Below are 55,777 nucleotides of genomic sequence, written 5' to 3' on the forward strand. Positions count from 1 at the left end.
TCCCTTCGGTGTTTCCGACTCTATCAGATCGTTTTCCGATCCGATTTCCTCGGTGCTTTCCAGGTTCTCACTTCGGCGTTTCCGCTTCCGTGTTTTCCTTTCCGGCGGTTCCGACTCTATCAGATCCTTTCGGCGTCTGATTCCCAGTCAGAGGGGGTTGTCTTCCCGGCCCGCTGGGCCGTTCCGACGAGTGAGACTTTAGCGGATTCCCGGCTCCCGAGCTAATCGGGGGCCGCGTCCTTTCGAACACGGATTCCTCATTTCGCAAATGCACACCAAAGCAAGCGACAGCTGAGTGTCGATGAGTAGATGGCCCTGCGAGATGACTTTCCGGGGACCGACCGGAGTCGGCACTCACGTCGGACAGCTCGGAGTACATTACGCATCTGGCGAGGGGGTGTCAACCCCCTCCCGCAAAGATCTTGGGCGGGGTCAGTCCTTCTTGCCGGAGGCCAGCTCACGGCTGCGGTCGCGGGCCGCTTCCAGTGCCGCGATGAGGGCGGCCCGTACCCCGTGGTTCTCCAGCTCGCGGATGGCGTTGATGGTCGTACCGGCCGGCGAGGTGACGTTCTCGCGGAGCTTGACCGGGTGCTCGCCGCTGTCGCGGAGCATTGTGGCGGCGCCGATCGCGGACTGCACGATCAGCTCGTGGGCCTTGTCGCGAGGCAGGCCGAGCAGGATGCCGGCGTCCGTCATGGCTTCGACCAGGTAGAAGAAGTACGCCGGGCCCGAACCGGAGAGCGCGGTGCAGGCGTCCTGCTGGCCTTCGGGGACGCGGAGTGTCTGGCCCACGGCGCCGAAGATCTCCTCGGCGGTGGCGACGTGCTCCTCCGTTGCGTGGCTGCCCGGCGAGATGACGGACATGGCCTCGTCGACCAGGGCCGGCGTGTTCGTCATGACGCGGACGACCGGGGTGCCCTCGGCGAGGCGCTCCTCGAAGAACGAGGTGGGGATGCCCGCGGCGCCGCTGATGATCAGGCGGTCGGCGGGGACGTGCGGGGCGAGTTCGTCGAGCAGGGCGCCCATGTCCTGCGGCTTGACCGTGAGGATCAGGGTGTCCGCGGCCTTGGCGGCCTCGGTGTTGCTGACCGGGGTGACTCCGTGCCGGGCGCGGAGTTCCTCGGCGCGCTCCGGGCGGCGGGCGGTGACCAGGAGGTCGGCGGGCGCCCAGCCGCCCCGGATCATCCCGCTGAGCAGGGCTTCGCCGATCTTGCCGGTGCCGAGGACTGCGACTTTCTGGCTCATGCGGCTCATCCTCGCACCGGCGATGCGGCGTGTGGGGCGATTGTCCGGTGGGCGGACGCGGCTTCAGTCGGTGCGGCGGCGCAGGGTGGCCGCGCCGAGGGCGAGCACCAATAGCGCGCATCCGGCGACGATCAGTACGTCCCGGACGAAGGCCGAGGTCAGGTCGGTGTGGTGCAGGACCTCGTTCATGCCGTCGACGGCATAGGACATGGGCAGTACGTCGGAAACGGCCTCCAATAGAGGGTGCATGTCCGCGCGGGGCGTGAAGAGACCGCACAGGAGGAGCTGGGGGAAGATCACCGCCGGCATGAACTGGACCGCCTGGAACTCCGAGGCGGCGAAGGCCGAGACGAAGAGGCCGAGGGCGGTGCCGAGCAGGGCGTCCAGGAGCGCGACCAGCAGGAGCAGCCAGGGTGAGCCGGTGACGTCCAGGCCGAGGAGCCAGACGGCGAGTCCGGTGGCGAGCGCGGACTGCACGACGGCCACGGTGCCGAAGGCGAGCGCGTAACCGGCGATGAGGTCGGCCTTGCCCAGGGGCATGGCGAGGAGGCGTTCGAGGGTGCCCGAGGTGCGTTCGCGCAGGGTGGCGATGGAGGTCACCAGGAACATCGTGATCAGCGGGAAGATGCCGAGGAGTGAGGCGCCGATGTTGTCGAAGGTGCGCGGGCTGGCGTCGAAGACGTAGCGCAGCAGGACCAGCATCAGGCAGGGGACGAGGAGCATCAGGGCGATGGTCCTCGGGTCGTGGCGCAGCTGGCGCAGGACGCGGGCCGCGGTGGCGGTGGTGCGGGCGGTGCTGAACGCGGCGGTGGGGGCGGCCGGGGTCGTCGTGCTCATCGGGTCGGCTCCTTTGTGCGGTCGTCCGCCTCGTCCACAAGGCGCAGGAAGGCTGCCTCGACGGTGTCGGTGGCGGTTCGGGTGCGCAGGTTCTCCGGGGTGTCGTCGGCGAGGACGCGTCCCTCGCGCATGAGGAGGAGGCGGTGGCAGCGCTCGGCCTCGTCCATGACGTGGGAGGAGACGAGGAGGGTGGTGCCGCGTTCGGCGAGATCGTGGAACAGGTTCCAGAGGTCGCGGCGGAGGACGGGGTCGAGGCCGACGGTCGGTTCGTCCAGGACGAGCAGGTCGGGGGTGCCGAGGAGGGCGACGGCGAGGGAGACGCGGCTGCGCTGGCCGCCGGAGAGGTTGCCGGCGAGGGCGTCGGCGTGGGTGGTGAGGTCGACGTCGGCGATGGCGCGGGTGACGTGTTCGCGGCGGCGGTCGGCGGCGGCGCGGCCCGGGTCGAGGATCGCGGCGAAGTAGTCGAGGTTCTGCTCGACGGTGAGGTCGTCGTAGACCGAGGGGGCCTGGGTGACGTAGCCGATGCGGCTGCGCAGGGTGGGGTGGCCGGCGGGGCTGCCGAGGACTTCCAGGGTGCCGGTGACCTTGGCCTGGGTGCCGGTGATGGAGCGGATCAGGGTGGACTTGCCGCAGCCGGAGGGGCCGAGCAGGCCAGTGATCCGGCCTCGGGGGACGGTGAAGCGGAGGTCGTGGAGGACGGTGCGGGTGCCGCGTACGACGGTGAGGCCGGCGGCGCGGACGGCGTCGGGGGCCGTCGGCTGGGGTGGCTCGGGCACATTATTCATCACGTGATGAATAATGTGCCCGAGCCAAGGTGCCGTCAAGGGACCGTGTCAGGGTCGGGCCGCTTCGGCTCAGGGGGTGATCAGGGTCGGCTCCGGGGCTGATCAGGGGCGGGTCAGGGGTTCCGGGGTGGTGGCGACGAGCAGAACCACCTCGTACGTCTCCTCGACCAGGCCGTCGGGGAAGACCTTGATCAGGTGGGCGCGCTCGGCGTCGAAGAAGTCGGTCCGGGCGGCCTCGGGGGCGAGGAGGAAAGCCGAATGACTGCCGATGTTGGCCAGGTGTGTATCGAGCGGCACGCGACGGCTCCAGCGGACCGAGCGGCGGGTGAAGCGGAGCCGGCCGCTGGGATCGGCGGCGGAGACGCGGTCGGCGGCCTTGCGCTGCTCGGTGTGCACGGGCAGACCGAGGAAGCGGGCGGCGCGCGCGGCGGCCGCGGCGATCCAGTCGACGTCCGTGGCGTCGGTGTTCCACCACAGCGCGAGCGCGCCGCCCGGCCGCAGCACGCGCAGCGCCTCCGGCACCGAGCGGGCCGGGTCGGTCCAGTGCCATGCCTGGGCGTAGGTGACGAGGTCGGCGTGGGCGTCGGCCACGGGAAGGGCGTCGCCGCTGCCCCGGACCAGGGGGAGGTGCGGGTTCCTGCGGCGGAACTCGGCGGCCATGCCCGGGCCCGGCTCGACGGCGAGCACCTCGGCACCCCGCTCGTGCAGCAGCGCGCTGGCGATACCGGTTCCCGCACCCACGTCCACGGCTCGGGTGCCGGACAGCGGGCGCCCGGCGAGTTCCTCGATGGTGTCGAAAAGTGCGGGCGGATAGGAGGGGCGGTTCTCGGCGTACTGGGCGGCGGCCGCGTTGAAGGAGTGGGCGCGGGCGCTGCTGGTCCGCTCGGTGGGGGCCTCGGATGCGGTCATGACGACCATGGTGCGCGGCATGGGGCACGTGGGGACAGTGGTGTCGTGCCGGGTGCCTCGGTACTGCCGTCGCGGTCGGCCTCAGCGCTTCTTGCGGGCCTTCGCGGGGTTGCCCGTGCGCCGGGAGTGGGTGCGCTCGTACTCCGCGCGGGCGGTGTCGTACTCGGTGCGGTGCAGCTTCTCGCCCGGTGCCTCCGTCAGGGAGCGGGCGGACCAGGCGAGGAGGGTGCCGACGAAGCCGATGGCGAGCAGGCCGCGCAGGCGGGCCTGGCGCTCGGGGTCGGGGCGGCGGCCGAAGTTGTCCCAGGTGTTGCGGAAGGCGAGCGCGCTGCACACCGCGAACATGGCGATGACCAGGACGGTCACGAAGGAACCGGTACCGGCGATCTGGAGGCCCTGGTAGGCGAGGCGCAGGATCAGGCAGGAGACGGCGGCCGCGACGAGGGCGCCGATGGCGACGGCCGTGCGGCGGGCCGGGTAGCCGCCGGTGTGGTCCACCCAGGACGTGCCGAAGAAGCGGAGGGGTTCGGGGCGGGGGCCGCCGCCCGTGGAGCCCGCCGGGATCGCGTTGGTGCCGGTCTCGTCGCTCACATGTCGATTATGGCTCCGGCGGCCGGCGGGCTCCGGGCCGGGGCGTCAGCCGCAGCGGCCGGTCACATAGCCGTCGCTGCCGGTGTGCACGTAGGCGTCCGAGACGAACTCGTTGCCGCCTATGTTGTCCCAGATGTTCGAGGTGCCGTAATAGCCGCTCACCGTCGTGCCCGGCGTCTGGCAGTAGATCGACACCAATGTGCCTGCGGGCAGCACACGGATGATGCTGTAGCCGGTGCCGGGGCCGCTGCGGACGTCCAGGCGGACACCCGGGGCCACGGGATATGTGGCGGCCGAGGCGGTAGCGGGGGCGGACGGGGCTGCGTCCGCCTGGGCCGGGACGCCCATCACCAGGAGGAGAGCTCCCGCGGCACCTGCGAGCAGGGCAGGTCTGCGGCGTGGGGAAGTCATGTCGTTGCCTTTCCGGTGGGTTCAGGCGCAGCGGCCGGCGACGTAGCCGTCGCTGCCGGTGTGCACATAGGCGTCCGAGACGAACTCGCCGGGTGCGATGTTGTCCCAGATGTTCGAGGTGCCGTAGTAGCCGGTGACAGTGGTGCCCGGGGCCTGGCAGTTGATGCTGACCTGGGCACCCTCGGGGAGGACGCGGACGAGCGCGTAGCCGGTGCCGGGGCCGCTGCGGACGTTCAGCCGGACGCCCGGGGCAACGGAGTAGGACATGGTTTACCTCCCCCATGGCGCCCTCGGCAGGTGCGGGGCGCTGGCGATTTTTTCAGTAACAACGCTCCTCCGTAAGGGTGTTCGGAGCGCATGGGCGGAGAGTAGCAAGCGCCCGCGGTGTCGTACGGGCGATCGACTAGGCTCCGAACGACGCGCGCGGACGAACAGCACGGGGGTGGTCCATGGCGCCACAGCGCAGCTCCGGGCCGGGCGCGGAACCGGAACTTCCGGAATACGCCGGTCACTACCGCCTGGAGTCGCAGCTCGGCTCGGGCGGCATGGGTGTGGTGCATCTGGCCCGCAGTGGTTCCGGGATGCGGCTGGCGGTGAAGGTGGTGCACGCCGAGTTCGCGCGGGACGACGAGTTCAGGGGGCGGTTCCGGCAGGAGGTGGCGGCGGCCCGGCGGGTGAGCGGTGCCTTCACCGCGCCGGTGGTGGACGCCGACCCGGAGGCCGGGCGGCCCTGGATGGCGACGCTGTTCATCCCGGGCCCGACGCTCGCCGAAGAGGTCAAGCGGAACGGCCCGATGGAGCCCGGCGAGGTGCGGCGGCTGATGGCCGGGCTCGCGGAGGCGCTGCGGGACATCCACCGGGTCGGGGTGGTGCACCGGGATCTCAAGCCGGGCAACGTGCTGCTCGCCGAGGACGGTCCGAAGGTCATCGACTTCGGCATCTCGCGCCCCAAGGACAGCGAACTTCGGACCGAGACGGGCAAGCTGATAGGGACGCCGCCATTCATGGCGCCCGAGCAGTTCCGCCGGCCGCGGGAAGTGGGCCCGGCAGCCGACGTGTTCGCCCTCGGCTCGGTGATCGTGCACGCGGCGGCCGGACGCGGTCCGTTCGACTCCGACAGTCCCTACGTCGTCGCCTACCGAGTGGTGCACGACGAGCCGGACCTGACCGGGGTTCCGGCCGGCCTCGTTCCGCTGGTGCTGCGTTGCCTGGCGAAGGAGCCCGACGACCGGCCCACGCCCGACGACCTCATGCGCGCGCTGCGGTCGGTGGCGGCGTCGTACGACACTCAGGCCTTCATACCGGCTCAGCGGGACGTGTCCCCGGCCGAGGAGCCCGGCGAAGAGGCGGCGGGGCGTCCACGGCGGTGGACGCGCGGCCGGGTCGTGCTCGCGACGGGCGCGCTCGTACTGGCCGGGAGTGCGGGGATCGCCGCGGCGCACTGGCCCGGGGGCGAGCAGGTGGCGCCCCGGGTGCGCCCGATGGCCACCGAGGACCGCGTCACCGAGTGGCGGTCCACGGCGCTCACCAGGGGCACCGGCACGCCTCGATGCGTCTACGGCGAGGGAGAGCTGCTGTGCGGCGCGCCGGGGGCGGTGGTCGGGCTCGATGCGCGTGACGGCACGGCGAAGTGGCGGCGCTCCTTCGCGGGGGCCGTGTGGAGCGATCCGCCGGTCCTGTCGGACGGTCTGCTCCAGCTGCGCGACCAGGAAGGGCGGGTGACGGCACTCGACCCGTCCTCGGGCGAGACCCGGCTGCGCCGGCGACTGCCCCGGGACACCGGGGCTCTGTACACGGGCGGCACCCAGCTGGTGAGCGACACGGACGGGCGGATCACCGGAGTGGACAGCGCCTCGGGGCGGACCGTATGGCAACACACGCTGCGGGAGAAGGCGTTCCCACGCCTCGCTGCCTTCGGCACGGAGGCCGGGAGCGTCACCGCGTATGCGACGGCCGTCTCCGCCGACGGGAGCGGTACGCGGGTCATCGCGCTCGATCCCGCGTCGGGCACCGAGCGTTGGAGCGCACGGATGTCCGGTGCGCTGCAACCAGTGGGTACGGACGGCAGGTTCGTCTATTTCCTCGCTGCCGACCCGGTCCACGGCGACACCGACGCGGTGGTCCGCTACACGGTGAAGTCCGGCGCGGTGCGCCGCGTGCCACTCCCGGCCGTCTCCCACGGCGCCCAGGCCGTCGTCCGGGACGGGGTGGTGTACCTGCTCGCCACCGGCGGTGGGTTCGACGCCGTGGACACGGTTGCCGGCAAGCGGCTGTGGCACCTGGAGACCTCGGTGAGCTGGGGCTCGCGGCCGGTCACCGACGGCAGGCATCTGTACTTCTCCGCCGCCGACGGCCGACTGCTCGCCGTGGACGCCCGCCGTGGAAGCCTCACGGGGCAGACGTCGCCGCGCTTCGGGGCGCGTACGGACCAGGTGTCGGTGGGGCCGCCGACGCCGGTGCTCGCGCGGGGCATGGTGTACGCGGTGGCTCCCGACGGCACGGTGTTCGCCCGGGACACGCGCGATCCGTCCGGCTGGTGAAACGCGAAGGGGCCGGGATGTCCCGGCCCCTTCCGCTGCCTCCGGGTCAGCCCAGGAGGGTCACGTCGCGGACGGCGCCCTTGTCGGCGCTGGTGGCCATGGCCGCGTAGGCGCGCAGGGCGGTGGAGACCTTGCGGGTGCGGCTCGCGGGGGCGTAGACGCCGTTCAGTTCGCGGTCGCGGCGGGCGAGTTCGGCATCGTCCACCAGCAGCTCGATGGTGCGGCCCGGGATGTCGATGCGGATGCGGTCGCCGTCTTGGACCAGGGCGATCGTGCCGCCGGAAGCCGCTTCCGGGGAGGCGTGGCCGATGGAGAGGCCGGAGGTGCCGCCGGAGAAGCGGCCGTCGGTGATCAGGGCGCAGGTCTTCCCGAGGCCGCGGCCCTTGAGGTACGAGGTCGGGTAGAGCATCTCCTGCATGCCGGGGCCGCCCTTGGGACCCTCGTAGCGGATGACGACCACGTCGCCGTCCTTGACCTCCTGGGTCAGGATGCGCTGGACGGCCTCCTCCTGGGACTCGCAGACCACGGCCGGGCCCTCGAAGGTCCACACCGACTCGTCGACGCCCGCGGTCTTCACCACGCAGCCGTCGACGGCGAGGTTGCCCTTGAGGACGGCGAGGCCGCCGTCCTTGGAGTAGGCGTGCTCGGCGGAGCGGATGCAGCCGCCCTCGGCGTCGTCGTCGAGGGAGTCCCAGCGCTCGGACTGGGAGAAGGCTTCGGCGGAGCGGACGCAGCCGGGGGCCGCGTGCCACAGCTCGACGGCCTCGGCGGACGGGGAGCCGCCGCGCACGTCCCAGGTCTTGAGCCAGTCGGCGAGGGACGGGCTGTGGACGGACGTCACGTCCTCGTTGAGCAGGCCGGCGCGGTGCAGTTCGCCGAGGAGGGCGGGGATGCCGCCGGCGCGGTGCACGTCCTCCATGTAGTAGGTGCGGTCCTTCGCCACGTTGGGCGCGACCTTGGCCAGGCACGGGACGCGGCGGGAGACGGCGTCGATCTCGGGCAGGCCGAAGGGGACGCCCGCCTCCTGGGCGGCGGCCAGCAGGTGCAGGATCGTGTTGGTGGAGCCGCCCATGGCGATGTCCAGCGCCATCGCGTTCTCGAAGGCCGCGAAGGAGGCGACGGAGCGGGGCAGGACGGTGTCGTCGTCCTGCTCGTAGTAGCGGCGGGTGATGTCCATGACCGTGCGGGCCGCGTCCTCGTACAGGGCGCGGCGGGCGGTGTGGGTGGCGAGGACGGAGCCGTTGCCGGGGAGGGAGAGGCCCATGGCCTCGGTGAGGCAGTTCATCGAGTTGGCGGTGAACATGCCGGAACAGCTGCCGCAGGTGGGGCAGGCGTTCTCCTCGATGCGGAGGATGTCCTCGTCGGAGATCTTGTCGTTGACGGCGTCGGAGATCGCGTCGACCAGGTCGAGGGTGCGCACGGTGCCGTCGACCAGCGTGGCGCGGCCGGACTCCATGGGCCCGCCGGAGACGAAGACGGTCGGGATGTTCAGGCGCAGCGCGGCCATCAGCATGCCCGGTGTGATCTTGTCGCAGTTGGAGATGCAGACCAGGGCGTCGGCGCAGTGGGCCTCGACCATGTACTCCACCGAGTCCGCGATCAGGTCGCGGGAGGGCAGGGAGTAGAGCATGCCGCCGTGGCCCATGGCGATGCCGTCGTCCACGGCGATGGTGTTGAACTCGCGCGGGATGCCGCCCGCCGCCGTGATCGCCTCGCTGACGATCCGGCCGACCGGCTGGAGGTGGGTGTGCCCGGGGACGAACTCGGTGAAGGAGTTGGCGACCGCGATGACGGGCTTGCGGCCGATGTCCGCGCCGGGTACACCCGAGGCACGCATAAGGGCGCGGGCGCCCGCCATGTTGCGGCCGTGGGTGACTGTGCGGGACCTCAGCTCGGGCATCGTCGCTCGCTCCTTCTGAGAAGACGGGGTCAGGCAGGCTTCTGACTGTTGCCGAGCGTACGCCGGTCATCCACGAGGCGGGACGAACTGTCCGGAATGCGGGACGGACATCTTGCGACCGGCCCCGGGGTCACTCCCCCGTGAGGTGTCCCTGCACCACCGGTGCCAGCCGGGCCACGATCCGCTCCAGGTCGGCCGAGGCCAGCGGCTCCACCTTGATCACGTACCGCAGCATGGCCGTGCCGACCAGTTGCGCGGCGGCCAGCTCGGCGCGCAGCTCGGCGTCCGGCACGTCCAGCCGGGCGGCGATGCGGCGCAGCAGCTGGGCGGCGACCAGGCGGCGGAAGACGGCGGCGGCGGTGTCGTTGTTGACGGCGGAGCGGACGATGGCCAGCAGCGGGGTGCGGGTGGCGGGGTTCTCCCAGACGCCGAGCACGAAGCGGGTCAGCCGCTCCCCCACGGTGTCCAGCGGCCCCTCGGCGATGGCGTCCGGCGCGGCAAGGGCGGGCGCGAAGGCGACCGAGACGGCGGCCTCGAAGACCTGTTCCTTGGTGCCGAAGTAGTGGTGGACGAGGGCGGAGTCGACGCCGGCGGCCTTGGCGATGCCGCGTACGGACGTCTTCTCGTAGCCGCGTTCGGAGAACTCCTCGCGGGCGGCGCCGAGGATGCGGTCGCGGGTGTCGCCGGACTCGGCGCGCGGGGGCCGTCCCCGGCGCCGGGGGGTGGGCTCGGTCACGGCCGGGGCACCCGCGCGCCCGCCGCGAGGTGGCGGCGGGTGAAGGCGAGGGCCTCGGCGAGGTCGGCCTCGCGTTCGGCGCTGGACATGGCCCGCCGGGTGTTGACCTCGATGACGACATGGCCGTCGAAGCCGGTGCGGGTGAGGCGGTCCAGCAGTTCGGCGCAGGGCTGGGTGCCGCGGCCGGGTACGAGGTGCTCGTCCTTGGCGGAGCCGCGGCCGTCGGCGAGGTGGACATGGCCGAGCCGGTCGCCCATGCGGTCGATCATGCCGAGGGCGTCGGTGCGGGCGGTCGCGGTGTGGCTGAGGTCGATCGTGAAGTGCCGGTAGTCGTCCTTGGTGACGTCCCACTCGGGGGCGTAGGCGAGCAGTTCGCGGTCGCGGTAGCGCCAGGGGTACATGTTCTCGACGGCGAACCGCACGTCGGTCTCGTCCGCCATGCGCCAGATGCCGTCGACGAACTCGCGGGCGTACTGCCGCTGCCAGCGGAAGGGCGGGTGGACGACGACGGTGGAGGCGCCCAGCTTCTCGGCGGCCGACTGCGCCCGGCGCAGCTTGGTCCAGGGGTCGGTGGACCAGACCCGCTGGGTGATCAGCAGGCAGGGCGCGTGCACGGCGAGGATCGGCACGCCGTGGTGGTCGGAGAGGCGGCGCAGGGCCTCGATGTCCTGGCTGACGGGGTCGGTCCACACCATGACCTCGACGCCGTCGTAGCCGAGGCGCGCGGCGATCTCGAAGGCCGTCGCCGTCGACTCCGGGTAGACCGAGGCCGTCGACAGGGCGACCTTTACGTCCCTTGGTTCAGCCACGGAGACACCTTACGGGGTGGGGCAGGGGGGACGCGGGGTGCCTCCGGGCCGGTGTGAGCTTCGCCATCGACGGCAGGGGGACGGGGCACCCTCACGCCGATCCCATGTGGTCCAGGCGCCGCAGGATGACGCCCTCGCGCAGCGCCCACGGGCAGATCTCCAGGCTCTCCACGCCGAACAGGTCCATCGCGCCCTCGGCGACCAGCGCCCCGGCGAGGATCTGCCCGGCCCGGCCCTCGGAGACACCGGGGAGTTCGGCGCGCTGCTGGGCGGACATCGCGGCGAGCCGGGGCACCCATGCCTCCAGCGATTCACGTTTCAGCTCGCGCTGCACATAAAGACCCTCGGCGTCCCGCGCGGCGCCCGCGATCCGGGCGAGCTGCTTGAAGGTCTTGGAGGTGGCGACGACATGGTCGGGGGCGCCGAAGCGGCTGAACTCCCCGACGGTACGGGCGATCTCCGCGCGCGCGTGGCGGCGCAGCGCGCGTACCTCCTCGGCGTCCGGCGGGTCCTCGCGCAGCCAGCCGGCAGTGAGGCGGCCGGCGCCGAGCGGCAGGGAGGCGGCCGCGTCCGGCTCCTCGTCGATGCCGTAGGCGATCTCCAGCGAGCCGCCGCCGATGTCCAGGACGAGCAGCTTCCCGGCGGACCAGCCGAACCAGCGGCGGACGGCGAGGAAGGTGAGCCGGGCCTCCTCGGCGCCGCTGAGCACCTGGAGGCGGACGCCGGTCTCGTCGGCCACGCGCGCGAGGACGTCGTCGGCGTTGCGGGCCTCGCGCACGGCGGAGGTGGCGAACGGCAGGAGGTCCTCGACGCCCTTGTCCTCGGCGGCCTGGAGCGCTTCCCGTACGACGGCGACGAGGCTCTCGATGCCCTCTTCGCCGATCGCGCCGCTGTCGTCGAGGAGTTGGGCGAGCCGCAGGTCGGCCTTGTGGGAGTGGGCGGGCAGCGGGCGGGCGCCGGGGTGGGCGTCCACCACCAGCAGATGCACCGTGTTCGAGCCCACGTCCAGGACACCGAGTCTCATGGACGAAACGCTACTGCCAGAACCCTCGTCCGCGGTGCCCGGACGGGGGTCCGGCGACTTACCCTGGACGGGTGCCAAAGACGAAAAAGGCGAAGGTCAACAAGCCTGACAAGCCGGGCAAAGCTCACAAGGCCGCCAAGAGCGCCCCCAAGAACGACGAGAAGGGCCTCGATTTCGCGCGGGCGTGGGTGGAGTTCCCCGATCCCGCCGACGACGAGCAGGTCTTCCGCTGCGACCTGACCTGGCTGACCTCCCGCTGGACCTGCATCTTCGGCCAGGGCTGCCAGGGCATCCAGGCGGGCCGCGCGGCCGACGGCTGCTGCACGCTGGGCGCGCACTTCTCCGACGAGGACGACGAGAAGCGGGTCGCCGAGCACGTGGCCCGGCTCACCCCGGACATCTGGCAGCACCACGACGAGGGCCTGCGCGACGGCTGGATCTCGGAGGACGAGGAGGGCTCGCGGCAGACGCGTCCCTACGAGGGCTCGTGCATCTTCCAGAACCGGCCCGGCTTCGAGGGCGGCGCGGGCTGCTCGCTGCACATCCTGGCGCTCAAGGAGGGCCGGGAGCCGCTGGAGACCAAGCCGGACGTGTGCTGGCAGCTGCCGATCCGGCGGACCTACGACTGGATCGACCGCCCGGACGACACGCGCGTGCTCCAGGTGTCCATCGGGGAGTACGACCGCCGCGGCTGGGGTCCGGGCGGGCACGACCTGCACTGGTGGTGCACCTCGGCCACCTCGGCGCACGGCGCGGGTGATCCGGTCTACGTCTCCTACCGGGCCGAGCTGACCGAGCTGATGGGCAAGGCGGGCTACGACCGCCTGGTCGAGCTGTGCGAACAGCGGCTGGCGTCCCAGCTGCCGCTGGTGGCCCCGCACCCGGCCGACCCGAGCTGAACGCGGCCTAGCTGTCCGTCGGACTGGGTGTGTCCTCGCCGTCGTCCGGTGGCGGGGACGACTCCGGTGGCTCGGACGGCGACGATTCGGTCGGGTCGGGGTCCGGGCTCGGGGAGGAGCTGGACGGCGGCGGTGACTGGCTGGGCGGTGGTGTCGAGGGCGGCGCGGTCGGCGTCGTCGGGCCGGGGCTCGGGTGTGTGGGCGGCGGGCCGGAGGGGACCGAGGGGACCGGGCCATACCCGTCGATGGTGACGACGGCGCCGGCCGGGGCGATGGCCACGCGGGCCCGCCAGCGGCCCGAGGGCTCGCGCAGATGGTCGACGTACACCTTGACCGTCACCGTTTCGCCGGGGTCGAGGGTGCCGGCGGGCCGGCTGAGGTAGAGCCAGGGCGCGGAGGTGGTCGCGGACCAGCGCACCGGGGTGTCGCCGGAGGCCCTGAGGGTGATCAGCGTGGTGTCGCCGTGGTGTGCGGCGGTGACCGCGAGCTGTCCGGCGCCCTTCTCCCCGGCGCCGTTGACACTGACGACCTCCACGGAGACGTCCGGCTTGCCGTCCTCGGAGGGGCGGGTGCCGGGCTTCACGTCGGCGTTGCCCGCGTTCTGGTAGCCGCCCGCCGGGTCGCCGCCGAGCGCGCCGGGGCCGTCCGCCTCACGGGCGGTGGCGGGGCTGTCGTCCCCGCCGATCGAGGGCGCGCCCCGGTAGGCGGCCCACAGGGCGAGCACCGGGGCGGCGACGACGGTGGCGACGACGGTCGTGGTGACGGCACGCGCGCGGAGCTTGTCGCGGCGGGCCGCGCGGTCCTTGGGGTCCATCGGGAAGCCGCGCCGGTTGAAACGCGGCACGGCGGCGGACCGGGTGCGCGGCTGGTGCGCGAGCGCGCTGTGCAGGGCGGCGCGGGGCGCGGGGAGGACGGGCAGCTCGGCGGGGGTGACCGCGGCGCCGGGCCAGCGGCCGGGGACCGCGCGCTCGGCGGTGCGGCGGCAGCGCGGGCAGTCGTCGACATGCCGGACCAGCTCGCGGCGCAGGGCCGCGCTCAGCATGAGCTGGCTGTCACCGGTGAGGTGGGCCACGCTCGGGCAGCCCCCGGTCTCCACCACGGCGAGCGCGGCGCGGGTGCGTTCGACCTCGCAGGCGGCGGAGGCCAGCAGTTCGCGGGCGGCGGCGGGCTCCAGGCCGAGCACGGCGGCGACCTCGGGGGCGGCCAGCTTGTGCCGGACGGCCAGCTCCAGCGCCTCGCGCTGCTCGGGGGTGGTCCCGGCCGCCTCCGGCCAGGCCAGCAGGGCGAGTTCGCGGCGCCGCAGCTCGCGCGTCTCCGGGCACAGGGCGGACTCGGCCGCCAAAGCGCCGGTGGCGGGGCGGCCGACGGCGTGGGTGGCCTGGCGTTTCTGCCGGGCCTTGGCGAGGCCGCGCAGACAGGCCCAGCGGGCCAGGGCGTACAGCCAGGCCCGGCGGTCGCCGGGGGTCTGCGGGTCGCGCCGGCCGCGCCGTTCGGCGATGACGAGGACCTCGCCGAGGGCGGCGGTGGCCGCGTCGTGGTCGCAGAGCACCGACAGGCAGTAGGTGAACAGGCCGTCCAGATACGCCTCGTGGCGCGACGACGCCCGCTGGGCGATGTTCCGCGCCGCGGATCGGTCGCGCGCCTCCCGGTGCGCCCGTTGCGCCCGGTGTGCGCCGGTGGTGCGGGTCGTGGTGTCCGGAGTGCTGCTCATCACCCGTGCGACCGTAGGCGTCGGCGGAGTGCCCCTTCTTGCACCTTGAGCACTTTTAATCCATACGGGTGAAACGATCCCTCATAAGGGGACACCGGTCTCCGGGGTGGAGGCGCGAACCCGGTGAACGGCATCCGGAACCGCCCCCTCCCCGTGCGCCCCGATACCCCGGCGTGCGCCCCCGAGCGCGCGCCGTCCGGACGGCTCGGCGGGCGTTGTCAGTGGCGGGGGCTACGGTTTCCGCATGGCCACCCGTACCAAGTCCGCCAAGGAGCGTCCGTCCTACCGCTGCACCGAGTGCGGGTGGCAGGCGGCCAAGTGGCTCGGCCGCTGCCCCGAGTGCCAGGCGTGGGGCACCGTCGAGGAGTACGGCACGCCCGCGGTGCGTACGACCGCGCCGGGCCGCGTCACCAGCTCAGCCCTGCCCATCGGCCAGGTCGACGTCCGCCGGGCCACCGCCCGCAGTACCGGCGTCCCGGAGCTGGACCGGGTGCTCGGCGGCGGACTCGTACCCGGCGCCGTGGTGCTGCTCGCGGGCGAGCCGGGCGTCGGCAAGTCCACGCTGCTCCTGGACGTGGCGGCGAAGTCGGCGAGCGAGGAGCACCCCACGCTCTATGTGACCGGCGAGGAGTCCGCGAGTCAGGTCCGGTTGCGCGCCGACCGCATCGGCGCCCTCGACGACCACCTCTATCTCGCCGCCGAGACCGATCTGGCCGCCGTTCTCGGCCACTTGGACGCGGTCAAGCCCTCCCTGCTGATCCTGGACTCGGTGCAGACGGTCGCCTCCCCCGAGATCGACGGCGCCCCCGGCGGCATGGCCCAGGTCCGCGAGGTGGCCGGCGCCCTGATCCGTGCCTCCAAGGAGCGGGGCATGTCCACCCTGCTGGTCGGCCATGTCACCAAGGACGGCGCCATCGCGGGCCCCCGCCTGCTGGAGCACCTGGTCGATGTCGTCCTGCACTTCGAGGGCGACCGGCACGCCCGGCTACGCCTGGTCCGCGGCATGAAGAACCGGTACGGGGCGACGGACGAGGTCGGCTGCTTCGAGCTGCACGACGAGGGCATCACCGGCCTCGCCGACCCCAGCGGCCTGTTCCTGACCCGGCGCGCCGAGCCGGTGCCCGGCACCTGTCTGACCGTGACGCTGGAGGGGCGCCGCCCGCTGGTGGCCGAGGTGCAGGCGCTGACCGTGGACTCCCAGATCCCCTCGCCCCGCCGCACCACCTCGGGCCTGGAGACCTCCCGGGTCTCGATGATGCTGGCGGTGCTGGAGCAGCGCGGCCGGATCAGCGCGCTCGGCAAGCGGGACATCTACTCCGCGACCGTGGGCGGGGTGAAGCTGTCGGAGCCCGCGGCCGACCTGGCCATCGCGCTGGCGCTCGCCTCGGCGGCCAGCGACACCCCGCTGCCGAAGAACCTGGTCGCCATCGGTGAGGTGGGTCTCGCGGGCGAGGTCAGACGCGTCACAGGGGTGCAGCGCAGGCTCGCGGAGGCGGCCCGGCTGGGCTTCACGCACGCGCTCGTACCGGGCGATCCGGGCAAGGTCCCGGCCGGGATGAAGGTCGTGGAGGTAGCCGACATGGGCGACGCGCTGCGGGTGCTGCCCCGCTCCCGTCGCCGAGAGGCCCCGCGGGAGACGGAGGACCGCCGGTAGACTTTGCGCAGGTCTCGCCCGTCCGTGCGAAACGCGTGCCGTGACGGAAGCGCGTCAGAACCTGCGACCGGAGGAGTGCAGTGGCAGCCAACGACCGGGCAGCAGCTCCCGGAAAGTCCGGTGGGAGTGCCGGTACCGATGGCCTGATGCGCGCCTCGCTGAGCGCCGTGGCTCCGGGTACGCCCCTGCGCGACGGACTGGAGCGCGTACTGCGCGGCAACACCGGCGGGCTGATCCTCCTCGGCTGGGACAAGACCGTCGAGTCGATGTGCACCGGCGGTTTCGTGCTGGACGTGGAGTTCACCGCGACCCGGCTGCGCGAGCTGTGCAAGCTGGACGGCGGCATCGTGCTCTCCTCGGACCTCTCGAAGATCCTGCGGGCCGGGGTGCAGCTGCTGCCGGACCCGACCATCCCCACGGAGGAGACGGGCACCCGGCACCGCACGGCGGACCGCGTCTCCAAGCAGGTCGGCTTCCCCGTGGTCTCGGTGTCCCAGTCGATGCGGCTGATCGCGCTGTACGTCGACGGGCAGCGCCGGGTCCTGGAGGACTCGGCCGCGATCCTGTCCCGCGCGAACCAGGCCCTGGCCACGCTGGAGCGGTACAAGCTCCGCCTGGACGAGGTCGCGGGCACGCTGTCGGCGCTGGAGATCGAGGACCTGGTGACGGTCCGGGACGTCTCCGCGGTCGCGCAGCGCCTGGAGATGGTCCGGCGCATCGCCACCGAGATCGCGGAGTACGTGGTCGAGCTGGGTACGGACGGCCGCCTGCTGGCGCTCCAGCTGGAGGAGCTGATCGCCGGGGTCGAGCCCGACCGCGAGCTGGTCGTCCGGGACTATGTGCCCGAGCCGACGGCGAAGCGCTCGCGCACGGTGGAGGAGGCGCTGTTCGAGCTGGACGCGCTCAGCCATGCGGAGCTGCTCGAACTGGGCACGGTGGCGCGGGGGATGGGGTACACCGCGTCTCCCGAGTCGCTGGACTCGGCGGTTTCGCCCCGCGGGTTCCGGCTGCTGGCGAAGGTTCCCCGGCTGCCCGGGGCGATCATCGACCGGCTGGTTGAGCACTTCGGCGGGCTGCAGAAGTTGCTCGCCGCCAGCGTGGATGATCTTCAGACGGTGGACGGGGTCGGGGAGGCTCGGGCTCGTAGCGTGCGGGAAGGGCTTTCGCGGCTGGCAGAGTCCTCCATTCTGGAGCGGTACGTCTAGTTTTCGCGCGGTTCGGTTTCGGGTGCGGGTCCGCTGTGGCTTGTCGCGCAGTTCCCCGCGCCCCTAAAGACAAGACCCCTCGCGCCCCCTGAAAAGCACCGGTTGCCTCAGTCCGCCGACAGTACGAACGACGTCCTCGTCTTGGCGAAGCCCGATGCCTTCGCCTCCAGCAGGTAGGTGCCCGGCTTGGCCTTGCCGGCCGGCGGGGTGGCGCACTCGGGGGCGCTCGGGTGGCGGTCCCACTTCACCGTGTAGGTGATGCTCTCGTCGGCCGGGACCCGGAAGACCAGGCTCTTGGCGCCCTTGGGGCAGTCGTCCGAGGCCCAGTACGGGTCGTCGCCGTCGGCCGGGGTGATCGCCAGGACCGCGTGCTCGGGGCCGAGGTCGACCTTGCAGTCACCGGACGAGCCGTTGCGTACGACGAGTTCGAAGGTGGGGGTCTCGTCGGGCGAGTAGGAGTTGTGCTTGCTGCGCAGGCTCACCGTGACCTTGCCGGGGGCGCAGACGGGGAGCGGGGAGGACGCGGCCAGCGCGTCGCCCGCGCCGACACTGCCGCCGCCCGTGCCGGACGCCGAGCCCGAACCGCCCGTGCCCGAGCCGGAGTCACCGCCGGAACCGCCGCCGTCACCGGAGCCGTCCGAGCCGGAGCCGTCACCGGACCCGTCGCCCGAACCGCCGTCGCCGGAGCCGCCACTGCCCGACTCGTCGCGCCCGCCGGGGTGTTGGCTGATCGCGGGGCCGGACGCGGAGGGGCCCGGTGTGATCGTGGACGCGGGATTCTTGCCGTCGGGACCGTTGGCGCCGTTCTTGCCTCCCCCGCCGCCCGACACGACGATCCAGGCGACCACGAGCGCCAACAGGGCGCACACGGACACCATGACGACCCTCCGTCGCCAGTAGATGGAGGAGGGGAGCGGCCCGACCGGATTGCGCAGAGATCCCACGCGGAAACTCTACGAGAGATCATGCCCGCGACTCGCGTCCCCCGCCGCCCTCGCACCAACTTTTCCGGATCATCATCCCGGTAACTTCCCTCGCACACCGGCACCTTGCGCCCAGCGCGACGCTCCGTGTGCGGGCGGTGACCCCTCCGGTCCGCGTCGGGCGTGGCAGGATCGGAAGGCCATGACTGAGAAGCTTCACGCCCCAGTGATCGACTGGTTCGACACCCACGCCCGCGACCTCCCCTGGCGCCGCCCGGAGGCGGGGCCGTGGGGCGTGATGGTCAGTGAGTTCATGCTCCAGCAGACCCCGGTCAGCCGGGTGCTGCCCGTCTACGAACAGTGGCTCGCCCGCTGGCCCCGCCCGGCCGACCTGGCGAAGGAGCCGCCGGGCGAGGCGGTGCGCGCCTGGGGCCGGCTCGGCTACCCGCGCCGCGCGCTGCGGCTGCACGGCGCGGCCGTCGCCATAACGGAGCGGCACGGCGGTGACGTACCCACCGACCATGCCCAGTTGCTGGCGCTGCCCGGCATCGGCGAGTACACGGCCGCAGCCGTGGCCTCCTTCGCCTACGGGCAGCGGCATCCGGTGCTGGACACCAATGTGCGCCGGGTCTTCGCGCGGGCGGTGACCGGGGTGCGCTACCCGCCGAACGCCACCACGGCCGCCGAGCGCAGGATGGCCCGCGAGCTGCTGCCCGCCGAGGACGGCACGGCCGCGCGCTGGGCGGCGGCCTCCATGGAGCTGGGCGCGCTGGTGTGCACGGCGAAGAACGAGGAGTGCCACCGCTGCCCGATCGCCGCGCAGTGCGCCTGGCGGCTCGCGGGCAAGCCGGAGCACGAGGGCCCGCCCCGGCGCGGTCAGACGTACGCGGGCACCGACCGCCAGGTGCGCGGGAAGCTGCTCGCGGTGCTGCGGGACGCGCATGTGCCGGTGCCGCAGACGGCGCTGGACCGGGTGTGGCACGAGCCGGTGCAGCGGGCCCGCGCGCTCGACGGGCTCGTCACGGACGGCCTGGTGGAGCCGCTGCCGGGCGGCATGTACCGGCTGCCGCTGAGCTGACGCACAGCGAGGTCACAGCGCACGGGCCGACCGGCACAGCCCGCCACGGCCACCAAAGCATGCTGTAACGGGACATGGCGGGCACATTCCTTACCCCGGACCCACCGCTGTTACACAACCGACGGACAGCCGAGGGCCGGCCGCTGGCTGCTTCGGACAGCTCCGTGACAACCGCTCCGTAGCTTCATCCTGTGCCCGGCGGACCACCGGGCCGGTGGAAGAGGGACCCGGGCGTGAGCCGGGGCTACGGGGAGACGGAAGGCGGTCGGTCATGGCGCAGGGCGAGGTGCTCGAGTTCGAGGAGTACGTACGGACCCGGCAGGACGCGCTGCTGCGCAGTGCCCGCCGGCTGGTACCGGACCCGGTGGACGCGCAGGATCTGCTCCAGACCGCGCTGGCCCGGACGTACGGGCGCTGGGAGGGCATCGCCGACAAGCGGCTCGCCGACGCCTATCTGCGCCGCGTCATGATCAACACCCGGACGGAGTGGTGGCGGGCGCGCAAGCTGGAGGAAGTGCCGACCGAGCAGCTCCCGGAGGCCACGGTGGCGGACTCCACCGAGCAGTACGCCGACCGGGCCCTGCTGATGGACATCCTCAAGGTGCTGGCTCCCAAGCAGCGCAGTGTCGTGGTGCTGCGACACTGGGAGCAGATGTCCACGGAAGAGACGGCCGCGGCCCTCGGCATGTCCGCGGGCACGGTCAAGAGCACGCTGCACCGGGCGCTCGCCCGGCTCCGCGAGGAGCTGGAGACCCGCGGTCTGGAGGCACGCGCGCTGGAGCGTGAGGAGCGGGAGCGTTGCGCGGCCTGAACGGGGGGCCCGGACGTGTCCGAGGCGTACGTGCGGTGATCACGGCGGTGGCCGGGATCGCCGCCATCGGCCTTTCCGCGACCGCCTGCGGCGCCGGCGGCACCGGGGCGCGGGACGAGGGTCCGGCGCACGCCTCCGCCGTGGCCGGCGCGGCGCCCGCCTCCCCCTCCCCCAGCCCGGCGGCCGGCTACCACCGCGTCGACGCGGTGAGCCTGCTGAAGCGGGACCCGGCGGTCTCGGCCGCCGTCAAGCACGAGCTGAAGCCGTGTGGCAGCGGTGACGACTACCCGGTGGACGTCTCCTACGGCGATCTGACCGGCTCGGACCGCACCGACGTCGTGATCAACGTGCTGACCTGCGCCGACGCGGTGGGAATCGGTGCGTATGTGTACCGGGAGACCGACGGCTCGTACCGGAACGTGTTCAGGACCGAGGAATCGCCGGTCTACGCGGAGATCGACCAGGGCGTGCTGACCGTGACCAAGCAGGTGTACAGCAAGGGGGACCCCATCTCCAGCCCGTCCGGCGAGGACGTGATCCCGTACAGGTGGAAGGCGGGCCGGTTCACGCCCGGCAAGCCCGTGCACACCGACTACAGCGGAGCGGTGGGCCACGAGCCGTCCGCCGTGCCGGGCGACTGACACGGCGCCATGACCAAGAGGGCCCACGAGGACCACGAGGACTGAGAGCACCCGGATGCCAGAGCACACCCACGTCCTGTTCGTCGAGGACGACGACGTCATCCGCGAGGCCACCCAGCTCGCCCTGGAGCGGGACGGCTTCGCGGTCACCGCCATGCCCGACGGTCTCTCGGGGCTCGCGGCGTTCCGCGCCGACCGGCCGGACATCGCCCTGCTGGACGTGATGGTGCCGGGGCTGGACGGGGTCAGTCTGTGCCGTCGTATCCGGGACGAGTCGACGGTGCCGGTGATCATGCTGTCGGCGCGGGCGGACTCCATCGACGTGGTGCTGGGCCTGGAGGCGGGCGCCGACGACTACGTGACCAAGCCGTTCGACGGCGCGGTGCTGGTCGCCCGTATCCGGGCGGTGCTGCGCCGCTTCGGGCACGCCGGGCACCCGGCGGGTGGCGGGACGGACGCCTCGGCGGGCTCCGACGGGGTACTGACCTTCGGCGAGCTGGAGGTGGACACCGACGGCATGGAGGTGCGGCGGGCCGGGCAGCCGGTGGCGCTCACCCCGACCGAGATGCGGCTGCTGCTGGAGTTCTCCGGCGCGCCGGGCACCGTGCTCTCCCGCGACAAGCTGCTGGAGCGGGTCTGGGACTACGGCTGGGGCGGGGACACCCGCGTGGTCGACGTGCATGTGCAGCGGCTGCGGCAGAAGATCGGCCAGGACCGGATCGAGACGGTCCGGGGCTTCGGCTACAAGCTGCGGGGCTGAGCGCGGTCATGCGGAGTCTCTTCAAACGCCCCGTGCGGCGGGTGGCGGGCGTGGGCCTGCGCACCGGTCTGCGGTGGAAGCTGAGCGCGGCCATCGCGCTGGTCGCGGGGCTGGTGGCGATCGCGCTGAGCCTGGTCGTGCACAACGCGGCCCGGGTCTCGATGCTGGACAACGCCCGTGACCTGGCCAACCAGCGGGTCCAGCTCGCCCAGCGCAACTACGAGCTGGCCGGCCGGCCCAACTTCCCCAGTATCAAGATCGACGACCCCGCGATGCCGGCCGAGCTGCGGCACAAGGTGGAGGAGGGGCGCCGGGCCAGTTACGTCAGCGACACGGGCAGCGGCGAGCCGGACATCTGGGCCGCGGTGCCGGTCAAGAACGGCCATGTGCTGTCGCTGCACGGCGCCTTCCCGGACAAGTCCGCGGATGTGCTGGCCGACCTCGACCAGGCGCTGCTCATCGGCTCCATCGCGGTGGTGCTCGGCGGGAGCGCGCTCGGCGTGGTGATCGGCGGCCAGCTGTCCCGGCGGCTGCGCAAGGCGGCGGTGGCCGCGAACCGGCTGGCCACGGGCGAGACCGACGTACGGGTACGGGAAGCCATCGGCGGGGTGGTCCGGGACGAGGCCGACGATCTGGCGCGCGCGGTGGACGCGATGGCGGACGCGCTGCGCCAGCGGCTGGAGGCGGAGCGGCGGGTCACCGCGGACATCGCGCACGAGCTGCGTACCCCGGTGACGGGGCTGCTCACGGCCGCCGAGCTGCTGCCGCCCGGCCGTCCCACGGAGCTGGTCCTCGACCGGGCCAAGGCCATGCGCAAGCTGGTGGAGGACGTGCTGGAGGTGGCCCGGCTGGACGGGGCCTCCGAGCGGGCCGAGCTGCAGGACATCATGCTGGGCGAGTTCGTGGCCCGGCGGGTGGCGGCGAAGGACCCGGACATCACGGTACGGGTGGTGCACGAGTCGGAGGTCACCACCGACCCGCGCCGGCTGGAGCGGGTGCTGCTCAACCTGCTGACCAACGCCGCGCGGCACGGCGAGCCGCCCATCGAGGTGACCGTCGAGGGCCGGGTGATCCGGATACGCGACCACGGCCCCGGCTTCCCCGAGGAACTCCTCGCTAAGGGCCCGCTCCGCTTCCGCACCGGCAGCGAGGACCGTGCCGGCCAGGGCCACGGCCTCGGCCTCACCATCGCCGCCGGCCAGGCCCGCGTCCTCGGCGCCCGCCTCACCTTCCGCAACATCCGCCCCCTCGGCGAGGGCGCGGTGGCGGTCCTCTGGCTCCCCGAACACGCCCCTACGGCGACGGGCAGCTATACGGTGCCGCCGACCCTGCGTGGCTGAGCACCTCCGACACGCCGAAGGCCCCCCGACTGTCGGTCGGGGGGCCTTCGAAGGAGCGGGGTGGGTCAGACCGCTTCGGTCACCGGGGCCGGGACCGCGTCCGTCGGCTCGGTCGACGGCTTCTGGGGGCCGCCGCGCAGCGGGACCTCCTTGACGAAGACGGCCGCGACGAGGACCGCGACGGCGATGGCGGAGCCGAGGAGGAACGCGGAGTGCGTACCCGCGGACACCGCGTGCTGGTACGCCTCCCGCGCCGCCGCCGGCAGCTTGGCGAGACTGGCCGCGTCGAGCTGGGCGGACTTCTCGGTGACGCCCTTGCCCAGCGCACCGGCGCGCTCGCTCATGACGTCCTGCACGCGGTTGTTGAACAGGGCGCCCATGACGGCCACACCGAACGAGGAGCCGAGGGTACGGAACAGGGTGGCGGAGGAGGACGCGACGCCCATGTCCTTCATCTCCACGCTGTTCTGCGCGACCAGCATGGTCACCTGCATCAGGCAGCCCATGCCCGCGCCGACCACGGCCATGTAGATCCCGGAGGTCAGCCGGGTGGTGCCGGTGTCCATCGTGGACATCAGGTACAGCCCGACGATCATCAGCGCGCCGCCGGCCACGGGGAAGATCTTGTAGCGACCGCTGCCCGTGGTGACCCGGCCCGCGACCATCGAGGTCACCAGCATCGCGCCGAGCATCGGCAGGAGCAGCAGCCCGGAGTTGGTGGCGGAGGCGCCCTGCACGGCCTGCTGGTACAGCGGCAGGAAGAGCGTCGCGCCGAACATCACGAAGCCGGTGACGAAGCCGATGAGGGACATCAGGGTGAAGTTGCGGCTCTGGAAGATGTGCAGCGGCAGCACCGGCTCGGCGGCCTTGGTCTGCCAGTACACGAACCCGACCAGCGAGACGACGCCGAGGGCGGCCAGCTCCATGATCCGCGCGGAGGTCCAGGCGTACTCGGTACCGCCCCACGTGGTGACCAGCACGATCGCGGTGATGCCGACGGTCAGCAGGACCACACCGAGGTAGTCGATGCCCGCCTTGGCCCGCTTCTTCGGCAGGTGCAGCACGGCGGAGACCAGCGCCAGCGCGACCGCGCCGAGCGGCAGGTTGATGTAGAAGGTCCAGCGCCAGCCCCAGTTGTCGGTGATGGTGCCACCGACCAGCGGGCCGCCGATCATCGCCAGCGCCATGACGCCGGCCATCATGCCCTGGTACTTGCCGCGCTCACGCGGCGGAATCAGGTCGCCGATGATCGCCATGACGCCGACCATCAGACCACCGGCGCCCAGACCCTGGACGGCCCGGAACGCGATCAGCTCACCCATGCCCTGGGCCATACCGCTCAGCGCGGAGCCGATCAGGAAGATCACGATCGAGCCGAGGAAGGCGCCCTTGCGCCCGTACATGTCACCGATCTTGCCCCAGACCGGGGTCGAGGCCGCGGTGGCGAGGGTGTACCCCGTCACGACCCAGGACAGGTGCTCGAGCCCGCCCAGATCGCCCACGATGGTGGGCATCGCGGTGCCCACGATCATGTTGTCCAGCATCGCCAGCATCATGGCGATCATGAGCGCGAGCAGGACCACTCGTACGCTCTTCGGCTGCTTCTCCGGCTGCTCGGGCTCCGCCTGGCCCGCTGCGGCCGTCTGCGTGTCCGCCATTTCTCCCACTCCCCCTGGCGGCTACTACTTACTTGCCGCCCGGCTAGTTCAGTACAGTGGAAGGTAGCCTGCTACTAGCCGGGCGTCAAGTAAGTTTCCGCGGGAGCGGGCGGAGTACGAGGATGGGCGACACCATGGACGGCACCAAGCAGCAGCGCCGCGGGAACACCCGCCAGCGCATCCAGGACGTCGCGCTCGAACTCTTCGCGGAACAGGGGTACGAGAAGACCTCGCTGCGCGAGATCGCCGAGCACCTCGATGTCACCAAGGCGGCTCTCTACTACCACTTCAAGACGAAGGAAGAGATCATCGTCAGTCTCTTCGCGGATCTGACGCAGCCGATCGAGGATCTGATCGAGTGGGGCCGCAGCCAGCCGCACACCTTGGAGACCAAGCAGGAGATCGTGCGGCGCTACAGCGCGGCGCTGGCCGGGGCGCAGCCGCTCTTCCGGTTCATGCAGGAGAACCAGGCGACGGTGCGGGAACTGCGCATCGGGGACACGTTCAAGGAACGGATGAAGGGTCTCAGGGAGATCATCATCGACCCCGATGCCGAGATGGTGGACCAGGTCCGCTCGATCAGCGCGCTCTTCACTCTGCACGCCGGGATGTTCGTGATGGCGGACCTGGAAGGCGACCCCGAGAAGAAGCGCGAAGCGGTTCTCGAAGTCGCCGTGGATCTGGTGACGCAGGCGCACGAGGGCGCCCGCGGCAGGAAGTAGTCCGGACATCCGGGGTCCGGACTACCGTCGGTGGCCGGTGAGGGCCGGGGGGCGGTGGCCCAGGGCTCAGACGTGAACGCCGTGGGACCGCAGGAAGTTGACCGGGTTGACGGCCGAGCCGTAGTTCGGCGTCTTGCGGATCTCGAAGTGCAGGTGCGGGCCGGTGGAGTTACCGGTGCTGCCGGACTTGGCTATGTGCTGGCCGGTCTTGACGACCTGGCCGATCTTGACGTCGACACGGGACAGGTGGGCGTACTGCGAGTACAGACCGTTGCCGTGCTTGATGACGATGGCGTTGCCGTACGCGGGACCGTCACCGGCGCCGTTCGGGCCGGCCTTGACGACGGTGCCGCCGTGGGCCGCGAGGACCTCGGTGCCGGTGGGCACCGCGAAGTCCTGACCGCTGTGCTTGTGGGCCCAGTGGCTGCCGCCCTGGTCGAAGCTGGCGGAGAGGGTGTACTTCTTCACCGGGTCGACCCAGGAGGTCGCGGAGGCGGAGGCGGCGCTGGCAACCCCGCCACCCAGCACGGCCGCGGCACCGACACCGGCGGCCAGGACAGCCACGCGAGTGCGGAGCGCGGACGTACGGACAGACGTGGAACGCTTGAACATCGATACCTCATGAACTCGGAGACAGAGAGCCACCCGGCGTACGGATGTTTCACCGTGTGCCGGGCGGGACTCCACATTGGTAACCCCTCACCCCATCCGGGTTCAATGGGCCCATCTACGGCACGAGGTAGTAGAGCAGTCCAAAATCGCCCATCTCTTGACAGACCTCGCACCCCGGCGGGACCAGCGGGGACGACGTGCCGGTATCACTGTGGGTTCTGAGGCGTACGCCCATGTTTGTCCGGATTTGAATCCCCACTATCCGGGGTAGTACCGGACATTTCGCCTGTGCGGCATGTCACCGGCGGGCCAGGTCGGGGACCCCATAAATGTGACGCCCGCCTCTAGCAACCTACCGTCCGGTAACCCTACGGTTCCCCTCGCGCCACCCGCTCCGCAGAGCATGCACCGCACCGTACGGACGCGAGAGGACTCCCCTTCTTCATGTTCTTCATGACCAGACGCCCCTGGGCGCGCCGGACCGCCGTCGTCGCCGTCTCCACCGCCGCGCTCACCGCGCTCACCGCGCTCACCGCGCTCGCCGCTCCTGCCGAGGCCGCCCCCGCGGCCGCCACCGCCGCCGTCGACTACGCCACCTGGCAGCAGGACTGCGGGCGGGTGATGGACGAGGCACTCCCCTACATCCAGAGCCGCGCGGCCTCCAGTGCCGCCGAGAAGCAGGCCATCGTCCTGGACGTGGACAACACCACGCTGGAGACCGACTTCGGCTTCCAGTACCCCCAGCCCGCCAACCGCCCCGTCCTGAAGGTCGCCCAGTACGCCCAGGACCACGGCGTGGCCCTCGTCTTCGTCACGGCCCGCCCCGGCCTCCTCCACTGGCCCACGTCCTACAACCTGGAACACGACGGCTACCGCGTGACCGACCTCCGCGTACGCGGCCTCACCGACCTCTTCAAGGACGTCGCCGCCTACAAGACCGCCCAACGCGCCGACATCGAACGCCAGGGCTACACAATCATCGCCAACATAGGCAACAGCCCTTCCGACCTGACCGGCGGCCACGCGGAGAGGACCTTCAAACTCCCGGACTATGACGGGCAGTTGTCCTGACCTGACCCGAAATTGCTGGCTAGGCTCCATCCACGACCACGGGGGTGACGGATGGAGCCGACAGCCATCGGCGGCAAGCTGGCCTCCGGGCTGCTCGCCTCGCTGCTGAAGAAGGTGTTCCCGGCCGACGGCCCCGGTGCCGGGCTGGTCCCGAAGCCCGTGCGGCTGAGCGACCGGGTCTCCCTCGGCGGGGAGAAGCGGCACCTGGGCGAGAAGGAGATGCGCCGGCTCGCCACGCACCTGGTCGAGGAGGCGCTGGACACACCGGGTGAGCCGCCCTTCGCCCGCGACGAGGAGACTGCTGTCACCGAGGCCCTGACCCGCAGACTGCTCGCGCTCGGCGACATCGACATGGCCGTGGTGCAGGCCGCCCAGCTCGATGAGCGTGGACTGGCCGGCCACCTGGGGCGAGCCGCCCCGAGGCCCGACGGACTCTCCGGCGACGCCGACCTGTTCCTGGAGCGGGCCACCGAGTGGGCCTGCGGCCAGATCCTCGAATTCTTCAGCCGCCGGCCCACCTTCCTGGCCCGTACGGTCATCGAACAGAGCCGCGCGCAGGCCCGGACGGCCGCCGGTGTCGACGAACTGCTGGCCCGGACCCGCAGACCGGACACCCAGGACCGCGACTTCGAGACCCGCTACCTGGCCCACCTGGCGAAGAAGCACGGCAGGCTCACGATCTACGGCATCGACCTCACCAATTCGCCGGGGCGCTGGCCGCTCGACGCCGCCTATCTGAGCCTGGAGGCGGTCCGGCACGACAGCGACCCCCTCGGCTCGGCTTTCGGCACGGCACCCGCCAAGCCGGTCCGCGTACCCGCCGACGAGGCGCTGGCCGGACACGACCGGGTACTGCTGCGCGGCGTCGCGGGCTCGGGCAAGACCACGCTGGTCCAGTGGCTCGCGGTATCGGCCGCCACCGAGCCGACCGGCCGCATGGCCCACCTCGCGGGCCGCGTCCCCTTCGTCCTCCCCCTGCGCACCCTCACCCGCCACGGCGAGCAACTGCCGTCCGCCGCACGGTTCCTGACTGCCGTCGGCTGCCCGCTCGACGGGGCCCAGCCGGACGGCTGGGAGTACCGCGTACTGGCCTCCGGACGGGGCCTCATCCTGATCGACGGTCTCGACGAGGTGCCGGAACGCGAGCGGCAACGGGCCCGCGCCTGGCTGCGCGACCTCGCGGAGACGTTCCCCGGCAACCGCTGGCTCATCACGTCCCGCCCCTCGGCCGTGGACGACGAGTGGCTCGCCGACGACGGCTTCACAGAGCTGGCCCTCTCCGCGATGAGCCCCTCCGACGTCGCCTCCTTCATCCACCGCTGGCACGGGGCCGCCTCGACGGACGTCCCCGAGGAGGACGAGCTACTGGCCGCGTACCGGGCCCAGTTGCTCGACGCGGTCCGCACCAAGCCCGACTTGGGCCGCCTCGCCACCAACCCCCTGATGTGCGGCCTGATCTGCGCCCTGCACCGCGACCGACGCGGGTATCTCCCGCACGGCCGCAAGGAGTTGTACGAGTCCGCCCTCTCCATGCTGCTGACGCGCCGCGACCGCGAACGGGACATGGCCGTCCCGGAGTTGAGCGAGGAGCCCCAACTCCAGTTGCTGCAACGCCTCGCGTACTGGCTGATCCGCAACGGCCGCACCGAACTGGACCGAGACCGCGCGGAAAGCATCATCGCGGAGGGCCTGCCGGCGGTACCGGCGGCGTCGGCATTGGGAGATGCGCAAGCGGTCCTCCGCCATTTCCTGGTCCGCACCGGCCTGCTGATCGCCCCGTCCCCCGACACCCTCCACTTCGTCCACCGCACCTTCCAGGACTACCTGGGCGCGCGGGCGGCCGTGGAAGCAGGCGACTTCGGCCTCCTGGCCGCCCACGCCTGCGACGACCAGTGGTCCGACGTGATCCGCATGGCAGTGGCCCAGGCTAGGCCCAGGGAGCGGGCGGAACTGCTGGGTCTACTGGTGTCAAACCCGGACAACCGCGCTCACCTCCTAGCCATGGCCTGCTTGGAACACGCCACGGAACTGGACCCGTCGGTAAGGCAGGAGATTGAGGTCCAGGCAAGAAAATTGCTGCCGCCACGGACGGCAGATGAAGCGAGGGAACTCGCTCTTGCCGGCCCGTTGGTACTGGAGCTGCTGCCGGGTCCCGAGGGCCTGTCCGACGAGGAGGCCGAGGCAGTGACCGCCACAGCGGTTCTGGTCGGCACTGACGCTGCGGTGCCGCTGCTGGCGCGGTACACCACGCATCCTTCGGATCGGGTACGGACGAATCTGGTGCGGGCGTGGGACCAATTCGACGCGGTTGCATACGCCGAAGAAGTGCTGGCTCAGGTAGCCTCCCCGGACTTCTTTGTCAGTGTTTCCTCGCAGGAGGTTCTGCGCGCTCTTCCTCGCCTTGGGTCGCGTGCCCGGCTAGCGTTCGACGGGGAGCACCACCTGACAGACATCATGCGGGTGATCTCAAGAGGCGTGCGGAAGATCGCCATCTCGGAGAATCCCTTGCTTCACGATCTGCGGCCGCTCACCGCCCTCGGTTCCCTGGATCGCGTCACTCTGATCGCATGCCCTGAGGTGAGAGACCTTTCCCCACTGGCGGATCTGAGCCTCACCGAATTGACCCTGCACGGCGTAGGCACGATCTCGGGTCTCGATGACCTAACTACTTTGCAAGACCTGTCGGTGGCAAGCGCGCTGACCGGAGGGCTGCGAGATCTTCCTGGAGATGCCCCGCTGAACAGGCTGTATCTGGGCGAGGGAGCGCTGACAGCAGGCGGTCTGCGGGGATTGGGACGCTGGTCGACGCTCAAGCGGCTGGATCTGTTCAGCAAGGCGGGAATGCTGACGGCCGAAGACTGGTCCGAGCTTGCCAGGCACCGGTCCCTCAGTGAGCTTTCTGTTCTTGTGCAAGCGGCGGATCAGTGTGCCCGTGTTGAGCTTCCCCACATCGAAGTCCTATGGGTGTTCAGCGTCCAGGGTTTCGAGGATTTGAGCGCGCTCGGCCGACTGTGCCCGAATCTGCGCACCGTCAATCTCGCCACGCACCACGGCATAGTGCTGGACGTGAGCGCGTACGAAAAGGACTTTCCGGGGGTCGAAGTTGTGAGCCTACGGCCCCGACCCTCCGCCCTCTGACAAACACCGAAAGGGGCCGGCACCCAAAGGCACCGGCCCCTTTCGAACCTACGCGAACCCCCGGAGGGCTACGCGTCCTTGCTCAGGTTGGGACCAGCCCCACCAGCCGCCTGCTCGATCGGCGGGGCGTCCGGGAGGGCCGCCTTCTCTTCGCCTCGGAAGGTGAAGGTCTGGGCGTCGCCCTCGCCCTCGGTGTCCACGACCACGATGTGACCGGGGCGCAGCTCGCCGAAGAGGATCTTCTCCGAGAGGGTGTCCTCGACCTCGCGCTGGATCGTGCGACGCAGCGGACGCGCGCCCAGCACCGGGTCGTAGCCCTTCTTGGCGAGCAGCTCCTTGGCGGACTGGGAGAGCTCGAGGCCCATGTCCCGGTCCTTCAGACGCTCGTCCACCTTGCCGATCATCAGGTCGACGATCCGGAGGATGTCGGCCTGGGTCAGCTGCGGGAAGACCACCACGTCGTCGACGCGGTTGAGGAACTCGGGACGGAAGTGCTGCTTCAGCTCGTCCGACACCTTGTTCTTCATGCGCTCGTAGTTGGTCTTCGTGTCGCCGGAGGCGGCGAAGCCCAGGTTGAAGCCCTTGGAGATGTCCCGCGTGCCGAGGTTGGTCGTCATGATGATGACCGTGTTCTTGAAGTCCACGACCCGGCCCTGGGAGTCGGTCAGGCGACCGTCCTCCAGGATCTGCAGCAGCGAGTTGAAGATGTCCGGGTGGGCCTTCTCGACCTCGTCGAAGAGGACGACGGAGAACGGCTTGCGGCGCACCTTCTCGGTGAGCTGGCCGCCCTCCTCGTAGCCCACGTAGCCGGGGGGCGAACCGAAGAGACGCGAGACCGTGTGCTTCTCGCTGAACTCCGACATGTCGAGGGAGATCAGCGCGTCCTCGTCACCGAAGAGGAACTCGGCGAGCGCCTTGGACAGCTCGGTCTTACCGACACCGGACGGACCGGCGAAGATGAACGAGCCACCGGGACGCTTCGGGTCCTTCAGACCGGCGCGGGTACGGCGGATCGCCTTCGAGAGCGCCTTGACGGCGTCGATCTGGCCGATGACCCGCTTGTGCAGCTCCTCCTCCATGCGGAGCAGGCGGCTGGACTCCTCCTCGGTCAGCTTGAAGACCGGGATGCCGGTGGCGGTGGCGAGGACCTCGGCGATCAGCTCGCCGTCGACCTCGGCGACGACGTCCATGTCGCCGGCCTTCCACTCCTTCTCCCGCTTGGCCTTGGCGGCCAGGAGCTGCTTCTCCTTGTCGCGCAGGGAGGCGGCCTTCTCGAAGTCCTGCGAGTCGATCGCGGACTCCTTGTCCCGGCGGACACCGGCGATCTTCTCGTCGAACTCGCGGAGGTCCGGCGGCGCGGTCATCCGGCGGATGCGCATCCGGGAACCGGCCTCGTCGATCAGGTCGATCGCCTTGTCCGGCAGGAAGCGGTCCGAGATGTACCGGTCGGCCAGGGTGGCGGCCTGGACCAGCGCCTCGTCGGTGATGGAGACGCGGTGGTGCGCCTCGTACCGGTCGCGCAGGCCCTTGAGGATCTCGATCGTGTGCGGCAGCGACGGCTCCGCGACCTGGATCGGCTGGAAGCGGCGCTCGAGAGCGGCGTCCTTCTCCAGGTGCTTGCGGTACTCGTCCAGCGTGGTGGCACCGATGGTCTGCAGCTCACCACGGGCCAGCATCGGCTTGAGGATGGAGGCGGCGTCGATCGCGCCCTCGGCGGCACCCGCACCGACCAGCGTGTGCAGCTCGTCGATGAACAGGATGATGTCGCCGCGGGTGCGGATCTCCTTGAGGACCTTCTTCAGGCGCTCCTCGAAGTCACCGCGGTAGCGGGAGCCGGCGACCAGGGCACCGAGGTCCAGGGTGTAGAGGTGCTTGTCCTTGAGGGTCTCGGGCACCTCACCCTTGACGATGGCCTGGGCGAGGCCCTCGACGACGGCGGTCTTGCCGACGCCGGGCTCACCGATCAGCACCGGGTTGTTCTTCGTACGGCGGGACAGCACCTGCATGACCCGCTCGATCTCCTTCTCGCGCCCGATGACCGGGTCGAGCTTGGTTTCACGAGCGGCCTGGGTGAGGTTCCGGCCGAACTGGTCCAGGACGAGGGAGGTCGAGGGGGTGCCCTCGGCCGGGCCGCCGGCGGTGGCGGTCTCCTTGCCCTGGTAGCCGGAGAGCAGCTGGATGACCTGCTGCCGCACCCGGTTGAGGTCTGCGCCCAGCTTGACCAGGACCTGGGCGGCGACGCCCTCGCCCTCACGGATCAGGCCGAGCAGGATGTGCTCGGTACCGATGTAGTTGTGGCCGAGCTGAAGGGCCTCGCGGAGCGAGAGCTCCAGAACCTTCTTGGCACGGGGGGTGAAGGGGATGTGGCCGGACGGGGCCTGCTGGCCCTGACCGATGATCTCCTCCACCTGCTGACGGACCGCCTCAAGCGAAATGCCGAGGCTCTCCAGGGCCTTAGCGGCGACACCTTCACCCTCGTGGATGAGACCCAGGAGGATGTGCTCGGTGCCGATGTAGTTGTGGTTGAGCATCCGGGCTTCTTCCTGAGCCAGGACGACAACCCGCCGCGCGCGGTCGGTGAACCTCTCGAACATCGTTAATCGCTCCTCAGAGCGGTCAGGCAGTGGGGGGAACTTCCCCTCCCTGTCCTTCCGCAGCTTAGTCCCGCAAGCGGGGACCGCTCATTCCAACTGCCGACACCGTCGATGGCCTCCTGACCCCGAACGCCGACATCTGCTCCAACTCGATGGTGCGAGACGATGTTCCCGCAGGCCAGGCAGTTACCCCACTCACCAGTACGCCGATGGCGAACGTGAGACGGCCTTTCCTGCGTGTCGCCCCCTCCCACTAGGCATGTCTTACCCGCGGGGACCGGCGGTCCATGCCGAGCGCACCGGTTCCCTCCGCTATGGGCGAACAACCTCGCGACTCCCCGTGCGCCCATGCGCTCCCCCTTGCCGCACACAGCGCGACCGTCCGGACGCTCAGCGTAACTATCGGAGGGCTTCGGTGGTTGCACCTGGCATGGCTGGCTCAATTCCCCCGGCGTCTTCCCCAGCGTCTTCCCCGGCGTCATCGGCGCTCCCCTTCCCGCGCCCGAGGCGTCCGCCCGGCCCGGCCCCCGAAACGGCGGCCCGGCACTGGTACGAACAGGTGCTGGGCTGGACCACGGCGCCCGGAGCGCCGTTGCGGCTGGTGACGGGGGTGCGTTTCGACGTGCTGGACGTCCCGGCCGAGGCGGGGGCGGTGGCGCTGCGGCATCTGGCGCCGGATTCCCCGGTGGCCCTCATGGGCGGCCGGATGCGGCTGCTGGTGGCCGCGGGCAGCGCGGAGGAGCTGCCCGGCCTGCTCGACTGGCTGGAGTGGGGGGCGCTGGCGCTGGACCTGCGGGCGCTGGGCGCCGGGGGCCTGCTGGAGGCGCCTGCGCCGCCCGTGCGGGCCGTGGCGGTGCCGCGTCCCGGCGGCGGGCCGGTGGCCGGGGCCTTGCAGGGGGTCGCCGTATGGCTGCGACCCCCCGAGCCGGGGCGCGATGTGGAGGCGGCGCTGCCCGCGCTGCCGTCCTTCGAGGGCGTGAAAGGCGCCCCCGATCTCGTGCGGCTGGTGGACACCGTGGCAGCGCAGTGCCATCGGGTCCGGCTGCGGCGGGTGGGCGCCGAGCCGCCCGTGCGGGGGCGTGATCAGCCGTTGGCCTTCTCGTAAGCCTCGCGGATGGACGCGGGAACGCGGCCGCGGTCGTTCACGTCGTAGCCGTTCTCCTTGGCCCAGGCGCGGATGGCCGCGGTGTCCTGGTTGCCACCGGAAGCGGCGCGGGCCTTGCCGCGACCACCGGAGGAACGGCCTCCGGTGCGACGGCCGCCCTTCACATACGCGTCGAGAAGACCGCGCAGCTTGTCCGCATTGGCGGTCGTGAGATCGATCTCGTACGTCTTGCCGTCCAACGCGAACGTCACGGTCTCGTCAGCCTCGCCGCCGTCGAGGTCGTCGACAAGAAGGACCTGAACCTTCTGTGCCACCGGATTTCCTTTCATCGAAAACGTGAGGACGGGGAGGTCTGCGGCGTACGCCGTTTAGCCGCCCCTGTTATATGCAGTGCAGCAGTACGCCGGAAAGCAAACCGCTTTTGCCGGAAAAACACAAACCCTCGGGGAGAGACCCCGCACCCTCTCCCGTCCGGAAACATGCGCGTTTCGGACATAGGGAACCAGGGCATTGGCGATCACAGATGCAGAAGCATCCGGCTGTTGCCCAAGGTGTTGGGTTTCACTCGTTCGAGACCGAGGAACTCCGCGACACCCTCGTCATAGGAGCGCAAGAGCTCCGCGTACACATCGGCATCGACCGGCGTCTCACCGATCTCCACGAAGCCGTGCTTGGTGAAGAAGTCGACTTCGAAGGTCAGACAGAAAACGCGGCGAACGCCGAGCCGGCGCGCGGTCTCCAGCAGCTTTCCCAGCAGCCGGTGCCCCGCTCCGGCGCCCTTGAGGGCCGGGTCCACCGCGAGAGTGCGGACTTCCGCGAGGTCTTCCCACATGACGTGCAAGGCACCGCAGCCGACGACCTCGGCGTTGTCGTCGCGTTCCGCGACCCAGAACTCCTGGATGTCCTCGTAAAGCGTGACCGGTGCTTTGTCGAGCAGGATGCGGTCACCGGTGTAGGCGTCGAGGAGTCGGCGTACAGCGGGAACATCGCTGGTCCGGGCCCGCCGGACGGTGATGGCATTCGCGGAGACTTCGGGGCTCTTCGCTGACATGAGCGGACGCTATCGCCCGCCGGTCTCCTCCGCCGAGCCGGGGTTCTCCCGCGTTTGCGGCCCTTGGACGATACGGATGGCGTCACTGAGGGCCTGGCGCTGTTCCTCGCTCATCATCCCGAAGAAGGCGACGAGAGCGGCGGCCGGGTTGTCGCTCTGCGACCAGGCGTCGTTCATGAGCGCGGCCGCGTAGGCGGCTCTGGTGGAGACGGCCTCATATCGATAGGCGCGCCCTTCCGCCTCACGGCGGACCCAGCCCTTCTGATGGAGATTGTCCAAAACCGTCATGACGGTGGTGTACGCGATGGAGCGTTCCTGCTGGATGTCTTCCAGGACTTCCCGGACGGTCACCGGGCGGTTCCACTTCCACACCCGTGACATGACGGCGTCTTCGAGATCTCCCAGGGGGCGAGGCACAAAGCAAATAATAGTGGGAGATCCAGCCAAAGCGGGGCCGACGTGCACGTTCATCCTGAACGGGAGCAAAAAGGGCGCACGGCGTGCGGGCCGTGCGCCCTGAGGTGGCGCGGAAGGGGTGCGGGGGCCGCTCAGGCGTCGCCGGGGGCGGCCTGGCGGGCGCTCTCCGCACGCGCGAGGGCGGCGTCGACGGCCGCGTCCTCCTTGCCCTTGGCCGCCCCGCCCTGGGTCTTCACGATCACCCTGACCACACCGATGAAGAAGGCGGCCATGACGAAGGGGGGCACCAGCGCGGAGACGTAGTCCATGGCTCCAGAGTAGCCACGCGGGACGACCGGACCGGGGCGGGGTGGGCGGTATGACCTCCCCCGCCCCATAGGGCCAGGTCAGCCCGCGGCGAGGTGGTGGGCGTGGTCCTGACCGGCGGGCGGTGACTGCGGTTTGCGGCGCGGGAAGACCTCGCCGGGGGTGGGGACGGGGCGCTTGGGGGCGGCCGGTTCGGCGGGGCGCTCGCCGGGGCGCGGAGCCGGGGGCCGGGTGGGCTCCTCAGCGGGCTTCTGAGAGGCTTCGCCGGACTCGTCGGCCCCGGTGGGCCGGGACGCCTCCGCGCCGCCCGGAAGGGCCAGCAGACGGGCGCGGGAGGGTGGTGCGGCGGGGGCGGGGACGGTGGGCGTGCCCGCCGCGAAGCGGGCGCGGACGCATCGCTCGACGAGATCCTGGCAGTGGGGCAGCAGTGCGGCCGCCACCGGGTTGCCGCGCAGCGCGCGGAGGGCCGCGAGGTCGTCCGGGACGGGCTGGTGCCCGGCGCCGAGCGCCTCCTGGAGCAGGGCGAGGTAGCCGGCCGCGGTGCCGGGCAGGGCGGCGCGGTAGCGGTCCAGGTCGGCCAGGAGGAAGGCGCGCAGGCGAGCCGCTTCGTCCAGTGCCTCGTCGACCGAGTCGGCGAGGCGGAAGCAGTCCTGCACGTCCTCGGCCGAGGCCGTGCCGGGGTGGAGGGCGAGGGCGAGGGCGCGGCGGAGCACACGCAGCTCCTCCGCGCCGAACGCCATGCCGCCGCGAGTTCCGTATGGCGTGGGCATGCGGCGACGCTACCGCTAATCGGACAAAAGTTACGGAATGGGGCGCCGTGTAACGCGTGTCGGACCCAGGGTTCCCCCGCCCGGCCCTGGGCCCCACCCGTACACGCCCGGCTACCTGCGCGGCACGTTGCGCTCGTAGACCAGGCGCAGGCCGATCAGGGTCAGCCAGGGCTGGTGCTCGTCGATCACCGAGGACTCCCCCAGCACCATCGGCGCCAGACCGCCGGTGGCGATCACGGTGACGTCGTCGGGATCGTCTGCCAGCTCGCGCGCCATCCGGCCGACCACCCCGTCGACCTGGCCGGCGAACCCGTAGATGATGCCGGACTGCATGGCCTCGACGGTGCTCTTGCCGATCACGTTCCGGGGGCGGGCCACCTCGATCTTGCGCAGCTGCGCGGCCTTGACGCCAAGTGCCTCCACCGAGATCTCGATGCCGGGCGCGATGACCCCGCCGACGTACTCCCCGCGCGCGGAGACGGCGTCGAAGGTGGTCGCCGTGCCGAAGTCGACGACGATCGCCGGGCCGCCGTACAGCTCGTTGGCGGCGACCGCGTTGATGATGCGGTCGGCGCCGACCTCCTTGGGGTTGTCGAACTGCACCGGCACCCCGGTCTTGACGCCGGGCTCGACCAGCACCGAGGGCACGTCGCCGTAGTAGCGGCGGGTGACCTCGCGCAGTTCGTGCAGCACCGCAGGCACGGTGGCGCAGATGGCGATGCCGTGGATGCCGTCGCCCAGTTCCTCGCCGAGCAGCGGGTGCGTGCCCATCAGGCCCTGGAGCAGCACCGCCAGCTCGTCGGCCGTGCGGCGCGGGTCGGTGGACACGCGCCAGTGCTCGACGATGTCCTCGCCGTCGAACAGGCCGAGGACGGTGTGGGTGTTGCCGACGTCGATCGTGAGCAGCATCCGCTTCACTCCGCCGGGCGCAGGTCCAGGCCGATGTCGAGCACCGGCGAGGAGTGGGTGAGGGCGCCTACGGCCAGGAAGTCCACGCCGGTGTCGGCGTAGGCGCGCGCGTTCTCCAGGGTGAGCCGACCGGACGCCTCCAGCTCGGCGCGGCCGGCGACGACGGCGACGGCCTCGGCGCACTCGCCGGGGGTGAAGTTGTCCAGCAGGATCAGGTCGGCGCCCGCGTCCACGGCCTCGCGCAGCTGGTGCAGGGTGTCGACCTCCACCTCGACCGGCAGGTCCGGGAAGGTCTCCCGTACGGCCTTGAACGCCTGCGTCACGCCGCCGGCGGCGAGCACGTGGTTGTCCTTGACCAGGGCGGCGTCGGACAGCGACATGCGGTGGTTGACGCCGCCGCCGCAGCGCACCGCGTACTTCTCCAGGGAGCGCAGGCCGGGGGTGGTCTTGCGGGTGTCGCGCACGCGGGTGCGGCTGCCCTCCAGCACGTCGGCCCACGCGCGCGTGGCGGACGCGATGCCGGACATGCGGCCCAGGATGTTCAGCGCGCTGCGCTCGGCGGTGAGCAGGTCGCGGGTGCGGGTGGTGACCGACAGCAGGCGCTGTCCGGCCTCGACCAGGTCGCCGTCGTCGACGTGCCGCTCGACCTCGAACTCGTCCTCGCAGACCACGGAGAGCACGGCCTCGGCGATCCTGAGGCCCGCCACCACGCCGGCCTCGCGGGCGACGAAGTCGGCGGTGGCCACCGCGTCCTCGGGGATGGTCGCCACGGTGGTCACGTCGACGCCGCCGGCCAGGTCCTCCTGGACGGTGACGTTGGCGATGTCCTCGACCTCGACGGGGTCGAGCCCGGCCTCGGCCAGCAGCGCGGCGAGCGTGGGGTCGAGCCCGCACTCCAGTTGCTCTTCGCCCTCCTCGTCCGCGCCGCAGGCGCAGCCGTCGCCGCAGCCGCCGGTCGGGGCGAGGGGAAGGTCGTCGGTGCTCACGTTCGTCACTGCTCCTGGGGACGCGGGTTCACCCGGTGGACAGAGGTGTCACCGGGTAGGGGGGAAGTCTGCGCTCTCGGTGGTGCGTACGGCCAGCGAACGGTCCGCGCGGAGGGTCACCACCAGGTGGCGGCGCCAGTGGACGTCGTCGCGGTCGGCGTGGTCCTCGCGCCAGTGGCAGCCCCGGGTCTCCTCGCGCAGAGCCGCCGCGGCCACGAGGACACGGGCCACGTCCAGGAGGTTGGTGGCCTCCCAGGTGTCGACGCCGGGCTCGGCGGTCTTGCCCTCGCCGTCCAGGGCGTCGCTGGCGCGGATGTGCAGCTCCGCAAGGCGCCGGGCCGCGCGTTCGAGGGAACCGGCCGAGCGCAGCACGCCCGCGCCCTCGGTCATGATCCGCTGCACGGCGAGCCGGTCCTCGGGCGCCAGCAGGGGGTGCGTGGGCGTGCCGGAGTGCGGGACGGGCGCGGGCACGCGCGTGTGCGCGCCGTTCGCGGTGTGCTCGGCCGCGATGTCGGCGGCGAGGCGCTCGGCGTAGACGAGCCCTTCGAGCAGGGAGTTGGAGGCGAGCCGGTTGGCGCCGTGCACGCCGGAGCAGGCGACCTCGCCGCACGCGTACAGGCCGGGGACGGTGCTGCGGCCGCGGTCGTCGGTGCGGACGCCGCCGGAGGCGTAGTGGGCGGCCGGGGCGACCGGGATGGGCTCGGTGACCGGGTCGATGCCGTGGGCGCGGCAGGCGGCCAGGATGGTCGGGAAACGGTGCTCCCACATGTGGGCGCCGAAGTGCCGGGCGTCGAGATACATGTGCTCGGCGCCCACCTCCTGCATCCGCCGCGTGATGCCCTTGGCGACGATGTCGCGCGGGGCCAGCTCGGCCAGCTCGTGCTGCCCGACCATGAAGCGCACGCCGTCGGCGTCGACCAGGTGGGCGCCCTCGCCGCGTACCGCCTCCGAGACCAGCGGCTGCTGGCCCTCGGCGTCGGGGCCGAGGAACAGCACGGTCGGGTGGAACTGCACGAACTCCAGGTCGCTGACCTCGGCGCCCGCGCGCAGCGCCAGCGCCACGCCGTCGCCGGTGGACACCGAGGGGTTGGTGGTCGCGGAGAACACCTGGCCCATGCCGCCGGTGGCGAGCACCACGGCGGGCGCGTGCACGGCGCCCACGCCGTCGTGCTGGCCCTCGCCCATGACGTGCAGGGTGACGCCGGCGGTGCGGCCCTCGGCGTCGGTGAGCAGGTCCAGGACGAGCGCGTTCTCGATGGTGCGCAGGCCCCGCGCGCGGACGGCGTCGACCAGGGCGCGGGAGATCTCCGCACCGGTCGCGTCGCCGCCCGCGTGGGCGATGCGGCGCCGGTGGTGGCCGCCCTCGCGGGTGAGCTCGATGGAGCCCGCGTCGTCGGTGTCGAACCGGGCGCCGGTGGCGATCAGCCGCCGTACGGCGTCGGGGCCCTCGGTGACCAGGAGGCGTACGGCGTCCTCGTCGCACAGGCCCGCGCCCGCGACCAGGGTGTCGTCGCGGTGCTGCTCGGGGGTGTCGCCGTCGCCCAGGGCGGCCGCGATGCCGCCCTGCGCCCAGCGGGTGGAGCCGTCGTCCAGGCGGGCCTTGGTGACGACGACCGTCGTCAGGCCAGCCGCCTCGCAGCGCAGCGCGGCGGTCAGGCCGGCCACGCCGGAGCCGACGACCACGACGTCGGCCGGGATGGACCAGCCGGGGGCGGGGGCGTGCAGTCGTATGCCGGTGCTGGTCACAAGGCGGCTCCAGGGCTGCCGAAGGTGAGCGGGATGTTGTCGATCAGCCGGGTCGAGCCGACCCGCGCGGCGATCGCGAGGACGGCCTCGCCGGTGAAGTCGTCGGCGATCTCGGTGAAGTCGGCCGGGTCGACCAGGGCGAGGTAGTCCAGGTCGAGCGGCGGGTCGAAGCGGGCGGCCTCGTCCAGGGCCTGGCGGGCGGCCGCGCGGACGGCCGCCGGGCCGCCGGGCGCGGCCGTGGCCACGGCGTGCGCGTCGGCCGCCGCCCGCGACTCGCCTATGGCGCTCAGTGCCTCGGCGCGCGCGTGCGTGGACGGCACCTCCAGGGCCCGCGCGCGCAGCGCCTCCTGTGCCGCGTGCCGGTCGCGGCCCGCGAACAGGGCGCGGGACAGGGTGAGGGCGGTGGCGCGCTCCTCGGGGGCGAGGTAGCGGTTGCGGCTGGACAGGGCGAGCCCGTCCTCCTCGCGGACGGTGGGCACGCCGACGATGTCCACGCCGAAGTTGAGGTCCCGGACCATGCGCCGGATCAGCGCGAGCTGCTGGGCGTCCTTCTGACCGAACAGGGCCACGTCGGGCCGGCTGAGGTGCAGCAGTTTGGCGACGACGGTGAGCATGCCGTCGAAGTGGCCGGGGCGGGTGGCGCCCTCCAGCCGGCCGCCCATGGGGCCCGCGGTGATCCGCACCTGGGGCTCGCCGCCGGGGTAGACCTCGTCCACGGCCGGGGCGAACACCGCGTCGGCACCCGCGCGTCCGGCGAGCGCGAGGTCGGCGTCCAGGGTGCGCGGGTAGCGGTCGAGGTCCTCGCCCGCGCCGAACTGGAGCGGGTTGACGAAGACGGTGACGACGACCTCGCCGTCCGCCCCGGCGATCTCGCGGGCGGCGCGGACCAGCGTGGCGTGGCCCTCGTGCAGGGCGCCCATGGTCATCACGACGGCACGGCGGCCGTGGCGCACGCGCGCGTGCAGCTCGTCTGCGGTGCTCAGCAGGGCGGTGGTCATCGGTCGTTCCCCTCGGGGCCGTTCTCTTCGTCGTCTCCGTCGGCATCGGTGCCGGTGCCGGAGCCGGTGCCGGTCCCCTGGTCGGCGAGCACGCCGAGCAGGTCCTCGGCCAGCTCGGCCTTGAGCAGGCCGTGCGCGAGGGCGCGGTCGGCGGTCGCGCGGGCCATCGCCACATAGCCGGCGACGGTCTGCGGGGAGTGCTCGCGCAGCTCGGCGATGTGCGCGGCGACCGTGCCCGCGTCCCCGCGCGCGACGGGGCCGGTGAGGGCGGCGTCACCGGAGCGCAGGGCGTTGTCCAGGGCGGCGCCGAGCAGCGGGCCGAGCATCCGGTCGGGGGCGCCGACCCCGGCCGTGCGCAGCAGCTCCATGGACTGGGCGACCAGGGTGATCAGGTGGTTGGAGCCGAGGGCGAGGGCCGCGTGGTACAGCGGGCGGTTCTCCTCACTGATCCACTCCGGCTCGCCGCCCATCTCGATGACCAGGGCCTCGGCCGCGAGCCGCAGCTCCTCGGGCGCGGTGACTCCGAAGGAGCAGCCCGCCAGGCGCTGGACGTCCACCGGGCTGCCGGTGAAGGTCATCGCCGGGTGCAGCGCGAGCGGCAGCGCGCCCGCGCGCAGGGCCGGTTCGAGCACCGAGACGCCGTACCGGCCGGAGGTGTGCACGAGCAGCTGGCCGGGCCGGACGGCGCCGGTCTCGGCGAGGCCGGTGACCAGGCCCGGCAGGGCGTCGTCGGGGACGGTGAGCAGCACCAGGTCGGCGCGCCGGAGGACCTCGGCCGGAGGCACCAGGGGCACACCGGGCAGCAGCTTCTCGGCGCGCCTCCGGGAGGCGTCGGAGACGCCGGAGGCGGCCACCGGGCGGTGCCCGGCGAGCTGGAGGGACGCGGCCAGGGCGGGGCCCACGCGTCCGGCGCCGACGACGCCGACCGTGAGCCGCGCGGGGCGGTCCTGGGTGTCTGTGCTGTCTGTGCTGTCTGTGGGGGGGACTGTACTCACGCGACCGTGGCCTTCCCGTTCCAGTCCGCTCTGGGTACCGGACGATTTCTCGTCATGTTAACGCTATCCGGCGCCACCGCCCCGGTTGTCCACAGGCTGTGGGCCATCACACCGGCCCGCGCGGAAACCGGATGCCCGCGCGCGGCCCGGCGCGGCATGATCCCCCGCATGAGCGACACGACCGAGGACGGACAGCAGCGGCCTTCGATACGGGAGCGGCGCCGGGCCGCCGTACGCAGCGCGCCACGCGTGCTCTCGCGCGGGGGCCGGCGCGGCACGCTCCGCGAAAGCCTGACGGCGCTGACGGAGGCGGCGCCCGAGGTGTACGACCTGGACGAACCCACCGACTTCTACGGCGACGGCGTGGTGGCCGCCCTGGAGCGCCGCGTCGCCGGCCTGCTCGGCACCGAGGCCGCCGTGTTCTTCCCGACCGGCACGATGGCCCAGCAGGTGGCCCTGCGCTGCTGGGCCGCCCGGACCGGGAACCCCGCGGTCGCCCTGCACGCCCTGTCCCACCCCGAGGTGCATGAACGCCATGCGTTCAGCCAGGTCAGCGGGTTGCGCCCAGTCATCGTGAGCCATGAGTCCCGCCCGGTGACGGCCGCCGAGGTACGCGACCTGGACGAGCCCTTCGGCGCGCTCATGCTGGAACTCCCGCTGCGCGACGCCGGGTTCCTGCTGCCGTCCTGGGAGGAACTGACCGAGGCCGTCGAGGCCGCGCGGGACCGCGAGGCGGTGGTGCACTTCGACGGCGCCCGCCTCTGGGAGGCCACCGAGCACTTCGGCCGCCCGCTGGACGAGATCGCGGCGCTGGCCGACAGCGTCTACGTGTCGTTCTACAAGTCCCTCGGCGGCCTGGGCGGCGCCGCGCTCGCCTGCCCCGCGAGCCTCGCCGAGGAGGCGCGCGCCTGGCGGCACCGGTACGGCGGCATGGTCTTCCAGCAGTTCCCGACCGCGCTGTCGGCGCTCGCCGGCCTGGAGCGGGAGCTGCCGAGGCTGCCCGAGTACGTACGGCACGCGCGCGTGGTCGCCGCCGCGCTGCGCGAGGGGTTCGCCGCGGCGGGGCTGCCGTGGGCGCGGGTGCACCCCGAGGTGCCGCACACCCACGACTTCCAGGTCTGGCTGCCGTTCGAGCCCGAGGTGCTGGCGGAGGCGGCGGTACGGCAGGCCGAGGAGACCGGCACGCTGCTGTTCGCCGACGCCTGGGACTCCCGCGGCCCCGGCCTCGCCGTCACGGAGACCGGCGTACGCGCGGCGGGGCTGGAGTGGACCGCGCGGGACGTGCGGGACGCGGCCGTGGACTTCGCCGGGCGGCTGGGCTGAGACGCAGCCCGGTCACGGCGTCCGGCGGGCCAGGATGCCCCTGAGGCGGCCGGTCGCCGGGCGTCCCGCGAGGACCGCGCGGAAGCGGCGCCGGTCGCGCGGGGCGCGCAGCAGGCCGAGGGTGCCGGCGCCGGGCTCGGGCGGCTCGGGCTCGCCGTTCCGGCGGGCTCGGTAGGTGTCGAACAGGTACTGCTGGGTGAGGCTCATGGCGGTCCGCCTTCTCGGGACGTGAACTGATCGCTGACCGATCGGGCTCCGCGGCTGCCCCGGTGGCCTCAACCCTGCTCCCGGCCCCCGCCGGACGTCTCCTGGATTGACGGCAGCCGTCAATCCAGGGGGCGTTGTCGGTGGTGGGGGGCACCATGGGGACATGAGCGTGACCATCGACATCAAGGGGCTCCCGGCGGAGCGCATCTCCGTGGTGCCCTCACCGCTGGCGGAGCTGGGGATGGCCCTGCACGCGCTCAGCGAACCCGGCCACCACCCGGAGCTCCAGGGCTGGGTGACCGCCGTCTCCAGCCGGCTGGACCCGTGCCTGGCGGACCGGCTGTGCGAGGCGGACTTCCTGTGGCGTACGACGTTCTCGGACGTGTTCGCCCCGTTCGCCGGACTCCCCGGCCGGCGCGGGCTGCCGGGCGGGACGCTCGCCGAGGAACTCGACCTGCTCGACAAACTGACGGACGAACAGTTCGTCGACGCAGCGCTGGAGTTCACCTGCCACTCCCACTACTCCCAGCAGAGCACCGGCCCGCTGGGGGACCCGGAGCTGCGCCGTCGCGCCCTGGACCTGGCCGCCGCGCGGGGTGTCGTCCAGGAGCGGTTCGCCCGGCGGCTGTTGGAGGACCCGCCCGCGGTCCGTGCCTGGTTCCGGCAGCTGGTGCTCGACTGCGACCAGGCGTTCTTCGCCGACACCTGGGCCCGGCTCCAGCCCCAACTGGCCGCCGACGCCCGGCACAAGACCGAACTGCTGCGCCACAAAGGGCCCGCCGAAGCTCTCGCCTCGCTCTCCGGCGCGGTGTCGCTGGACGAGCAGGCCGCGCTCATCACCATCGACAAGCTCCTGGTCGGCCGGGGCACCACCGCCGACGGCGGCCTGGTCCTGGTGCCGACCAGCCTCGGCTGGCCGCATGTGATGGTGCTGCACCGGTACGGCTGGCAGCCCGTGATCACCTACCCCGCCAAGGCCACCCGCCCCAAGGCGCCGACCGTCGAGCAGCTCACCCTCCGCATGGAGGCCCTCGCCCACCCGACGCGGCTGCGCCTGTGCCGCCATCTGGCCCGCGCCCCGCACAGCACGAGCGAGCTGGCCGACGCGCACGGCATGTCGGCGCCGGAGATATCCCGGCACCTGGCCGTGCTGAAGAAGGCGGGCCTGATCACCAGCTGCCGGCACGGCCGGTACGTCCAGCACCAGCTGGACCTGGCCGCCGTGTCCCGCCTGGGCAGCGACTTCATCGAGGGCGTACTGCGCTGAACCCGGCCAGGGCTCAGGGGTGGCCGCCCGCGCGGACCAGCCCGGTCTCGTAGGCGAGGACGACCACCTGGACGCGGTCGCGCAGGCCCAGCTTGGTGAGGATGCGGCCCACATGGGTCTTCACCGTGGCCTCGGAGAGGACCAGGCGGGCGGCGATCTCGCCGTTGGAGAGGCCCTGGGCGACCAGGATCATGACCTCGCGCTCGCGCTCGGTGAGCCGGGTCAGCTCCGCGTGCCGGGGCTCCTTCACGGCCGAGGGCAGCATCGGGGCGAACCGGTCGAGCAGCCGGCGCGTGGTGGAGGGGGCGACGACCGCGTCCCCGCTGTGCACCGCGCGGATCGCGCTGAGCAGCTCGCCGGGCGGCACGTCCTTGAGCATGAAGCCGGAGGCGCCCGCCTTCAGCCCGGAGAACGCGTACTCGTCCAGGTCGAACGTGGTCAGGATGAGCACCTTGGGCGGCTCGGGCTCCGCGCAGATGCGCCGGGTCGTCTCCACCCCGTCCAGCTTGGGCATGCGCACGTCCATCAGGACCACGTCGACGGGGGTGGTGCGCAGCACCTGGAGCGCCTCCACCCCGTCGCCCGCCTCCGCGACGACCTCCATGTCCGGCTGGGCGGCGAGCACCATCCGGAAACCGGTGCGCAGCAGCACCTGATCGTCGACGAGCATCACGCGGATCGCCATCGGGGTCCTCTTCCGTGTCCTTCTGCTGGTGTGCGGTGCGGGGGGCGTACGTGACAGGTGTCAGTGCGCCGGTTTCAGCGGGAGCAGCGCGCTGATGCGGAAGCCTCCGCCCGGACGCGGCCCGGCGTCCAGGGTGCCGCCGACCATGCCGATCCGCTCCCGCATGCCGATCAGGCCGTGCCCCTGGCCGTCCGCGCCGCCCTCCTCGTACAGCTCGTGCGGGGCGCCCTTGCCGTCGTCCTCGACCAGCAGGCCGAGCCCGTCGTCGAAGTACACCAGCCGCACGCTCGCGCCCGCCTCGGGCCCGCCGTGCTTGCGGGTGTTGGTGAGCGCCTCCTGCACGATCCGGTACGCGGTCAGCTCGACCCCGCTGGGCAGCGGGCGCGGGGTGCCCTCGATCTTGAAGTCCACGGGCAGCCCGGAGTCGCGGCACTGCTCGATCAGGTCGTCGATCTGCTCCACGTCGGGCTGCGGGACGTACTCCCCGCTCTCCTGGTGCTCGCCGGTGCGCAGCACGCCCAGCAGGCGGCGCATCTCGGCCAGCGCCTGGCGGCCGGTGGAGGAGATCGTCTCCAGGGCCTGGCGTGCCTGGTCGGGGGCGGCGTCGAGGACGTAGGCGGCGCCGTCGGCCTGCACCACCATCACCGAGACGTTGTGCGCGACCACGTCGTGCAGTTCGCGGGCGATCCGGGCGCGTTCGGCGGCGACGGCGACCTTGGCCTGCGCCTCGCGCTCCTTCTCCAGCCGGGCGGCGCGCTCCTCCAGCTGGGCGAAGTAGGCGCGGCGGGTGCGCATGGAGTCGCCGAGCACCCAGGCCAGCGCGAACGGCACCGTCTGGAACACCGCGAGCGCGATCTGCCCGAGCCCGCTGACCTGCTCGTTAGGCCAGCGCAGCTGCGCCAGCGACGCCGCGACCAGGCTGGTGGCGAGCGACAGCCGGGAGGCCCAGAGGGCGCCGGTCGCGGCGACCGTGTACGTGATCACCAGCATCGTGAAGTCGGCGACGAGCGGCTCGACGTCCAGGATGAGCTGCGCCAGCCCCGTGACCAGCACCGCGACCAGCATCAGCTCCGGCAGCCGGCGGCGCAGGGCCAGGATCACGCACAGCACGGTGGAGATCGTCCAGGCCGCGGCGAAGGAGCCGTGGTGGTGCGGGGTGCCGTCCACGTTCACCACGCTCACGCCGGAGAGCCCGAGCAGGACGACGGCCCAGAAGCAGTCGACCCACGTCGGGTGGCGGCGGAGGAAGTCATAGAGGCGCTGCACGTAATCAGCGTAGGGAAACCCGGTGTGCGCACGGGTCAGCCGAAGGGGCGATCCATGCCCGGCACACGTACGCCGCAAGGTGGATACCCCGGTCCTCTGTACGCCTAGGCTGACCCGGTGCGGGAGACAACAGAGCGCGGCTGGCGGGACGCGACCGAGCGGGCGCTGTACGGGCCCGACGGCTTCTACCGGCGTCCCGAGGGCCCCGCGGGTCACTTCCGTACCTCCGTGCACGCCTCGCCGCTGTTCGCCGCCGCCGTGGCCCGGCTGCTGTGCCGGGTCGACGTGGCCCTGGGGCGGCCGGCGGTGCTGGACTTCGTCGATCTGGGCGCGGGGCGCGGGGAGTTGGTCCAGGGGGTGCTGGCCGCGCTGCCTGCCGAGGTGGCGGGCCGTACGCGCGCGTGCGCGGTGGAGCTCGCGGACCGTCCTGAGGGCCTGGACGCGCGGATCGGGTGGCGGGCCGAGGTGCCCGGGGCGGTCACCGGGCTGCTGTTCGCCAACGAGTGGCTGGACAACGTGCCCGTGGACGTGGCCGAGGTGGACCGCGCGGGGGTGCCCCGGCTGGTGCTGGTCGCGCCGGACGGCACCGAGCGGCTCGGGGAGCCGGTCACGGGCGCGGAGGCGGACTGGCTGGCCCGGTGGTGGCCGCTGGCCGGCGAGGAGGGGCTGCGGGCGGAGATCGGGCTGCCGAGGGACCGGGCGTGGGCGGCGGCCGTGGGCCGGGTGGAGCGGGGCCTCGCGGTGGCCGTGGACTACGCGCACACCCTCGGCACCCGCCCGCCCTTCGGGACGCTCACCGGGTTCCGGGAGGGCCGGGAGACGACACCGGTGCCCGACGGGACGTGCGACATCACCGCGCATGTCGCGCTGGACGCCTGCGCGGCGGCCGGGAGCGGCTCCGGCACCCCGCGCCTGCTCACCCAGCGCGAGGCCCTGCGCGCGCTGGACCTCACCGGCGCACGCCCCTCGCTCACGCTCGCCACCACGGACCCCGCCGCCTACGTCCGCGCTCTCGCGGGCGCCGGTGCCGCCGCCGAACTCACCGCACCGGGCGGCCTCGGCGACTTCGGCTGGCTCCTCCAGCCGGCCGGCCTCCCCGAGGCGCCGCTGTGAGCCACTTGTCGCCGCTTGGCGCTATTTGTCGATGTCGCCCACCACGAAGAACAGCGACCCCAGGATCGCCACCATGTCGGACACCAGCGTCCCCGGCAGCAGCTCGCCCAGCACCTGGATGTTGTTGTAGGACGCCGATCGCAGCTTCAGCCGGTACGGGGTCTTCTCGCCCTTGCTGACCAGGTAGTAGCCGTTGATGCCGAGCGGGTTCTCGGTCCAGGCGTAGGTGTGTCCCTCGGGCGCCTTCAGCACCTTGGGCAGCCGCTGGTTGATCGGGCCGGGCGGCAGCTCGGCGAGCCGGTCCAGACAGGCGTCCGCGAGGGCCAGGGCGTTGTGGGTCTGCTCCAGCAGCACCTCGAAGCGGGCCAGACAGTCGCCCTCGGTCCGGGTCACGACCTTCAGGGTGTCCTGGAGCTGCCCGTAGGCGAGGTACGGCTCGTCGCGGCGCAGGTCGAAGTCGACGCCCGAGGCGCGCGCGATGGGCCCGCTCACGCCGTACGCGTGCACGGCCTCCGGGGTGAGCGCCCCCACGCCCCGCGTACGCCCCCGGAAGATCTCGTTGCCGAGCACCAGGTCGTCGAAGACGTCCATGCGGGAGCGGACGGCGGCGACGGCGTCCCGCGCGCGCCCGGTCCAGCCGTCGGTGAGGTCCTCCTTGAGGCCGCCGACCCGGTTGAACATGTAGTGCATGCGGCCGCCGGAGACCTCCTCCATCACGTTCTGGAGCACCTCGCGCTCCCGGAACGCGTAGAAGACCGGCGTGATCCCGCCCAGTTCCAGCGGGTAGGAGCCGAGGAACATCAGGTGATTGAGCACCCGGTTCAGCTCGGCGAGCAGGGTGCGGGTCCACACCGCGCGCTCGGGGACCTCCATGCCGAGCATGCGCTCGACGGCGATGACCACGCCCAGCTCGTTGGAGAACGCCGACAGCCAGTCGTGGCGGTTGGCGAGCATGATGATCTGCCGGTAGTCACGGGCCTCGAAGAGCTTCTCGGCGCCCCGGTGCATATAGCCGATCACCGGCTCGGCGTGCTGGACGCGCTCGCCGTCCAGCACCAGGCGCAGCCGGAGCACGCCGTGCGTGGAGGGGTGCTGGGGGCCGATGTTGAGCACCATGTCGGTGCTCTCGGCCGCGCCGCCGATCCCGACCGTGGTCTCCGTCGCAGTCATGCGTCCCAGTCTCCCCTACGCCTGCGGCGACAGGGGAAACCGGCGTTTGCACAATTGTGCGAGAACGATCTCGCCGGGCTGCCGCGCGGGTCAGGAGGCCGTGCTGCGCAGCCGCTCCACGTCGATGTGCTCGGTCTCGTCGTGCGCGGTGAGGTCGATGACCTGGCCCACGTCGTACGCGCCGGCGGGCTTGTAGCCGGACCCGGCGTCCGCCTTGTGCAGCGCGATGGCCTCCTGCCCGACCACGTCGGCCAGGTCCTCGTTGCGCACGTCCATCGCCTCCGACGTGTCCTTCTGGGTCCCGAAGAAGTCGAACCCGCCCTCGACCAGCGGGCGCCGCGCGGGCGCGGCCGGTACGACGGCGACGGCGGTCGGCACGGTGAAGTGCCCGGCGGGGCGCTGCCCGGTGGGCTGGGCGGGCACGACCGCCGTTTTGGTGGTCTCCCGGTCCGGGGTGTGCGCCTGCGCCTCCTCCGGGGCGGTCTCGTCCGGGGTCGTGTGCGCCTCGGTCACTTCCCCTTCCGCGTCCACGGGTCCCAGGCCCTCGGCGTCCGCCTCGGGTCGCTCAGCGGGCTCAGTGAACCCGGCGGGCGCGGAGTCGGTGGAGTCGCCGGGCCCGGTGGAGTCGCCGGCCTCGGTGCCCTCGCTGTCCGGGGCTCCTTTGGCAACGGCCTCCGCCTCGGTCTCCGCCGGCCCGGCCGTCACGCTCTCGCCGGTCTCCGGCTCGTCGGTCTCCGGCTCGTCGGTCTCCGGTTCCCCGGCCGCCCCCTCCAGGCGCGCCAGCGCGGTCGCGGCCTTCAGGAACAGCTCCGCGCGCCCGGCCGGGACGGCCGCCGCGGGCTCCGCCACCGGAGTCTCGACGGCCTCCTCCGCGGTGTCCGTGCCCGCCGTGTCCGCCGTGTCCTCTGCGGTTTCCGCACTCGGCGCGGGCGGCAGCGCGAGGGTGCCGGATTCCGGGGCCGCCTCGATCTCCAGCAGCCGCCGCCCCTCCAGGGCGGTGGCGCGCTCGGTCTCCGCGGTGGCGTACCGGCGCAGCAGGGAGGCGTGTTCGTTGCGCAGCCCGGCCAGTTCGGCGCGCTTGGCCCGCAGGCGCCCCTCCAGCTTGGCGCGCAGCTCGCGCGACTCCTCCAGGTCGGTCTCCAGTTCGGCGACCCGTTCGTCGTACCGCCATTCGTCGCTGACCCGCGCGCGCGTCAGCTCGGCGACCTGCTTGCCCGCCTGCGCGTCCCACTGGCGCATCACGGCCGCGCCGCCGACCGCCGTGAGGGCGGCGAGGGCGGCGAGCGCGCGCAGCACGCCGAGGCCGGAGACCACCCAGGAGGTCAGCGCGCAGACGACGGCGACACCGGCGATCGCGGAGGGAGGCAACAGCCGGTGCAGAGGCGGGGAATGGCGGTGGCGTCCACGTGGCATGGCCAGAAACTTACCGCGCGTAGGCACCTCATGGGCCCCCGAGGCGCAAAAACCCGGCCACAGCAAGGGCTTCACGGGGTTTCAGCACCCCGCGCTCAACGGTCGCTGAGCTGCCCGCTGAGCCACTGGAGGGCGGGCGGGACCTCGCGCCGCCAGGTGTTGAAGTTGTGGCCGCCGCTGTCGAGGATGATGGAGGAGATCCTGGTCCGGCCGGTGGCGCGCACCTCCTTCACGAACCTGAGGGTGTCCCGGTAGTTGTGTTCGCCGACCTTGCTGCTGGTGACCAGCAGGGAGGTGTCGGGCGCCGGCTCGTGCGCGAGCAGCCAGTGCAGATCGGCGTGATCACGCAGGCTGCGGTCGCCGTGGAAGAGGTCGCCGGTGGTGGGGTCGACGGGCGCGGTGTAGTACGCCGACAGGCCGGCACCGGCCGCATAGACGCCGGGGTGGCGCATGGCGAGCTTCAGGGCGCAGTAGCCGCCGGTGGAGTCGCCGATGATGCCCCAGCTTCCGGGACGGGCGCCGGCCCGGTAGTGCGCGAGGACGGCCTCGGGGAGGTCCTTGGCGAAGAAGGTCTCCGTCTGCGGGCCCTGGGGGATGTCCACGCACTCGGTGTCGCGCGGGGGCGCCACGGTGGGCCGCATCATCACCAGGATCATCGGCTGCGCCCGCCCGTCCTTGGCCAGGCCCCGCGCGACGGCCGGGTACTTGAGCTTGGTGACGAGGGCCTGCGCGGTGCCGGGGTAGCCGGTCAGCACCACCGAGACCGGGAACGTACGGGTGCGGAACCGGGGCTGGAAGTACTCCGGCGGCAGATAGACGTAGGCCGGGGTGGCGATGCGGGAGACCCGGCCGACGATGTCGACCTTCTGGACCTGACCCGCCACCGAGACCCGCGAACCGCTGTCGCCCGGCGGGGACTTGATGGAGACCACCTGGAGCGGGCCGCCCGCGCCGGTGGTGGCCGACTGGTCGACGATGACGCCCTGTTCGGTCTCCCGGCCGAGCAGGTCGTCCCAGCCCGCGTAGAAGCCGAAGGTCTGGTTGGCGGCCACCCCCAGGGAGCAGATGAGCGCCAACTGGGTGGCGAGCAGCAGGCCCACCCGGCCGCCGAGGGCGCGCCAGCTCCGCCGGGCCAGACGCGGCCACAGCCACAGCGTGGCCCCGAACAGCACCACGGCGACCGCCACCGCCAGCACCAGAAGTGAGTTGCTCGTGAGACCCATGGCTGTTCCTGCCTGCGCTTTCCGCCCCGGGCACCCATGCCGCAGCACGGATTTGCCCCAGGCTTTCCTGGACCTTTGACCCGACTTTCCGGAGCGGGAGGAACCTGTCTCCCCAAGACACCGTCCTAGAGGGCGCAATGTCACCGGATGCCCGATCGGCACCGGGTATCAAGGTCTCTCGCAGAACTACGGGATGCGATGTCTGTCAGGATAGATGGGGAATTGTCAGGCGGGGTTCCGCGGGGTTCGAACCGGGCGCGGCGCATACTGCGCGGCCCGCGTCCCGAGGCCGTCCCCACCCTGATGGGCCGGGCGTGCGCGCTCGTCGGCCTGCTCGACATCGCCGCGGGGGTGTTCCCGCGCTTCCGTCACAGCCGTATGCACGCCCTCGCCGAGGCGCTGCCCGGCTCCTTCGGGCCGTTCGCGGCAGCCCTGTCGCTCAGCGCGGGCGTGCTGCTGCTTCTGCTCGCGCACGGGCTCAAACGCCGCAAGCGCCGCGCCTGGCGGGCCGCCGTCGCGCTGCTGCCCGCCGGCGCGGTCGCCGAGTTCGTGTACCGGCACTCGCTGCTGGGTGTGCTCATCTCGATCGCGCTCCTGGTACCGCTGCTGCGCCACCGCACCGAGTTCGGCGCGCTGCCCGACCCGCGCAGCCGCTGGCGGGCCCTGGCCAACTTCGTCCTCATGAGCGCCGGTTCCCTCGTCCTCGGACTGGTCATCGTCAGCGTCCACCCCGAGCGGACCGTCGGCGACCCGAGCGTGGCCGATCGGCTGACCCATGTCGTCTACGGCCTGTTCGGCTTCGAGGGCCCCGTCGACTACCAGGGCAGCACCTCCTGGACGGTCGCCTTCTCCCTCGGCGCCCTCGGCTGGCTCACCGCCGTCACCACCAGCTACCTCGCCTTCCGCCCCGAACACCCCGCCGCCCGCCTCACCGAGGAGGACGAGGCGAAGCTGCGCGCCCTGCTGGACCGGCACGGCCGCCGCGACTCCCTCGGCCACTTCGCGCTGCGCCGGGACAAGGCCGTCGTCTTCTCCCCCAGCGGCAAGGCCGCCGTCACCTACCGCGTCGTCTCCGGCGTGATGCTCGCCAGTGGCGACCCCATCGGCGACGTGGAGGCATGGCCCGGCGCCATCGAGCGCTTCATGGACGAGGCCAAGGCCCACTCGTGGACCCCGGCCGTCATGGGCTGCTCGGAGACGGGCGGCGAGGTGTGGACCCGCGAGACCGGCCTCGACGCCCTGGAGCTGGGCGACGAGGCGGTGGTCGACGTGGCGGATTTCTCGCTCGCCGGACGCGCGATGCGCAATGTGCGCCAGATGGTCAAGCGCATCGAGCGGGCCGGCTACGACACCCGCGTACGGCGCGTACGTGACCTCTCCGGCGCCGAGCTGGAGCGGGTCCAGCGGGCCGCCGAGGACTGGCGCGGCACCGACAACGAGCGCGGCTTCTCCATGGCGCTCGGCCGCATCGGCGACCCCGCCGACGGCGACTGCCTGATCGCCACCGCCCACAAGCAGGACGAGACCGCGGGCCCCTACGGCGACCTCAAGGCGATCCTGCACTTCGTGCCCTGGGGCGAGGACGGCGCCTCGCTCGACCTGATGCGCCGCGACCGCCTGGCCGACCCCGGCATGAACGAACTCCTCATCGTCGCCGCCCTCCAGGCCGCGCCGAAGTTCGGCGTCACCCGGGTCTCGCTCAACTTCGCCATGTTCCGCGCCGCCCTCGCGCGCGGCGAGAAGATCGGCGCCGGGCCGGTGCTGCGGGCGTGGCGGGGGCTGCTGGTGTTCCTCTCCCGCTGGTTCCAGATCGAGTCGCTGTACAAGTTCAACGCCAAGTTCCAGCCCCGCTGGGAACCCCGCTTCGTGGTCTACCGCGCCTCCGCCGACCTGCCCCGCATCGGCTTCGCCGCCATGCAGGCGGAGGGCTTCGTCGACCTCGCGCTGCCGCTGCCGCGCTTCCTGCGGCGCCGCCGGAGCGCCGCCGCCCGGCCCTGCGCGCACGGCTCCCACGAGAGCGGCGTACGGGCGGCCTGACCCGGCCGGACCAATCCCGCGCACCTCGCGCGGACCGGCCCCGAGGCCCCGGACCGCCTTGCCGAGGCGGTCCGGAAGGGGCCCTTCCGTCCGGACCCGCGCACATTCGGCGTGCCCCTCGGGGCCTACGCTGAACGTATGAAGAACCTCAGCGGGCGCGGCGAAGTGGCGGGTCTTCCGACGTGGGACCGCTGCGCGGTCATGGGCGTCGTCAACGTCACCCCCGACTCCTTCTCCGACGGCGGCCGCTGGTTCGACACCACGTCGGCCGTCAAGCACGGGCTCGACCTCGCGGCCGAGGGCGCCGACCTGGTCGACGTCGGCGGCGAGTCCACCCGGCCCGGCGCCTCCCGCGTCGACGAGGCCGAGGAACTGCGCCGCGTGGTCCCCGTCGTCCGCGGACTCGCGGCCGAGGGCGTCACCGTCTCCGTGGACACCATGCGCGCCCGCGTCGCCGAGGAGGCCCTCGCGGCGGGCGCCGTCCTCGTCAACGACGTCAGCGGCGGCCTCGCCGACCCCGGGATGCTGCCCGTGGTCGCCCGGACCGGCGCCCCCTTCGTGGTGATGCACTGGCGGGGCCTGCTGGAGGGCGGCAACGTCCGGGGCGTCTACGAGGACGTCGTCACCGAGGTCTGCGACGAGCTGCACGCGCGCGTGGAGGCCGTGCTCGCGGCGGGCGTCGCCCCGGACCGCGTCGTCATCGACCCCGGCCTCGGCTTCTCCAAGGAGGCCGGGCACGACCTGGCCCTCCTCGCCCACCTCGACCGGCTGCGCGCCCTGGGCCACCCGCTTCTGGTCGCCGCCTCCCGCAAACGTTTCCTCGGCCACGTCCTGGCCGGCCCCGAGGGCGCCGCCCCGCCCGCCCGCGAGCGCGACGCCGCCACCGCCGCCGTCTCCGCCCTGGCCGCCCGGGCCGGCGCCTGGGCCGTCCGCGTCCACGAGGTCCGCGCCACGGCGGACGCGGTACGCGTGGCCCGCGCGATAGAGGGCGCCCGCACCGATCCCCCGACAGCCGAGGCCCTCACGGGGGACGCCCGGTGAGCGCCGCGGACGTCGATGTCGAAGAGGTGTCGGCCGCGAACACCTCCTACTACGAGGCGATGGAGCGCGGCGACTTCGAAGAGGTGGCAGGGCTCTGGCTGGCCCCCGCCGACCTGGGCGTCGACGAGGAGTACCACGACCCCGCCGACACCGGCGTCGTCTCCTGCGTCCACCCCGGCTGGCCGGTGCTCACCGGGCGCGGCGAGGTCCTCAGGTCGTACGCGCTGATCATGGCGAACACCGACTACATCCAGTTCTTCCTCACCGACGTGCATGTCTCCGTCACCGGGAACACGGCGCTGGTGAGCTGCACCGAGAACATCCTCAGCGGCGGGCCCGCGCCCGAGGAGGGCGAGGAGCTGGGGCCGCTGGTCGGGCAGCTCGTCGTCGCCACCAATGTGTTCCGGCGCACCCCGGAGGGCTGGAAGCTGTGGTCCCACCACGCCTCCCCGGTCCTCGCCACGGCCGACGAGGACGAGGAGAACGACGAGGGCGGCGACCAGGGCGTCGGCCCCGACGACGGCACGCTCGCCTGACCGGGGCTCCGCCGGGGGGGCGCGCGGGCGTGCGCCGTACCACCGGAACGTGGTTGGAATCACCTTCGCCGGGGTAAGTGCGGCTACCAGTCGACGGCACGACCGGTTCCCCCTGGGCAAACACCCGGTGAACCCTCCCGGTACCGGTGCCGGGCCACACCCCCGTGGCCCGGCCGTGTCCGTGCGCGCAGGTAGATTCGTCCAGGGCCGGTGTGCCGTCCGAGTGCGGCAGCGACCGGCCGTTCCCGACGATTGCAGGAGTGATTCGCGTGGATCGTGTCGCGCTGCGGGGCCTGAAGGCCCGCGGGCACCACGGGGTGTTCCCCAAGGAACGCGAGGAGGGCCAGACCTTCATCGTGGATCTCGTCCTGGGTCTGGACACCCGCCCCGCCGCGGCGGACGACGACCTCACGAAGACCGTGCACTACGGCATCGTGGCCGAGGAGGCCGTGGCCGTGGTCGAGGGCGAGCCGGTCAACCTCATCGAGACCCTCGCCGAGCGGATCGCCCAGACCTGCCTGAAGCACGAGGGGGTCCAGGAGATCGAGGTCCGCGTCCACAAGCCGGACGCCCCGATCACCGTCCCCTTCGACGACGTGACCGTCACCA

The 55,777-nt window shown here is 72.1% G+C and carries 52 protein-coding genes (1 of these 52 cut by a window edge); 20 read left to right on the forward strand and 32 right to left on the reverse strand.

Annotated elements, in window-relative coordinates:
• Positions 1-432: 432 nt before the first annotated feature.
• The 7 genes from proC to ACIGA3_RS16120 all read right to left on the reverse strand — a co-directional run bounded on the left by proC (position 433) and on the right by ACIGA3_RS16120 (position 5,045).
• Positions 433-1,245 carry a pyrroline-5-carboxylate reductase gene (gene proC / locus ACIGA3_RS16090; RefSeq protein ID WP_399715473.1) on the reverse strand — a complete coding sequence of 271 codons (813 nt, stop codon included), beginning with the start codon at positions 1,243-1,245 and terminating at the stop codon, positions 433-435.
• A gap of 63 nt (positions 1,246-1,308) precedes the next feature.
• Positions 1,309-2,082: an ABC transporter permease gene (locus ACIGA3_RS16095; RefSeq protein WP_135787493.1), complete on the reverse strand. Its 774-nt coding sequence runs from the start codon at positions 2,080-2,082 to the stop codon at positions 1,309-1,311.
• Entirely contained in the window at positions 2,079-2,867 is a 789-nt protein-coding gene (locus tag ACIGA3_RS16100; RefSeq protein ID WP_399715476.1) for an ABC transporter ATP-binding protein, read from the reverse strand. The genes ACIGA3_RS16095 and ACIGA3_RS16100 overlap by 4 nt, the downstream gene beginning before the upstream one ends.
• A 102-nt stretch (positions 2,868-2,969) precedes the next feature.
• Complete coding sequence (locus tag ACIGA3_RS16105) at positions 2,970-3,776, reverse strand: class I SAM-dependent methyltransferase (protein ID WP_399715479.1); 807 nt, start codon at positions 3,774-3,776, stop codon at positions 2,970-2,972.
• 81 nt (positions 3,777-3,857) lie between these two features.
• Positions 3,858-4,367, reverse strand: coding sequence for an EamA/RhaT family transporter (locus ACIGA3_RS16110; protein ID WP_399715482.1), 510 nt, complete (start codon positions 4,365-4,367; stop codon positions 3,858-3,860).
• A 45-nt stretch (positions 4,368-4,412) separates the two neighbouring features.
• Positions 4,413-4,778 (reverse strand): hypothetical protein, encoded by a 366-nt coding sequence (locus ACIGA3_RS16115; protein ID WP_399715485.1) that lies wholly within the window; start codon positions 4,776-4,778, stop codon positions 4,413-4,415.
• A gap of 21 nt (positions 4,779-4,799) precedes the next feature.
• Positions 4,800-5,045: a peptidase gene (locus tag ACIGA3_RS16120; protein ID WP_399715488.1), complete on the reverse strand. Its 246-nt coding sequence runs from the start codon at positions 5,043-5,045 to the stop codon at positions 4,800-4,802.
• Positions 5,046-5,227: 182 nt separating this feature from the next.
• Between ACIGA3_RS16120 and ACIGA3_RS16125 the strand changes: the two genes are divergently transcribed.
• Positions 5,228-7,318: a serine/threonine-protein kinase gene (locus ACIGA3_RS16125; protein ID WP_399715491.1), complete on the forward strand. Its 2,091-nt coding sequence runs from the start codon at positions 5,228-5,230 to the stop codon at positions 7,316-7,318.
• Positions 7,319-7,364: 46 nt separating this feature from the next.
• Here ACIGA3_RS16125 and ilvD read toward each other — a convergent pair whose 3' ends face one another.
• The 4 genes from ilvD to ACIGA3_RS16145 all read right to left on the reverse strand — a co-directional run bounded on the left by ilvD (position 7,365) and on the right by ACIGA3_RS16145 (position 11,787).
• Positions 7,365-9,218, reverse strand: coding sequence for a dihydroxy-acid dehydratase (ilvD, locus tag ACIGA3_RS16130; RefSeq protein WP_399715494.1), 1,854 nt, complete (start codon positions 9,216-9,218; stop codon positions 7,365-7,367).
• Positions 9,219-9,348: 130 nt separating this feature from the next.
• Complete coding sequence (locus ACIGA3_RS16135) at positions 9,349-9,954, reverse strand: TetR family transcriptional regulator (protein ID WP_399715495.1); 606 nt, start codon at positions 9,952-9,954, stop codon at positions 9,349-9,351.
• Positions 9,951-10,763, reverse strand: coding sequence for a sugar phosphate isomerase/epimerase family protein (locus tag ACIGA3_RS16140; RefSeq protein ID WP_399715497.1), 813 nt, complete (start codon positions 10,761-10,763; stop codon positions 9,951-9,953). The genes ACIGA3_RS16135 and ACIGA3_RS16140 overlap by 4 nt, the downstream gene beginning before the upstream one ends.
• 91 nt (positions 10,764-10,854) lie before the next feature.
• Positions 10,855-11,787, reverse strand: a complete 933-nt coding sequence (locus ACIGA3_RS16145) for a Ppx/GppA family phosphatase (RefSeq protein WP_399715500.1) — start codon at positions 11,785-11,787, stop codon at positions 10,855-10,857.
• A 71-nt stretch (positions 11,788-11,858) separates the two neighbouring features.
• Here ACIGA3_RS16145 and ACIGA3_RS16150 point away from each other — a divergent pair, with 71 nt between their 5' ends.
• The gene (locus ACIGA3_RS16150) at positions 11,859-12,686 is read left to right on the forward strand and encodes a hypothetical protein (RefSeq protein WP_399715502.1); all 828 of its coding nucleotides are present in this window, start codon (positions 11,859-11,861) and stop codon (positions 12,684-12,686) included.
• Positions 12,687-12,693: 7 nt separating this feature from the next.
• On the opposite strand, the gene ACIGA3_RS16155 is transcribed toward ACIGA3_RS16150, so the two are convergent.
• Positions 12,694-14,400, reverse strand: coding sequence for a hypothetical protein (locus ACIGA3_RS16155; RefSeq protein ID WP_399715505.1), 1,707 nt, complete (start codon positions 14,398-14,400; stop codon positions 12,694-12,696).
• Between the two features lie 241 nt (positions 14,401-14,641).
• Between ACIGA3_RS16155 and radA the strand changes: the two genes are divergently transcribed.
• Together radA and disA are read left to right on the forward strand one after the other, a co-directional pair.
• Complete coding sequence (radA, locus tag ACIGA3_RS16160; RefSeq protein ID WP_399715508.1) at positions 14,642-16,051, forward strand: DNA repair protein RadA; 1,410 nt, start codon at positions 14,642-14,644, stop codon at positions 16,049-16,051.
• A gap of 80 nt (positions 16,052-16,131) precedes the next feature.
• Complete coding sequence (gene disA, locus ACIGA3_RS16165; protein ID WP_399715510.1) at positions 16,132-17,256, forward strand: DNA integrity scanning diadenylate cyclase DisA; 1,125 nt, start codon at positions 16,132-16,134, stop codon at positions 17,254-17,256.
• Between the two features lie 107 nt (positions 17,257-17,363).
• Here the strand turns inward: disA and ACIGA3_RS16170 are convergent, their stop codons facing one another.
• Positions 17,364-18,200 (reverse strand): hypothetical protein, encoded by an 837-nt coding sequence (locus tag ACIGA3_RS16170; protein ID WP_399715512.1) that lies wholly within the window; start codon positions 18,198-18,200, stop codon positions 17,364-17,366.
• Positions 18,201-18,381: 181 nt separating this feature from the next.
• Between ACIGA3_RS16170 and ACIGA3_RS16175 the strand changes: the two genes are divergently transcribed.
• From ACIGA3_RS16175 to cseC, 5 genes are all read left to right on the forward strand, one after another.
• Positions 18,382-19,257 (forward strand): A/G-specific adenine glycosylase, encoded by an 876-nt coding sequence (locus ACIGA3_RS16175; protein WP_399715515.1) that lies wholly within the window; start codon positions 18,382-18,384, stop codon positions 19,255-19,257.
• Between the two features lie 271 nt (positions 19,258-19,528).
• Positions 19,529-20,068, forward strand: coding sequence for a SigE family RNA polymerase sigma factor (locus ACIGA3_RS16180; RefSeq protein ID WP_399715518.1), 540 nt, complete (start codon positions 19,529-19,531; stop codon positions 20,066-20,068).
• A 35-nt stretch (positions 20,069-20,103) separates the two neighbouring features.
• Positions 20,104-20,709, forward strand: a complete 606-nt coding sequence (locus ACIGA3_RS16185; protein WP_399715520.1) for a hypothetical protein — start codon at positions 20,104-20,106, stop codon at positions 20,707-20,709.
• Between the two features lie 55 nt (positions 20,710-20,764).
• Positions 20,765-21,469, forward strand: a complete 705-nt coding sequence (gene cseB / locus ACIGA3_RS16190; RefSeq protein WP_399715522.1) for a two-component system response regulator CseB — start codon at positions 20,765-20,767, stop codon at positions 21,467-21,469.
• An 8-nt stretch (positions 21,470-21,477) separates the two neighbouring features.
• On the forward strand, positions 21,478-22,809 hold the full coding sequence (cseC, locus tag ACIGA3_RS16195) for a two-component system sensor histidine kinase CseC (protein ID WP_399715524.1): 1,332 nt from the start codon (positions 21,478-21,480) through the stop codon (positions 22,807-22,809).
• Positions 22,810-22,874: 65 nt separating this feature from the next.
• On the opposite strand, the gene ACIGA3_RS16200 is transcribed toward cseC, so the two are convergent.
• Positions 22,875-24,467 carry an MDR family MFS transporter gene (locus ACIGA3_RS16200; protein ID WP_399715527.1) on the reverse strand — a complete coding sequence of 531 codons (1,593 nt, stop codon included), beginning with the start codon at positions 24,465-24,467 and terminating at the stop codon, positions 22,875-22,877.
• Between the two features lie 122 nt (positions 24,468-24,589).
• On the opposite strand from ACIGA3_RS16200, the gene ACIGA3_RS16205 reads away from it, so the two are divergent.
• Positions 24,590-25,189 (forward strand): TetR/AcrR family transcriptional regulator, encoded by a 600-nt coding sequence (locus tag ACIGA3_RS16205; RefSeq protein ID WP_399715529.1) that lies wholly within the window; start codon positions 24,590-24,592, stop codon positions 25,187-25,189.
• A 66-nt stretch (positions 25,190-25,255) separates the two neighbouring features.
• On the opposite strand, the gene ACIGA3_RS16210 is transcribed toward ACIGA3_RS16205, so the two are convergent.
• Positions 25,256-25,801, reverse strand: coding sequence for a M23 family metallopeptidase (locus ACIGA3_RS16210; protein ID WP_399715532.1), 546 nt, complete (start codon positions 25,799-25,801; stop codon positions 25,256-25,258).
• A gap of 453 nt (positions 25,802-26,254) precedes the next feature.
• Here ACIGA3_RS16210 and ACIGA3_RS16215 point away from each other — a divergent pair, with 453 nt between their 5' ends.
• Entirely contained in the window at positions 26,255-26,872 is a 618-nt protein-coding gene (locus ACIGA3_RS16215; RefSeq protein ID WP_399715535.1) for an HAD family acid phosphatase, read from the forward strand.
• 51 nt (positions 26,873-26,923) lie between these two features.
• The gene (locus tag ACIGA3_RS16220) at positions 26,924-30,010 is read left to right on the forward strand and encodes an NACHT domain-containing protein (protein WP_399715538.1); all 3,087 of its coding nucleotides are present in this window, start codon (positions 26,924-26,926) and stop codon (positions 30,008-30,010) included.
• A 68-nt stretch (positions 30,011-30,078) separates the two neighbouring features.
• On the opposite strand, the gene ACIGA3_RS16225 is transcribed toward ACIGA3_RS16220, so the two are convergent.
• Positions 30,079-32,604, reverse strand: coding sequence for an ATP-dependent Clp protease ATP-binding subunit (locus tag ACIGA3_RS16225; protein WP_399715541.1), 2,526 nt, complete (start codon positions 32,602-32,604; stop codon positions 30,079-30,081).
• A 430-nt stretch (positions 32,605-33,034) separates the two neighbouring features.
• Here ACIGA3_RS16225 and ACIGA3_RS16230 point away from each other — a divergent pair, with 430 nt between their 5' ends.
• Positions 33,035-33,709, forward strand: a complete 675-nt coding sequence (locus tag ACIGA3_RS16230; RefSeq protein WP_399715544.1) for an SCO3374 family protein — start codon at positions 33,035-33,037, stop codon at positions 33,707-33,709.
• Here the strand turns inward: ACIGA3_RS16230 and ACIGA3_RS16235 are convergent.
• The 10 genes from ACIGA3_RS16235 to ACIGA3_RS16280 all read right to left on the reverse strand — a co-directional run bounded on the left by ACIGA3_RS16235 (position 33,688) and on the right by ACIGA3_RS16280 (position 41,887).
• The gene (locus ACIGA3_RS16235; protein ID WP_130338348.1) at positions 33,688-34,023 is read right to left on the reverse strand and encodes an Lsr2 family protein; all 336 of its coding nucleotides are present in this window, start codon (positions 34,021-34,023) and stop codon (positions 33,688-33,690) included. The genes ACIGA3_RS16230 and ACIGA3_RS16235 overlap by 22 nt on opposite strands.
• A 203-nt stretch (positions 34,024-34,226) precedes the next feature.
• On the reverse strand, positions 34,227-34,760 hold the full coding sequence (locus tag ACIGA3_RS16240) for an amino-acid N-acetyltransferase (protein ID WP_399715547.1): 534 nt from the start codon (positions 34,758-34,760) through the stop codon (positions 34,227-34,229).
• A gap of 9 nt (positions 34,761-34,769) precedes the next feature.
• On the reverse strand, positions 34,770-35,165 hold the full coding sequence (locus ACIGA3_RS16245) for a BlaI/MecI/CopY family transcriptional regulator (RefSeq protein ID WP_078858492.1): 396 nt from the start codon (positions 35,163-35,165) through the stop codon (positions 34,770-34,772).
• Between the two features lie 143 nt (positions 35,166-35,308).
• Positions 35,309-35,485, reverse strand: a complete 177-nt coding sequence (locus ACIGA3_RS16250; protein ID WP_399715550.1) for a hypothetical protein — start codon at positions 35,483-35,485, stop codon at positions 35,309-35,311.
• A 78-nt stretch (positions 35,486-35,563) separates the two neighbouring features.
• Complete coding sequence (locus tag ACIGA3_RS16255; protein ID WP_399716642.1) at positions 35,564-36,223, reverse strand: hypothetical protein; 660 nt, start codon at positions 36,221-36,223, stop codon at positions 35,564-35,566.
• Positions 36,224-36,364: 141 nt separating this feature from the next.
• Positions 36,365-37,162 carry a type III pantothenate kinase gene (locus ACIGA3_RS16260; RefSeq protein ID WP_399715553.1) on the reverse strand — a complete coding sequence of 266 codons (798 nt, stop codon included), beginning with the start codon at positions 37,160-37,162 and terminating at the stop codon, positions 36,365-36,367.
• A 5-nt stretch (positions 37,163-37,167) separates the two neighbouring features.
• Positions 37,168-38,148 carry a carboxylating nicotinate-nucleotide diphosphorylase gene (gene nadC, locus ACIGA3_RS16265; protein WP_399715556.1) on the reverse strand — a complete coding sequence of 327 codons (981 nt, stop codon included), beginning with the start codon at positions 38,146-38,148 and terminating at the stop codon, positions 37,168-37,170.
• A 48-nt stretch (positions 38,149-38,196) separates the two neighbouring features.
• A complete protein-coding gene (locus ACIGA3_RS16270; protein ID WP_399715558.1) occupies positions 38,197-39,894 on the reverse strand; it encodes an L-aspartate oxidase in 1,698 nt (565 codons plus the stop codon).
• On the reverse strand, positions 39,891-40,892 hold the full coding sequence (gene panC / locus ACIGA3_RS16275) for a pantoate--beta-alanine ligase (protein WP_399715561.1): 1,002 nt from the start codon (positions 40,890-40,892) through the stop codon (positions 39,891-39,893). The genes ACIGA3_RS16270 and panC overlap by 4 nt, the downstream gene beginning before the upstream one ends.
• Positions 40,889-41,887 (reverse strand): Rossmann-like and DUF2520 domain-containing protein, encoded by a 999-nt coding sequence (locus ACIGA3_RS16280; RefSeq protein WP_399715564.1) that lies wholly within the window; start codon positions 41,885-41,887, stop codon positions 40,889-40,891. The genes panC and ACIGA3_RS16280 overlap by 4 nt, the downstream gene beginning before the upstream one ends.
• Before the next feature lie 168 nt (positions 41,888-42,055).
• On the opposite strand from ACIGA3_RS16280, the gene ACIGA3_RS16285 reads away from it, so the two are divergent.
• The gene (locus ACIGA3_RS16285) at positions 42,056-43,210 is read left to right on the forward strand and encodes a threonine aldolase family protein (RefSeq protein ID WP_399715567.1); all 1,155 of its coding nucleotides are present in this window, start codon (positions 42,056-42,058) and stop codon (positions 43,208-43,210) included.
• 12 nt (positions 43,211-43,222) lie between these two features.
• Here the strand turns inward: ACIGA3_RS16285 and ACIGA3_RS16290 are convergent, their stop codons facing one another.
• The gene (locus ACIGA3_RS16290; RefSeq protein WP_399715570.1) at positions 43,223-43,417 is read right to left on the reverse strand and encodes a hypothetical protein; all 195 of its coding nucleotides are present in this window, start codon (positions 43,415-43,417) and stop codon (positions 43,223-43,225) included.
• Positions 43,418-43,580: 163 nt separating this feature from the next.
• Between ACIGA3_RS16290 and ACIGA3_RS16295 the strand changes: the two genes are divergently transcribed.
• On the forward strand, positions 43,581-44,684 hold the full coding sequence (locus ACIGA3_RS16295; protein WP_399715573.1) for a DUF5937 family protein: 1,104 nt from the start codon (positions 43,581-43,583) through the stop codon (positions 44,682-44,684).
• 13 nt (positions 44,685-44,697) lie between these two features.
• On the opposite strand, the gene ACIGA3_RS16300 is transcribed toward ACIGA3_RS16295, so the two are convergent.
• Together ACIGA3_RS16300 and ACIGA3_RS16305 are read right to left on the reverse strand one after the other, a co-directional pair.
• The gene (locus ACIGA3_RS16300) at positions 44,698-45,369 is read right to left on the reverse strand and encodes a response regulator (protein ID WP_399715575.1); all 672 of its coding nucleotides are present in this window, start codon (positions 45,367-45,369) and stop codon (positions 44,698-44,700) included.
• Positions 45,370-45,429: 60 nt separating this feature from the next.
• Positions 45,430-46,635, reverse strand: a complete 1,206-nt coding sequence (locus ACIGA3_RS16305; protein ID WP_399715578.1) for a sensor histidine kinase — start codon at positions 46,633-46,635, stop codon at positions 45,430-45,432.
• 117 nt (positions 46,636-46,752) lie between these two features.
• On the opposite strand from ACIGA3_RS16305, the gene ACIGA3_RS16310 reads away from it, so the two are divergent.
• Complete coding sequence (locus tag ACIGA3_RS16310) at positions 46,753-47,748, forward strand: SAM-dependent methyltransferase (protein WP_399715580.1); 996 nt, start codon at positions 46,753-46,755, stop codon at positions 47,746-47,748.
• 21 nt (positions 47,749-47,769) lie between these two features.
• Here the strand turns inward: ACIGA3_RS16310 and ACIGA3_RS16315 are convergent, their stop codons facing one another.
• The 3 genes from ACIGA3_RS16315 to ACIGA3_RS16325 all read right to left on the reverse strand — a co-directional run bounded on the left by ACIGA3_RS16315 (position 47,770) and on the right by ACIGA3_RS16325 (position 51,554).
• Entirely contained in the window at positions 47,770-48,918 is a 1,149-nt protein-coding gene (locus tag ACIGA3_RS16315; protein WP_399715583.1) for an NADH-quinone oxidoreductase subunit D, read from the reverse strand.
• A 90-nt stretch (positions 48,919-49,008) separates the two neighbouring features.
• Complete coding sequence (locus ACIGA3_RS16320; RefSeq protein ID WP_399715586.1) at positions 49,009-50,331, reverse strand: hypothetical protein; 1,323 nt, start codon at positions 50,329-50,331, stop codon at positions 49,009-49,011.
• Between the two features lie 95 nt (positions 50,332-50,426).
• Positions 50,427-51,554 carry an alpha/beta hydrolase gene (locus ACIGA3_RS16325; RefSeq protein ID WP_399715589.1) on the reverse strand — a complete coding sequence of 376 codons (1,128 nt, stop codon included), beginning with the start codon at positions 51,552-51,554 and terminating at the stop codon, positions 50,427-50,429.
• Positions 51,555-51,776: 222 nt separating this feature from the next.
• Here ACIGA3_RS16325 and ACIGA3_RS16330 point away from each other — a divergent pair, with 222 nt between their 5' ends.
• From ACIGA3_RS16330 to folB, 4 genes are all read left to right on the forward strand, one after another.
• Positions 51,777-53,591 carry a phosphatidylglycerol lysyltransferase domain-containing protein gene (locus ACIGA3_RS16330; protein WP_399715592.1) on the forward strand — a complete coding sequence of 605 codons (1,815 nt, stop codon included), beginning with the start codon at positions 51,777-51,779 and terminating at the stop codon, positions 53,589-53,591.
• Positions 53,592-53,729: 138 nt separating this feature from the next.
• Positions 53,730-54,632, forward strand: a complete 903-nt coding sequence (gene folP / locus ACIGA3_RS16335; protein ID WP_399715595.1) for a dihydropteroate synthase — start codon at positions 53,730-53,732, stop codon at positions 54,630-54,632.
• Positions 54,629-55,168, forward strand: a complete 540-nt coding sequence (locus ACIGA3_RS16340) for a nuclear transport factor 2 family protein (RefSeq protein ID WP_399715597.1) — start codon at positions 54,629-54,631, stop codon at positions 55,166-55,168. Before folP ends, ACIGA3_RS16340 begins: the two co-directional genes overlap by 4 nt.
• A 269-nt stretch (positions 55,169-55,437) precedes the next feature.
• Positions 55,438-55,777 carry the 5' portion of a dihydroneopterin aldolase gene (gene folB, locus ACIGA3_RS16345; protein ID WP_350754840.1) on the forward strand. The gene runs 20 nt beyond the window's last position, so 340 of the gene's 360 nt are visible here — the first part of the coding sequence; the start codon lies at positions 55,438-55,440; its stop codon lies beyond the right edge, outside the window.

Origin of the sequence: Streptomyces sp. NPDC085596 (assembly GCF_044541565.1) — a bacterium.
In the GTDB taxonomy this organism is placed as follows: domain Bacteria; phylum Actinomycetota; class Actinomycetes; order Streptomycetales; family Streptomycetaceae; genus Streptomyces.

What these genes read in the sequence shown, in the direction of transcription:
- ACIGA3_RS16230 (WP_399715544.1), top strand. Translation starts at nt 33,035, where the DNA reads ATGGCTGGCTCAATTCCCCCGGCGTCTTCCCCAGCGTCTTCCCCGGCG.
- ACIGA3_RS16325 (WP_399715589.1), bottom strand. Translation starts at nt 51,554, where the DNA reads ATGGGTCTCACGAGCAACTCACTTCTGGTGCTGGCGGTGGCGGTCGCC.
- folP (WP_399715595.1), top strand. Translation starts at nt 53,730, where the DNA reads ATGAAGAACCTCAGCGGGCGCGGCGAAGTGGCGGGTCTTCCGACGTGG.
- ilvD (WP_399715494.1), bottom strand. Translation starts at nt 9,218, where the DNA reads ATGCCCGAGCTGAGGTCCCGCACAGTCACCCACGGCCGCAACATGGCG.
- ACIGA3_RS16320 (WP_399715586.1), bottom strand. Translation starts at nt 50,331, where the DNA reads ATGCCACGTGGACGCCACCGCCATTCCCCGCCTCTGCACCGGCTGTTG.
- ACIGA3_RS16205 (WP_399715529.1), top strand. Translation starts at nt 24,590, where the DNA reads ATGGGCGACACCATGGACGGCACCAAGCAGCAGCGCCGCGGGAACACC.
- ACIGA3_RS16210 (WP_399715532.1), bottom strand. Translation starts at nt 25,801, where the DNA reads ATGTTCAAGCGTTCCACGTCTGTCCGTACGTCCGCGCTCCGCACTCGC.
- proC (WP_399715473.1), bottom strand. Translation starts at nt 1,245, where the DNA reads ATGAGCCAGAAAGTCGCAGTCCTCGGCACCGGCAAGATCGGCGAAGCC.
- panC (WP_399715561.1), bottom strand. Translation starts at nt 40,892, where the DNA reads ATGACCACCGCCCTGCTGAGCACCGCAGACGAGCTGCACGCGCGCGTG.
- ACIGA3_RS16105 (WP_399715479.1), bottom strand. Translation starts at nt 3,776, where the DNA reads ATGACCGCATCCGAGGCCCCCACCGAGCGGACCAGCAGCGCCCGCGCC.
- ACIGA3_RS16220 (WP_399715538.1), top strand. Translation starts at nt 26,924, where the DNA reads ATGGAGCCGACAGCCATCGGCGGCAAGCTGGCCTCCGGGCTGCTCGCC.
- ACIGA3_RS16285 (WP_399715567.1), top strand. Translation starts at nt 42,056, where the DNA reads ATGAGCGACACGACCGAGGACGGACAGCAGCGGCCTTCGATACGGGAG.
- ACIGA3_RS16095 (WP_135787493.1), bottom strand. Translation starts at nt 2,082, where the DNA reads ATGAGCACGACGACCCCGGCCGCCCCCACCGCCGCGTTCAGCACCGCC.
- ACIGA3_RS16180 (WP_399715518.1), top strand. Translation starts at nt 19,529, where the DNA reads ATGGCGCAGGGCGAGGTGCTCGAGTTCGAGGAGTACGTACGGACCCGG.
- ACIGA3_RS16315 (WP_399715583.1), bottom strand. Translation starts at nt 48,918, where the DNA reads ATGACTGCGACGGAGACCACGGTCGGGATCGGCGGCGCGGCCGAGAGC.
- ACIGA3_RS16120 (WP_399715488.1), bottom strand. Translation starts at nt 5,045, where the DNA reads ATGTCCTACTCCGTTGCCCCGGGCGTCCGGCTGAACGTCCGCAGCGGC.
- ACIGA3_RS16145 (WP_399715500.1), bottom strand. Translation starts at nt 11,787, where the DNA reads ATGAGACTCGGTGTCCTGGACGTGGGCTCGAACACGGTGCATCTGCTG.
- ACIGA3_RS16300 (WP_399715575.1), bottom strand. Translation starts at nt 45,369, where the DNA reads ATGGCGATCCGCGTGATGCTCGTCGACGATCAGGTGCTGCTGCGCACC.
- cseC (WP_399715524.1), top strand. Translation starts at nt 21,478, where the DNA reads ATGCGGAGTCTCTTCAAACGCCCCGTGCGGCGGGTGGCGGGCGTGGGC.
- ACIGA3_RS16240 (WP_399715547.1), bottom strand. Translation starts at nt 34,760, where the DNA reads ATGTCAGCGAAGAGCCCCGAAGTCTCCGCGAATGCCATCACCGTCCGG.
- ACIGA3_RS16250 (WP_399715550.1), bottom strand. Translation starts at nt 35,485, where the DNA reads ATGGACTACGTCTCCGCGCTGGTGCCCCCCTTCGTCATGGCCGCCTTC.
- radA (WP_399715508.1), top strand. Translation starts at nt 14,642, where the DNA reads ATGGCCACCCGTACCAAGTCCGCCAAGGAGCGTCCGTCCTACCGCTGC.
- ACIGA3_RS16215 (WP_399715535.1), top strand. Translation starts at nt 26,255, where the DNA reads ATGACCAGACGCCCCTGGGCGCGCCGGACCGCCGTCGTCGCCGTCTCC.
- cseB (WP_399715522.1), top strand. Translation starts at nt 20,765, where the DNA reads ATGCCAGAGCACACCCACGTCCTGTTCGTCGAGGACGACGACGTCATC.
- ACIGA3_RS16100 (WP_399715476.1), bottom strand. Translation starts at nt 2,867, where the DNA reads ATGAATAATGTGCCCGAGCCACCCCAGCCGACGGCCCCCGACGCCGTC.
- ACIGA3_RS16255 (WP_399716642.1), bottom strand. Translation starts at nt 36,223, where the DNA reads ATGGCGTTCGGCGCGGAGGAGCTGCGTGTGCTCCGCCGCGCCCTCGCC.
- ACIGA3_RS16175 (WP_399715515.1), top strand. Translation starts at nt 18,382, where the DNA reads ATGACTGAGAAGCTTCACGCCCCAGTGATCGACTGGTTCGACACCCAC.
- ACIGA3_RS16225 (WP_399715541.1), bottom strand. Translation starts at nt 32,604, where the DNA reads ATGTTCGAGAGGTTCACCGACCGCGCGCGGCGGGTTGTCGTCCTGGCT.
- ACIGA3_RS16295 (WP_399715573.1), top strand. Translation starts at nt 43,581, where the DNA reads ATGAGCGTGACCATCGACATCAAGGGGCTCCCGGCGGAGCGCATCTCC.
- ACIGA3_RS16125 (WP_399715491.1), top strand. Translation starts at nt 5,228, where the DNA reads ATGGCGCCACAGCGCAGCTCCGGGCCGGGCGCGGAACCGGAACTTCCG.
- ACIGA3_RS16290 (WP_399715570.1), bottom strand. Translation starts at nt 43,417, where the DNA reads ATGAGCCTCACCCAGCAGTACCTGTTCGACACCTACCGAGCCCGCCGG.
- ACIGA3_RS16260 (WP_399715553.1), bottom strand. Translation starts at nt 37,162, where the DNA reads ATGCTGCTCACGATCGACGTCGGCAACACCCACACCGTCCTCGGCCTG.
- ACIGA3_RS16115 (WP_399715485.1), bottom strand. Translation starts at nt 4,778, where the DNA reads ATGACTTCCCCACGCCGCAGACCTGCCCTGCTCGCAGGTGCCGCGGGA.
- ACIGA3_RS16200 (WP_399715527.1), bottom strand. Translation starts at nt 24,467, where the DNA reads ATGGCGGACACGCAGACGGCCGCAGCGGGCCAGGCGGAGCCCGAGCAG.